Below are 56905 nucleotides of genomic sequence, written 5' to 3'. Positions count from 1 at the left end.
ACGTGCTCGACGCGCGGGTGCGCGACGCGCTGTCGGCCTCCGGCTTCTGGGCCGCGCGTGCGACCGCCGCCGGTCAGGCCGAAGCCGTCATGGCCGAGCCCACCGCGAACGGACTCGCGGCCGGCCTCAACCGGTTCTGGGCGGGCTGGTCGGACCTCGCGAACACCCCGGACCCCGCCGCGGCCCAGGTGGTCCTCACCGACGCGCAGGTCGTCGCCGGGCAGATCGCGGGCGGCTATCAGGCGGTCGCCGGTCAGTGGTCCGATCTGCGCGGCCAGGTGGATCGTCAGGTCTCCGACGCCAACGCGGCCGCCGATCACGTCGCGACCCTCAACGGCCAGATCCGCTCGGCTCTGCTGGCCGGCCGCAACGCGAACGAGCTCATCGACCAGCGCAACGCCCTCGCGCAGCAGCTCTCCGCCGGCGTCGGGGCGACGGGCATCGTCGAGGCCGACGGCACGATGACGCTCCGTCTCGACGGGAACGCGCTCGTCTCGGGCGACGCGAGCCGTCACCTCGTGGCGAGCGGCCCGCGCGACATCGCCGATGACGGCCGGGTGGGCGTGGCGTGGGGCGACCGTCCCGACGCGTCCATCGCGGTCTCCGGGGGCACGCTCGGCGGAATGCTCAGCGCCCTCGCCCCCGCTGCCGACGGCGGCATCCTCTCCCGCGTCGCCGGCGCCTACAACGACGTGGCGACCGCGCTCGCGGCCGCCGTGAACGACATCCACCGGACCGGCACCACCGCGTCGGGGGCCGCGGGCGGCGACTTCTTCTCCATCGACGCCGCCGGTCCGGCGGCACTCGGACTGCATGTCGTCCCGACCGGCCTCGACCAGCTGGCGCTCGCCGCTCCCGGGGCCGGCCCCCTCGACACCACCATCGCCGATCGGATCGGCGGTCTCGCCCTGTCGGCGAGCGGACCGGGCAGGATGTGGACGGGCTTCGTCACCGGCTTCGCCGTCTCCGTCGCCGGCGACCAGCAGCGCTCCGACGTCGCCGGCAGCGGCGCGGTCGCCGCGGTGACGGCGCAGCAGTCGAACGCATCGGTCGACGGCGACCAGGAGACCATCGACCTCCTCACCTTCCAGACCGCCTATCAGGCCGCGGCGCGCGTGTTGACCGCCGTCGACGAGGCTCTCGACGTCCTGATCAATCGCACCGGCCTCGTAGGCCGTTGATCCCCCGGAGCCACCGATGATCGGCCGCATCACCAGCAGCACCATGACACAGCAGACCCTCCGCACCCTGCAGACGAACCTCGCCGCGCGCGACCGGCTGCAGAATCAGGCGGCATCCCAGCGCGCCTTCGGAGCCCCGAGCGAGGACCCGACCGCCGCCGCGACGACGCTCGGCGTGCACGGCGACCAGTCGCGCACCGCCCAACACGCCCGCAACATCAGCGACGGGATGGCGTGGGTCACAACCGTCGACACGGCGCTGTCGTCCAGCATCACCCTGCTCAATCGCGCGCGCGACCTCACGGCGCAGGGCGCCAACTCGGGAGCGCTCAGCACGACGGCGCGGGAGTCGATCGCCTCGGAGCTCGACAGCATCGGCGGGGAGCTCCTCTCCCAGGCCAACACGACGGTCCTCGGTCGCAGCGTCTTCGCCGGTACGAGCGACGCGGGCAGGGCCTTCGACGCGGCGACGTTCGCGTACACCGGCACCCCGGGCGCGGGCGTCAGCCGGCGCATCGGCGACCACGAGACGGTGCGGGTCGACGCGGACGGCTCCCAGGCGTTCGGCGAGGGCGCGGGCAGCGTGTTCGCCGTGCTGCACGACATCGCGGCCGAACTCCGAGCGGGTGGCAACATCGGCGCGCGCCTCGGCGACATCGACGCGCGCCTGAAGAGCATGGTGACCGCTCAGGGCTCCACCGGCGCCCGGCAGGCGCAGCTCGAGCGCGCATCGGCGCAGAACCTCTCCGTGTCGACGGACCTCGAGGCGCGGCGGGCCGGCGTCGAGGACGTCGACAGCTATCAGGTGCTCGTGAAGCTGCAATCCGCCGAACTCGTCTACCAGTCCGCGCTGCATGTGACTGCGAAGAGTCTGCAGACCAACCTCCTGGAGTTCCTGCGATGAGCGCGACCGCGACCGTGACCGTGCTCGACGTCGAGTTCGTCTCTCCGCCGCCGGGACTGCATCCGTACACCTCCTTCCGGCTGAGCCGGATTCCCGGGGCCGAGGGCCTGTACGCCCTGCGGTCCGCGGGCGACGAGGTGCGCCTGTTCCTCCTCGATCCGACCTCCGGCGTGCACGGCTACGAGCCGCAGCTGCCGGCGGGCCTGCGGGCGGAGATCGGCGCGTCCGATCCGCGGGATGCGATGGTTCTCGTGGTCGCGAACCCGTCCGACGACGGTGTCTACCTGAACCTGCGCGCGCCCGTGGTCGTCCACCGCGGGACGGGCCGCGCGGTCCAGGTCGTCCTCGAGGATCAGGGTCTCCCGATCCGGGTTCAGCTCGGCGCCTCGGAAGCGCGGTGACATGATACACTTTTGCTCGTAGACGTGCAGAAATGCACCACTATTGGGGGTAGGCCCGCCATGCACGCCCGAGTGCGTGACTGGTGCCCAGGCGGACCCTTTCGGTGAGGGGGATGAGCCGGTCGGGGGGCCGGCAGCCGTCTGGAAAGGGGTCCGCCCGGAGCGCGCGCTCCGGGCGGACCCCTTTTTGCGTCCCCGTCGATCGGGCGAACCGCGGAACTCTAGCGCCTGGCGCCTCCTTTGTCGAGCAGCATATTCGTCGAACATGCAGGTAAAGGAGGCGAAAATTAACTGTCCAGACATTTATGAGCGAACAAGAAGTACCCTCGGATCAATGCGGGACTGGGAATCGCCCGCACCGCCGTGGAACGTGACCCTCCCACTCGGGGAAGGTCGAGCGGCTGGGGACAACGCAGGGGATGGCAGAGAAACATGGACCTTGAGCAGGGACGCGTCAGCAGGCGCGAATTCGTACAGCGCTTCGCCCGCCGCGGGGGCCTGCCCCTCCGGGTGGCGCAGCAGGCCTACGACGCGATGATCGACGAACTCCTCGACCTCGTGGCGCAGGGGAACCGCGTGACCCTCACGGGCTTCGGCAAGTTCTATCTGCAGGAGCACAAGGGGCACAGGGTGCAGTTCGCCGATGCCGACGGCAAGTCGGAGATCGACGACTATGCGGTGCTGAAGTTCTCCGCGACCCGCGCTGTGAACCGCAGCGTGAAGGGGCCGCGCAGCTCGTAGCGCACCGACGTCTGACACGGAGAAGCCCCGAGGGATGCATCCCCCGGGGCTTCTCGCTGTCCGATGCCGGTGACGCATCGGCGAACGTTCTCGCTCTGAGGGTGACTATCGACCGGTCGACTGGTACGGTCATCTTCGAAAATGAGAATATTCTCATGTTCGGACCCTCGTACTCGAGACCGTCCTCCTGGGGCTGAGGACATGGCGCACCCATGTTGAAAGGCCCCCGATGATGTGCTCCTTGCGCGATCGTCTCATCGTCGACAACCTGCCCCTCGTCGGCCACCTCGCCGCGAAGCTGCACGCGCGCGCCACGCACGTCAACAGAGACGACCTCCTCGGTGCGGGAGCACTGGCGCTCGTCCTCGCGGCCGACGCGTTCGACCCCGAGCTGGGCGTCCCGTTCGGCGCCTACGCCCGACAGCGCATCGTCGGCTCCTTCGCCGACGAGATGCGCGCGATGGACTGGGCGTCGCGCGGCATCCGTCGTCGTGCCAAAGAGGCCACGGCGGCGCGCGACTCCCTCGCGCAGAAGCTCGGCCGCGTCCCCACCGCCGAGGAGATCGCCGCAGCCCTCGGCCTCACCGCGGCAGGCGTCGCGGAGAGCCTGGCGGATGCCGGCCGCATCGTCATGGCGATCGACGACCCGTTCGCGCAATCCGTGCCCGCGATGCAGGCGGCGCCCGACGAGGAGGCCGAGCGCGCCGAGTATAGCGACCTGCTCGGCCGCGCGGTCGCCGCGCTGCCCGAGCGGATGCGGTTCATCATCCTCGCCGTGTACTTCGAGGATCGCGCGATCAAGGACATCGCGGCGGAGCTCGGAGTCACGCACTCGGCCGTCTCGCAGCAGCGGACGCAGGCGGTGCGGCTGCTCCGCGACGCCATGGACCGCCACTTCTCAGACCAGCCGGGCGTCCCGCCGGCAGCCGGCATGCGCGGGTCCGTGCGGGACGCGTACTTCCGGCGCATCGCAGGAAGCAGCCGGCGCTTCGCCGGCACATTCCTCCCGGCGTCCACGGGCGTCTGAAGAGTCCCCCGTGCGCCGTGGAGCCGGGGATCGCGCGGTCCTCGGCTTCAGCCGTCGAACGAGTAGTTCGTCTGCCCGATCAGCGTCAGCGCCAGGCGGACCGGCATCTCGTCGGGCACGTCGTCGTATTCGTCCCGCACGTCCACCATGTGCGGCGGGACGCTGATCGTGCCGTCCTCGTCGAAGACGAGGTCCTTGGGGAAGAACGAGACGGACAGCGTGCGGGTGGAGCCGCGCAGCTCGATCGTGCGGGCGGTGCTGCCGCGCTCGAAGAGATTCACGGCCGTCTCCTCCGCGAGCGCGGTACCGTCGGCGAACTTCGCCTCGACCCGGTAGACGCTGGGCTCGACCGCCTTGATGTTGAGGTCCTCGACGATATCGGCGAACAGCGCGTTCGCGTCGTTGAGCTCGAACGCGATGGCTCGAAGGTGGTCGTAGTTGAGGTTCACCCGGCGGGAGAAGAGCGCTGCGCTCTCGACTTCGGCGGCGGACGCCAACGGCGCCTGGTCGCGCAGGTACTCGCGCACCTCGTCGGGCCCGGGGTAGTCGAATCGCATGTGGTAGTGGAACCGACCCGGACGGTTGACGATGTAGGCACTGACGTCCTGGATGTCGTTGACCGTCACGCAGTAGATGCGCTTGACCGACGACATGCCGTCGAAGAGGGTGAGGAACTGGTTCTGGCGGTTCGTGCCGTCGTGGAGACTGCGCCGCCCGCTCGGGAAGATCTTCTCGAACTCGTCGAAGATGACGAGGCACTCGTCGAGGGAGTCGAGGAATTCGACGATGCCGTCGGCATCCTCCGTCACGAGCACGACCGCGATCCCCTCGTCGATCGCGCGCTCGGCGACCATGCGCAGGAACAGGGACTTGCCCTGACCCTTGTCGCCGGAGAGCATCACGCCGAGGCTGCGCTCCGTGCGGTGGTAGGAGCTGAAGATCTTGTCGACCTTCTGCTCCCGGTGGCCGTACACGCGCTCGGTGCCCACCGTGAGGTCGTCGATGCGGAGCAGGCTGAACCCCTCCTTCGAGCTGAAGTGCACCCGGTAGGTGCCGAGCGGGAGCATCGCATGCGTGCTCACAGCCGAGTCGTAGACGCGGATCCGACTGCCGGATTCGATGTACGTGCTGCTCACGGGCGACCTCTCTCAGTGGCTCTCATCAAGTGCCAATCGACCGCTTGGGAGCAGATGTAAGCGATACGACCTCGGGACTTTCGGATCGGCTTCGCCCACAGCCATGAAAGGGAACGAGCCCGCATCCGTTCCCGTGGAACGGATGCGGGCTCGGTGGAGAATCCGCGGGTCAGACCTCGGCAACCAGCTCCGCGGCCAGGCCCGTGTAACCGGCCGGGGTAAGGGCCAGGAGGCGCTCCTTCGCGGCATCGCCGATGTCGAGGCCGCGCACGAACTCGGCGAGTTCGGTCGCGCCGACGCGGCGTCCGCGGGTGAGGTCCTTGAGCAGCGCGTACGGGTCGGAGATCTGCGAGCGCCCCGCGACGATCTCGGCGCGCACCACGGTCTGGATCGCCTCCGCGAGCACCTCCCAGTTCGCGTCGAGATCCGCGAGCAGCACGTCCTCACGGAGGAGGATCTCGCCGAGCCCGCGCTGCAGATTGTCGAGCGCGAGCAGCGAGTGCCCGAACGCGACGCCGATGTTCCGCTGCGTCGTGGAGTCGGTGAGGTCGCGCTGCATCCTCGAGGTCACGAGCGTCGCGGCGAGCGTCGTGAACAGCCCGCCGGCGATCTCGAGGTTCGCCTCCGCGTTCTCGAAGCGGATCGGGTTGATCTTGTGCGGCATCGTCGACGAGCCGGTGGCCCCGGCGACCGGGATCTGCGCGAAGTAGCCGAGCGAGATGTAGGTCCAGACATCCGTCGCCAGGTTGTGCAGTATGCCGCCGGCATGACGCGCGCGGTCGTACAGCTCGACCTGCCAGTCGTGCGACTCGATCTGGGTCGTCAGGATGTTGAAGCCGAGGCCGAGCGACTCGATGAACTCGCGTGCGACGAGCGGCCAGTCGACCTGCGGGTCGGCGGCGATGTGCGCCGACCACGTGCCGGTCGCCCCGGAGAACTTCGCGAGGAAGTCGTTCGCCGCGATCTGATCCGCCACGCGGTCCAGTCGCCACACGAAGACGGCGAGCTCCTTGCCCATCGTGGTGGGCGTCGCGGGCTGGCCGTGCGTGCGGGCGAGCATCGCCGCATCCTTGTGCTTCTCGGCCAGCTCCTTCAGAGCGGCGATGACGGCGCGGAGCTTGGGCAGCCACACGTCGTGCACGGCACGCTTGACCGTGAGGGCGTAGGCGGTCGAGTTGACGTCCTCGCTCGTGCAGGCGAAGTGGGTGAGCTCGGCGATGGCGTCGAGTCCGAGCGAGGAGAGCCGGTCGCGGACGAGGTATTCGACGGCCTTGACGTCGTGGCGGGTGACCGCCTCCTTCTCGGCGAGCCAGTCGATCTCCTCCTGGCCGAAGCCGAGGTAGAGCGCGCGCAGGCGATCCTTCTGCCCCTCCGCGAGGGGCGAGGTGCCGAACAGCGACCGGTCAGTGAGGGCGATGAGCCACTCGACCTCGACCTCGACGCGGGCGCGGTTCAGGCCCGCCTCGGACAGGTAGTCGGCCAGAGGGGCGACGGCAGCGCGGTAGCGGCCGTCGAGAGGGCTGAGGGGCTGCGGGGGCAGAGAGGTCACAGGGGTCCTGACGCCAGGCGAGGCCCCGGACGCTACACCGCGGGGCGGATCGCGGGTTCGAGCTGCCGGAAGAGCGACCGGCACGCGCTTTCGATCATACCGAGCACCTCGTCGAACATCTCGGGGCCGGCGTAGTACGGGTCCGGGACGTCCTGGCGCCCGTGCGCGTCGGGGTCGAACGACAGCAGGAGCGCGATCTTGTCCTCGTCGCTCTCGCGGCGGGCCCATTGGCGGAGGATCCGCTCGTGCGTGCGATCGAGCGCGACCACCAGATCCGAGTCGGAGAAGTCGGATGCGGTGAACTGACGCGCCCGATGCGCGGCGCCGTCGTACCCGCGGCGGTCGAGCGCCTCGATGGTGCGGCTGTCAGCACGCTCGCCCACATGCCAATCGCCGGTGCCGGCGCTCAGCGACGAGACGCGGTCGCCGAGGCCCGCCGCATCCGCCATCGATCGGAACACGACCTCGGCCATGGGGGATCGGCAGATGTTGCCGGTGCAGACGAACACCACGCGGAAGGGATCTCCGGTGCTCGCGGTCATACGACGATTCTGGCGGCTTCGGCCTCTCTTCCACAGTTCGGATTTCCGCGCCGTCGCGCGACGCCTGTGCACAGTCGTGCCGGCGGCGGCTCGCAGGATGCGGCGGCCCGCCACCATGGGCGGATGCCGAGCCTCGAGACCGACCTCATCGACGTCGTGCGCGCCCGTCTGCAGGGCATCGCGCACGAGCTCGACGCGCTGCGCACGCGCACGGCGGCGCTCGTCGAGGAGACGCGATGGCGGTCGAGTGCGTTCGCCGGATTCGCCGAGCGCGCGCGGTCGCTCGCCGATGAGCTGGCGCGGGCGGATGCCGATGCCGAGGAGCTGCGCCATGACCTGCTCCGTGCGCGCGCGAACGTGCTCGCCGGAGGGTCCGGCCTATGAGCGACGACATCGACATCCGCAGCGGCGGAGCCGTCGCCGTCGACACCGAGCGCCTGCGCGCCGGGGCGGAGGGCTATTCGGGCGTCGCCGACCGCCTCGCCGAACTTCATCGCACCGCGTGGCATCAGGCGGTGCGCCTGTCCGCACGCCTCGCATTCGACGGCACGGCGTCTCGTGCGTGGACGATCACGTTCCGCCTGCAGCGGGCTCAGGATGACGCCTCCCTCCTCGCGCAGCGGCTGGCTCACCTCGCCGCGGTCTACGAGATCGTCGAGCTCGACATCGCCCGGCAGGCGGCGCACGGGGCGGAGGCCGAACGCATCCAGGCGCGGCTGCGGGAGCTGATCTCCGCCGATCCGTCCGCGGCGACCGACGCGCAGGCAGCCGAGGAGGAGTGGAAGAACGCCGGAATCCGCACGGTCGCGGGCCAATACACGGCGTACGGGCTGCCGCTCGGGCTCGGGCTCACCGACCTGGGGCTGGGCGTCCTCGCCGCGGGGGCGTTCGTCGACGGCACGGGCGGCGGGCGGATCCCGCGGGACGCGGTGCTGACCGGCCCGGTGCAGCTGGTGCGGCTGACCCGCGTCGATGCCGTACCTCCTTCCGTGACGGCGCCCGCCTCCGCCGTCGAGGCGGCGGCGCGCATCCCGCAGGGCGATGTGCGCGTCCGGGTGGAGAGGTACGCGATGCCCGACGGCTCCCGGCGCTTCGCGGTGTACATCGCCGGAACGAACCCGAAAGGCGGGCGACGCGAGGCGTGGGACTGGGAGTCGAACGTCGAGCTCTATGGAGGGCGGCGGTCAGCCTCCTTCGACGCGACGGAGGCGGCCCTGCGCGCCGCGGGCGCGGCTCCCGGGGATGCGATCTACGAATTCGGCCACTCGCAGGGCGGCATGATCGCGGGGCGCGTCGCGGTCGAGAGCGGCTACGACACCCGTGCGCTCGTCACGTTCGGCTCGCCGACGGAAGCGGAGGTGGATGCGGGCACCCTCAGCGTCCAGTTGCGGCACACCGACGATCCCGTCGCCGCGCTCGCGTCCGGCGGGGCCGCCGGACGCGTCGGGGCGGCGGACAGCGTCGTGGTCTCGCGCGTCGCCGATCCCGCGATCGGGCTCCAGGACTTCGCCCTGAAGGCGCACCGACTCGACACCTATGCCGAGACGGCCGCGATGTTCGACCGTTCGGACGACCCGCGCGCAGGCGCGCTGCACACCCGGCTCGAGGAGCTCCGGGCCGCGACGTCGGTAGAAGCGTTCGACTTCGCGGTCGAACGGACGGAGCGGAAGTGACTCAGCGCTTGTCGTTCGGACGGAGGAAGATGCCCGCGACCCAGTTGATGACCGTGATGACCAGTGCGGCGAGCACGCCCCACCAGAAGCTCTCGACGCGAAGGCCCCAGCTCCACCAGTGGGTCAGCCACGCGGTCAGCCACAGGAGGAACCCGTTCACGATGAGCGAGAAGAGGCCCAGCGTGAGGATGTAGATCGGGAACGCAAGCACGCGCAGAACGGTGCCGACGAACATGTTCACGAGCGCGAAGATCGCGGCGATCACGAGCAGCGTGAGGATCTCCTGCAGCAGCTCGCCCGGGGGGAACGGCACGACGGTGACCTGCAGCGGGGGGATCAGCGTCACGATCCAGATCGCGAACGCGTTGACGACGATCCGCACGAGGAATCCCATGCCGCGAGTCTCTCACGGGGCGCTGACGTGTGGGAGGGCGCTCCCCCAAGCGGCCGTTTGTGTTGTAACGGCTCGCTACGGTGGCGGTGTGCCCTCCTGGCGTCGACCTCGCGGACCGACGTTGTGGAGTACATCCGCAGCATCTATGTACCGAGCGTGAGCTCGACGAGACCTCAACCTGTCAGGAATTCCGACAGGTTCGAAGAGAAGGCAGCAGGAGCGTCTCGTGCTCCCTTCCATGGCAACCCCGCGGAGAAGTACCTGATGATCGCTTTGATCGTCAGGATGCTCGCCGACCGGGGAGCGCTCGAGGACCGCGATATCTAGACTCGAACGGTGACCTCCGACATCCCCGTCCGCATCCGTCCCGCGATCGCGGCGCTTCCCCCGTACAAGCAGGGCCGACAGGCCGGTGCGGACGCGTTCAAGCTGTCGAGCAACGAGAATCCGTTCGATCCGCTCCCCGGCGTCGTGGATGCGGTGCGGTCGCAGGTCGCGCTCAACCGGTATCCGGATGCCACGGCGTCCCGCTTGCGGCACCGCCTGGCCGAGCGCTTCGGCGTCGCGCCCGACGAGGTGCACATCGGTTCGGGCAGCGTCGCCATCCTCGCGCAGTTCGTGCTCGCCGCGGCGGGTCCGGGCGACGAGGTCGTCTACGCCTGGCGCTCGTTCGAGGCCTATCCGGGTCTCGTCGCGGTCGCCGGCGGCACGAGCATCGAGGTCCCGATCACGGCTGATGGCCGGCACGACCTGCAGGCGATGGCGGATGCCGTCACCGACCGCACGCGGGTGATCATCGTCTGCTCGCCCAACAACCCGACCGGCCCGATCGTCACGCAGGCCGAGTTCGACTCCTTCATCGCGCGCGTCCCCGCGGATGTGCTCGTGATCCTCGACGAGGCGTACTTCGAATTCGTCACCGACCCCGCGGCCGTCGACGGGGAGAAGGTGCTGGCCGCCGGGGCCCACCCCAATGTCGTCGTGCTCCGCACGTTCTCGAAGGCCTACGGGCTCGCGGGCCTCCGCATCGGCTACGCCGTCGGGAACTCGCGCGTCCTCGACGCCGCGCGCTCGACCGCGATCCCGCTGTCCGTGACCGCGCAGGCGGAGGAGGCCGCTCTCGCGAGTCTCGACGCAGAGCCTGCGCTCAAAGACCGGGTCGCGAACATCGCCGAGCGCCGCGACGCGCTTGTGAACGCGGTGCGGGACCAGGGATGGCGGATCCCCGACGCGCAGGGCAACTTCGTGTGGCTCGCCACCGGCGAGCAGACGATGACCGCCGCGCAGGCGTTCGAGGAGGGCGGTGTCATCGTGCGTCCCTTCGCGGGCGACGGCATCCGCATCTCGGTCGGAGAGGCCGAAGCTGTGGACAAGGTCATAGCGATCGCGGCATCCATTGTCGAAACCCTCCCAGAAGGCCACTCGGGGCGGGCGTTAGCGTAGAGAGATGATCCCGCCCGATGACCCCGCGGTCGTGCGCGTGCTGGCAGCCGATGGCACCATCGCGCCGACGCCCGCGGCGGAACGGTACCTCTCCGCCATCGACGCGCTGACCGACGAGCAGCTCGAGGGCTTCTACCGCGACATGGTCGTGGTGCGCGCCTTCGACCGTCAGGCCACCAACCTGCAGCGGCAGGGGCAGCTCGCGCTGTGGCCGCCGAGCTACGGGCAGGAGGCGGCCCAGGTCGGTTCCGCGCGCGCAGCGCGCCCGCAGGACCACATCTTCCCCTCGTATCGCGAGCACGTGGTCACCCGCATCCGCGGGGTGGATCCGCTCGGCATCATCCGGCTCATGCGCGGCATGACCCACGGCGGCTGGGACCCGACCGACCCGGCGAACGGCAACACGCACCTCTACACGCTCGTGCTCGGCTCGCAGACTCTGCACGCCACGGGCTTCGGGATGGGGCTCGTCTTCGACGGGCGCTGCGGAACAGGCGACCCGGAGCGCGATGAGGCCGTCGTCGTCTACTACGGCGACGGCGCGTCCAGCCAGGGCGACGTGCACGAGGCGATGGTCTTCGCCGCGAGCTTCCGCACGCCCGAGATCTTCTTCCTGCAGAACAACCAGTGGGCGATCTCGGTGCCGGTCGCGACGCAGTCGCCCGCTCCGCTCGTCCGCCGCGGCGAGGGGTACGGGATGCCGAGCATCCAGCTCGACGGCAACGACGTCCTCGCGAGCTACGCCGTCACACGCGCGGCGCTCGACGAGGCGCGGGCGGGCGACGGCCCCCGAGCGATCGAGGCCGTGACCTACCGGATGGGCGCGCACACGACGAGCGACGACCCGACGAAGTACCGCACCTCCGCCGAGGAGGAGGCGTGGGCGCTGCGCGACCCCATCGCGCGCATGCGCGCGTTCCTCGAGAACAAGGGCGCCTCCGCCGCCTTCTTCGACGGCGTGGAGGCCGAGGCCCGCGCCGCGGCCGACGACATCCGCGAACGGACGGTGGCGCTCGGATCGATCCCGACCGACACGATCTTCGACCACGTGTACTCGGAGCCCCACCCGCTCGTCGAGCAGCAGAAGGCATGGCTGGCCGAGTACGAGGCATCCTTCGGGGAGGGCGCATGACGAATCCGGTGGTTGAGCAAGAGCCGTTCGTTGAGCGAGCTGGCGAGTCGAAACGCAGAGACGAAACGCAGACCGACGCCCAGGAGACCCCTGCCGTCCAGACCATGCCGTTCAGCCGTGCGCTGAACGCGGGGATGCGGCGCGCTCTCGCCGCGAGCGACCGCGTGCTGCTCATGGGCGAGGACATCGGGCCGCTCGGCGGCGTGTTCCGCGTCACCGAGGGGCTGCAGGCGGAGTTCGGACCCCGCCGTGTCATCGACACCCCGCTCGCCGAATCGGGCATCATCGGCACCGCGATCGGCCTCGCCATGGCCGGGTTCCGGCCCGTGTGCGAGATCCAGTTCGACGGATTCGTCTTCCCCGGCTTCGACCAGATCACGACGCAGCTCGCGAAGATGACGAACCGCCACGAGGGCGCGATCTCGATGCCCGTCGTCATCCGCATCCCGTACGGCGGCCACATCGGCGCGGTCGAGCACCACCAGGAGAGCCCGGAGGCGTACTTCACGCACACCGCGGGCCTGCGGGTCGTGTCGCCGTCGACGCCGAACGACGCCTACTGGATGATCCAGGAGGCGATCGCCTCCGACGACCCGGTGATCTTCCTCGAGCCGAAGGCGAAGTACTGGCAGAAGGGCGAGGTCGACCTGACGGCCCCCGCGCTGCCGCTGCACGCCTCGCGCATCGTCCGCCGCGGCACCGATGTCACCCTCGTCGGGCACGGCGCGATGGTCACGACGCTGCTGCAGGCCGCCGCACTCGCCGAGTCCGAAGGCGTCTCGGTCGAGGTGGTCGACGTGCGCTCGCTGTCTCCGATCGACTACGGGCCGATCCTCGACTCGGTGCGCCGCACCGGCCGCATGGTCTACGCGCAGGAGGCGCCGGGCTTCACATCCGTCGGCTCCGAGGTCGCCGCGACCGTCATGGAGAAGGCGTTCTACGCGCTCGAGGCGCCGGTCCTGCGGGTGTCGGGCTTCGACACCCCGTTCCCGCCGGCCAAGCTCGAGGGCATCTACCTGCCGGACCCCGACCGCATCCTCGAGGCCGTCGACCGCGCATTGGCATACTGACCCGAAGCACGTCGTTGAGCGAGCGAGGAACGCGGTCGTTGACCGAGGGAGCGTAGCGACCGAGTCGAAACGCAGAGACGAAACGCACCGAACCAGCTCGCTCAACGACCGACCGAAGTCTTCCGAAAGGACACACACGATGAGCACCCAGACGTTCGTCCTCCCCGACGTCGGCGAAGGCCTCACCGAGGCCGAGATCGTGTCGTGGAAGGTGGCACCCGGCGACGAGGTCGACGTCAACGACGTCATCGTGGAGATCGAGACGGCGAAGTCGCTCGTGGAGCTGCCGTCCCCGTTCTCGGGCGTCGTGGGCGACATCCTCGTCGAGGAGGGCAAGACCGTCGACGTCGGGACCGCGATCATCACGATCGTTCCGGCGACGGATGCGGCGCCCCCGCTGGTCGAGTCGATCGGGCGCTCCGCGCACGGCGAGCAGGCTCCGGCGCCTGAGCCCGAGGAGGCCGGTGCCGTGCTCGTCGGCTACGGCACGGGCGGACAGGTGCAGTCGCGCCGCCGCCCGGTCCAGCGGCAGGCGCAGGAGCGGGTCGAGGCATCCGTCGGCGTCGTCGCCAAGCCGCCGATCCGGAAGCTCGCGCGCGACCTGGGCGTCGACCTCTCCGCCGTCACGCCGACAGGCCCCGCGGGCGAGGTCACGCGCGAGGACGTCCTGAAGCACGCGTCGCAGGCCAGCGTCTTCCGCAACATCCAGACCCCCGAGTGGCCCGAGGTCCGCGAGGAGCGGATCCCGGTCGCGGCAGAGGTCGCCGCATCCGTCGTCCGGCCGGTCCAGACGACCACGGTCGCGGCGGAGCGCGACGACGAGGAGACGATCCCGGTCAAGGGAGTGCGCAAGGCCACGTCCTCGGCGATGGTGCGCAGCGCCTACTCGGCGCCGCACGTGTCGGTGTGGACCGACGTCGACGCCACCCGCACGATGGAGCTCGTCAAGCGTCTGAAGGCGTCGCCGGAGTACGCGGACGTCAAGATCTCGCCGCTGCTCATCATGGCGCGCGCCGTCATCTGGGCCGTGCGCCGCACGCCGATGGTCAACGCGGCGTGGGTCGATACCGAGGACGGCGCGGAGATCCGCGTGCGCCACTACGTCAACCTCGGCATCGCAGCGGCGACGCCGCGCGGCCTCCTCGTCCCGAACATCAAGGACGCGCAGAACCTCAACACGCGCGAGCTCGCCAGGGCGCTCGAGAAGCTGACGCTGACGGCGCGCGAGGGGAAGTCGACGCCCGCCGACCAGACGGGCGGCACGATCACGATCACGAACATCGGCGTGTTCGGGATGGATGCGGGCACCCCGATCATCAACCCGGGCGAGGCCGGCATCGTCGCGATGGGCGCGATCCGGCAGAAGCCGTGGGTCGTCGACGGCGAGGTGCGCCCCCGCTGGGTCACGACGGTCTCGGGCTCGTTCGACCACCGCGTGCTCGACGGCGACGGGATGTCACGGTTCGTCGCCGACGTCGCATCCGTGCTCGAGGAGCCGGCGCTGCTCCTCGACTGAAGCTGCGTTTCGTCTCGGTCGTTCCTCCCTCGCTCAACGACCACGGTTCAGATCGTGGTGGTCGTTGAGCGAGCGAAGCGAGTCGAAACGCAATGAGTCGTTCTCTCCCTCCCGGGCTCAACGACCGCGGTTCAGATCTCGCGGGTCGTTGAGCGAGCGAAGCGAGTCGAAACGCAGTGAGTCGTTCTCGTGATGCCCGGTGCGTTTCGACTCAGTCGCTGCGCTCCCTCGCTCAACGACCGCGCATCTCGGATTTTGAGAATGATTATCAATAGCGTTACGGTGGGGGAGTGAAGCACCGGATCCTCCTCGCCGTCGCCGCAGCCGCGGCATCCGTCCTCGCGCTCGCCGGTTGCGCGGGCAGTGATCCCGCTGCGTCGGACGGCCGGGTCAAGGTCGTCGCCTCGACCAACGTCTACGGCTCGATCGCGAAGGAGATCGGCGGGTCCTACGTCGACGTCAGGTCGATGGTCGCCTCGTACGCGCAGGATCCGCACGACTTCCAGGCGAGCCCCCAGGACCGTCTGTTCGTCCAGCGCGCCGGGCTCCTGATCGAGAACGGGGCGGGATACGACCCGTTCCTGTCCGACCTCGTCGCGGCCGCGGACACGAAGGCGCCGCTGATCACGGCCGCGAAGCTCTCGCCGCACTACCCGTCCGACGGCAGTCTCGACGGGTTCAACGAGCACGTCTTCTACGACCCCGCCGTCATGAAGAAGACCGCGGATGCGATCGCCTCCGACCTCGCGAAGCTGGATGCCCCGCACGCATCCGCCTATCGGGCGAACGCGCAGGCTTTCGGCGCAGGCATCGACAAGATGGAGGCGGACCTCGCAGCCGTCTCCGCCGCGCACAAGGGCGCGGGCGTGTTCGTCACGGAGCCGCTGCCCCTGTACCTCGCCGAGGCGGCCGGCATGACGAACAAGACGCCTGCCGCGTTCAGCGAGGCCGTCGAGGGCGGGCGCGATGTGCCGCCAGCGACGCTCCTCTCGTCGCTCGCCCTCATCGGCTCCGGCGACGTGAAGCTCGTCATCACCAACGCACAGGCCGCGGGACCCGAGACGACGCAGGTGATCGCAAAGGCGACCGAGGCGAACGTGCCGGAGCTGAAGTTCTCCGAGCTGGTCCCGGACGGCAAGACGTACCTGACCTGGATGCAGGGCAACGTCGACGCGCTCGCGAAGGCCCTGGGCTGAGCATGCAGAGTCAGGCAGGCTACGGTATGTCGGTGCCATCCGCCGAGGTCCCTCCGCTCGAGATCACGGGGGCGGCGCTCACGCGCGGCGGCCGGACGCTGTGGAGCGGTCTCGACCTCACGGTCAACCCCGGAGAGATGATCGCCGTCCTGGGTCCGAGCGGCTCCGGCAAGACGACCCTGCTGCGTTCGATCCTCGGGCTCGAGAGGCTGAGCGCGGGCGAGATCACCGCGCTCGGCACCGTCCGCCAGGCGCAGGGGCCGAAGGCGAAGGCGGGCAATCGCCGCATCGGCTACGTCCCGCAGCAGCGCCCGCTCCCGCGCGACACCGCGCTGCGCGGCCGCGATCTCGTCGCCCTCGGCGTCGACGGGCACCGCTTCGGCCTGCCGATCCCGAGCCGCGGGACGCGCGCCCGTGTCGACGCGCTCATCGACGCCGTCGGCGGCACGGCATTCGCCGACCGGCCCGCGGGCAGCCTCTCCGGCGGCGAGCAGCAGCGGCTGCGCGTCGGCCAGGCGCTCGCGGACAACCCTGGCCTTCTGCTGTGCGATGAACCGCTCACGAGCCTCGACCTCGCCAACCAGCGGGCCGTCGTCACGCTGATCGACAAGCACCGGAGGGATGCCGGAGCCGGCGTCCTGCTCGTCACGCACGACATCAACCCCGTGCTCGGGCAGGTCGACCGCATCCTCTATCTCGCCCACGGCAGGTTCACGCTCGGCACCCCCGATGAGGTCCTGCGCACCGAGGTGCTCACGAGCCTCTACGGCGCGCCGGTGTTCGTGCTGCGCGCCGGCGGGCGCCTCGTCGTCGTCGGCGCACCCGACGCCGAGGAGGCGCACCACCACGCCGACGATCACGACCACGACCACGACGGAGAGGGGGCGCACGCGTGAGCTGGAGCGACATCTGGAACGCGATGTTCGGCGGCCTCTCCGACTACGGCGACATCCTCGCGCTCGTCGCGAACTCGGTGTGGGCGGGTGCCATCCTCGGGCTCGTCGGCGGTCTCGTGGGCGTCTTCGTCATCCAGCGGGACATGGCGTTCGCGGTGCACGGCATCAGCGAGCTGTCGTTCGCGGGAGCCGCGGCGGCGCTCCTGTTCGGGTTCGACGTCGTGACCGGGTCGATCGTCGGCTCGCTCATCGCGGCGGCCGTGATCGGATGGCTCGGCGCCAAGGCGCGTGAGCGCAACTCGATTATCGGCGTGCTCATGCCGTTCGGGCTGGGCCTCGGCATCCTCTTCCTCTCGCTGTACAACGGACGCAGCGCCAACCGGTTCAGCCTGCTGACCGGCCAGATCGTCTCGGTGCAGTCGGAGCAGCTCGGGTGGCTCGCGGGCATCTCCGCCGTCGTGCTCGTCGCGCTGCTCCTCGTGTGGCGACCCCTGCGGTTCGACTCGCTCGACCCGCAGGCGGCCGCGGCCCGCGGCGTCCCGGTGCGCGCGATCTCGCTCACCTTCATGCTGCTGCTCGGTCTCATCGTGGCCGTCGCCGTGCACATCATCGGCGCCCTGCTCGTCATGGCGCTGCTCGTGACGCCCGCGGCCGCGGCGATGCGCGTCGCGACGGGCCCGCTCGCGGTCCCGGTGCTCGCGGCGGTCTTCGGCGTCGTCTCCGCCGTCGGCGGGATCATGCTGGCGGTGGCGGGAACCCTGCCGGTGAGTCCGTACATCACGACGTTCTCGTTCGTCATCTACCTCGTGTGCCGCGCCATCGGCGCGCGTCGCGACCGCGTCACCCGTCTCGAGTAGGTCTTGAGGAGCCCCCGGCCATCGCGTAGCGTCCCTCCAAGGAGGCTGACATGGGATGGCTGCGCGATCTGTTCCGCCGCGGCGGCGATGAAGCGCCCTACATCCCGCCGGAGGGGCGCCTCACGGAGGACCCCATCCAGCCGCTTCCGAACCCGTACGGCCCAGGCCGGTCCAATCCGACCACTCCCGGTCTGGGCGGCTACGCCGCCGGCCCGCACATCGCGCCCGGCTATCACGAGCCCGATCGTCCGCAGGATCGCTGACCCGACGCATCCCTCTGGAACGGAGGCGGCTACATGCACTGGATCGACTCGTTGTTGCACCGGGACGGCGAGGAGAAGCCTTACATCCCGCCCGGCGGCGGGCTGCCGGTGTCACCACGCGGGCCGATCCTGCAGAAGTACGGACTCTTCGGAACCGGAAGCAGCCTGATCCAGCTCGGTCTCGGCGGATTCACCTCCGGCCAGCACGTACTGCCCGACTACCACGAGCCCGACCGCCCCGAGCGGCGCTGACCGACCGCATCCGGCCTGCTCATCGGCGCGACGCGCCGCACAACGACCCGGTCACGATGTGCCGGATTCGTCCAATCGATGTCATAGGGTCGGAGGATGCGCCTGTGGGTCCGACGGTCCGCGGCGCGGGTGAGTCTGCTCGCCGCGATGGCCGCGGTGTGCCTCGTCGTCGGCTGTCTCGCGGTCACCATGATCGGCGCTGTGATGCTGACGCAGACGCCCGCGGTCCGCGACACGCTTTCGCATGCCCCGGTACGCACGAGCGGTGTCGAGGCGCAGACGCCCGTGCAGGACGACCGGCAGGCGCAGGATGCCGCGGTGCACGAGCACGTGGCATCCCTCTTCCCTGGTCTCGACATGCACGTCGCGACCCGGGTCGACACCGCCCCGCTGAAGCTCTCCGCCGCTGACGCCGAAAGGGCGGGAGTCGCGTCGGTCGTGCTGCTGCAGGATGCCCCCGCCATCCGCGAGGCGATCCGGACCGACGGTGCGTGGACCGGTGACAAGGACACCGTGGCCATCCAGGCGGCGGCCGCGACCCGGCTGGGCGTGAAGATCGGCGACGACGTCACGATCCCGTCGTCCAACGGCGACGTCACGCTGAAGGTCACCGCCACATGGCTCCCGAAGAACCCGGCGGCAGCGATCTGGTTCGGCGACCCGCGCGTCGTGCGCGGCGAATCCGACGACGCCGTCGGTCCGTTCCTCGTGAGCACCGACACCCTCGGACGGTTCAGCACGGTGCCGACCGTGAACTGGGTCGTCACGCCGCCGGTCGACACGCCGGCCGCCAAGGTCGCGACGCTGGCGATCGGCTTCGACCGGCTTCCGAACGCCCTCCAGAACGATGCGGCCGTGACGTCGTCGCAGGTCACCGTCATCGGGGACGGAGCGCAGACAGCGCACAGCATGCAGGACGCGATGGATGCCGCGGCATCCGTCGTCCCGCTGCCCGTCGCGATCCTCGCGGTGGGAACTGTCCTCGCGCTGATCCTGCTCGCGCGCCTGCTCGCCGACGTGCGTGCCGCCGAGACGGCGCTTCTGCGCGCACGGGGTGCCTCGGCGGGCGTGCTCGTGCGCACGGCCGCCGCCGAGTCCGCCGTCGTCTCCATCGTCAGCTCGGCGATCGGCGCCGCGATCGCCCTCGCGATCCTCATGTTCGCCTACGGACGGATGCCGTCTCCGTGGGTCGCCGTCCTTCCCCCGGTGTTCGTCGCGATCGCCGCGGTGGTCGTCGGAGCCGCCGCAGCCTTCGGCGCTGCGCGCTCCGCACTGGGCGCGGCGAGGGAGGCGGGCCGCGCCCGCTCCGCCGTCTCCGCGGGGCTCACGGTGCTCGTGGTGCTCGCCGCGGCGTTCGCGCTGTGGCGCTTCCTCACCGTCAGCGGGACGGGCGAGGGGGATGCCGCGGCGGTCCTCGCACCGCCGCTGACGCTGCTGGCGGCCGCTCTCCTCGGGCTGTCGGCGTTCGGCCCGCTCGCCCGCGTCTTCGATTCGATCGGCGCGCGAGCCCATCGGTTCGACGTGGCCCTCCCCGCGCGACAGCTCGGCCGCGGCCTCGGGTTCTTCACGGCTCCCGCCGCGCTGATCGTCCTGGCCGTCGCGGCGGGCGTGCTCGGTGCGGGCTACCAGGGGACGTGGAGCGCGTACAACGCGACGGCGGCGATCGCCGTGAACGGGTCGGACGTGCGCGTGGACACCGCATCCGTCTCGCCGCTGCGCACCGCGAGCGACTCGATCGACGCGCCGATGTACGCCGCGCTGCCCGGAGTCACGGCCGCGCTGCCGGCGCTGGTCGCGCCCGTGCAGATCGGCGATGCGAAGGTCGCGGTCGTGGGCGTCTCGTCCGCCCGGCTCGAGAGCGTCGAGCCGGGGCAGGCGCAGGCGCTGGACCTCGCGACGATCCGTGCGGAGCTGCCCGCCCCGCACGTGCAGGGCGAGCCGGTGCTCCCGTCGCACACGAAGACCCTGACGGTGGGGATGGCGGCGACCGGGGCGCTCGCGGACAATCCCGGAGCCACCGTGCAAGTGACCCTGTGGCTGTGCGACGACGCGGGCGAGCTCATCCCGCTGACGACCCCGACGTCGCCCGCCGCGTCGAGCACGGCGTCGCTGACCGTGCCCGCCGGCACCGGTTCCTGGCGACTCGTCGCCGTCGATGCGACGTTCGCCGGCGGCACCGGGACCGCCTCCGGCGGGTGGTCGCTCACCAAGCTCGACGCGGACGGCACCGATGTGCTCGCCTCGGCAAGCGGGTGGAAGGTCGCACCGGCTCCGTTCGGCACCTCGAAGGCGGTCGGTGCCGCGCCGTCGGGAGTCGGCGTCGTGCCGGTGCCGCCCGACATCTCGGCGGGCTCGACGGTGCGGCTCATGCCCGGGGATGCGGCCCCGCCCGCGGTCGTCCTCACGGATGCGTTCGCCGCTCAGGGCCACGCGGTCGGCACAGACGTCAACATCGACGGCGACTGGTGGAGCGTGACCGCGAAGGTCTCCGGGACGGTCCCCGTGATCCCCGGCGAACGCGATGACCAGTCCGTGCTGTTCGATCTGCCGACGCTGCAGCGCGCGGTCCTGCGCGCGAACGCCACGCCGACCGCGGCCAACCAGGCGTGGGCGGCATCGGCCGACCCGGCGACCGTGCTTCCGCTCGCCCAGCGGGCCTCTGCCGCCGCGACGACCGTCACGATCGCCGACACCGCGTTCGCCGGCCGCTTCGTCGGCAGCGCCTTCACGGGCCTCGCCCTCGGCGGCCTCGCCGTCATCGCACTCGCGGTCATCGCGCTGGCCGCGGTGGCGGCCGCCCTCCTCAGGCGACGCCGCAACGAGATCGTGGTGCTGCGCGCCCTCGGCTTCAGCGCGAAGCAGCAGGTGCGCACGCGTCGGGCCGAGCTGTGGTGCATCGCGATCGCCGCGGGCATCCTCGGTGCCGTCGCCGGGCTCGTGGTGACGTGGCTCGTCGCTCCGGGCCTCGCCCGCCGCACGGTCGTCACCGCGCCGCCGGCGCTCCCGGCCACCGTGACCGTCGACCTCCTGTGGCTCGCGGTCGCGGTGGTCCTCGCGGTCGTGGCCGCGGCATCCGTCATCCTCGTCTACGGTCGCGTGATCCGCCGTCAGGTCGCCGACACCGAATACCGGGAGGAGACGCGATGAGGCTCCTCTTCAAGCAGTGGGCGGCGTTCCGCGGCGCGATCATCGCGCTCGCCATCGTGGTGCTCATCGCGGCCTTCGCCGTCGTCGCGTGGCCGCGCGCGGTCACGAGTCTTCTCACGCAAGACGTCCAGTACCGGATCGACCAGCCGAGTGCCGGCATCACCTCGGTGCAGACAGCGCACCGCGTCAACGGGCTCGCCACGGGGAACGTAGCGCCGAAGGACCAGTACGACTACGTCTGGAACTTCTACGGGGCGTCGCTCGAGAAGACCTACCGGACCTTGCCGCAGCCGCTGAAGTCGGGGCTGCGGGAGCCGGGGTGGACGGCGCGCACGACGCTGATCGGCACGACCGGCCCGCGCAGCGAGGGGCACTACGGACTGCAGCTCGAGGCCTACCCGCAGTGGCGGAGCCAGATGAAGCTCGTCGAGGGAAGCTGGCCGGCCGCCTACCAGCCTGAGTTCGCACCGGTGCCCGAGGGTGCCGGCCAAGCGATGCCCGGCGTCAGTCTCGAGACCGTCATGCGGCCCACCGTGAAGCCGATCGAGGTCGCGATGACCGCCGAGTCGGCGAAGGCCATGGGCCTTTCGCTCGGCCAGACCAGGCCGCTCGACGACATCGCCTTCCAGGATCCGACCACCGGTCTCCCGACGTATCAGCAGGTCGAGCTCGTCGGTCTCGTCGCCCCGCGTGACGACGCCGCCCCGTACTGGGAGCTGCAGTCGCAGCGTGCGCATCCCACGGTCACGGACAAAGGCGACGCCGGCGTCGACATCAGAGCGACGGCGTGGCTCGACCCCGCTCCCTGGGGCGAGATGCAGTACTCGTTCACGGCCGACCTGCTCGGCTGGTATGCCGCTCACCCGCCGGCCTACACGTGGCAGAACCTGCCGACGATGACGAGTCAGCTGAACGCGTTCCTGTCGAGCCCCCACGAGCCGGCGGAGGGTCAGGTGAGGATGACTTTCACGACCCAGCTCACGGACGTGCTCGCCGGCATCCAGTCGGGCGGGTCCTCCCTGCAGACGCTGCTGATCCTCCTTGCGACCGGCCCGTTGGGAGCGGCGTTCGCCGTGCTGATCCTCGGCTCCGAACTGCTCGTCGAACGCCGCCGCCCGGTGCTGACGCTGCTGTCCGCGCGCGGCGCCTCCCCGTGGTGGATCCGCAGCCGCATGGCGCTCGAGGGCCTCGTCGCCGGCATCCCCGCGGCGATCGTCGGACTGGTCCTCGCCTTCCTCGTGACGGCCGGGACGATCGATGCGGCGGCCCTCTTCGGCGCCGCATCCTGTGCCGTGCTTCCCGCGGCCATCCTCGCCGTCCTCGCGCGTCCGTCTGACCGTGTCCCGCGCCGCCGCCGACGGTGGCGGTGGGTGCTCGAGGTGCTCGTGCTGCTCGTCACCGTGGCGGCCCTCGTCACGCTCGCCGAGCGCGGGGTGGCACCCGGAGGCGTCGACCCGCTCCTCGTGCTGACGCCCCTGCTCGTCACGCTGAGCGTGAGCGTGATCATGCTGAGGCTGTATCCGCTGCCGTTGCGCGCTCTCAACGGCTCGCTGCGCAAGCGACGCGGCGCGATCGGCCTCATCGGTGCATCGCGCAGCGTGCTCGGCATCCGTTCCGCGCTCATCCCCGTGCTCGTCGTGCTCGTCGGGGTCGCGATGGCGGTGTTCTCCGCCGTCGCCTTCCAGACCGAGCGCGACGGCGTCTCGCAGGCGGCGCATGCCCGTGTCGGGTCCGACATCAGCCTCGGCGGGCCGGGGCTGTCCACCGCCGAGCTGAAGCAGGTCACCGCGGTACCGGGAGTCACCGCGACGGGGGCGGTCGACACGGCCGGCTTCGCCGGCGTCTCGCGCAACGGCGGATCGGACTTCGTCGAGGTCCTCGTCGCGGACACCGCGCACCTGGCATCCCTGCAGTCCGGTCTCCCCGCGGACGCGCGCGTGCCCGACCTGTCCCAGAAGGTCGACGGGAAGATCCCGATCGCGATCGGGAACTGGCAGGATGCCACGACCCCGGGCGTGGTCAGCCTGTCCGTCGGGACGGGCGACGTCGACGCGATCGTCGTCTCCGCGACGGCATCGCTCGGCGCGGCCGCCCCCAACTCCGCGTGGATCCTCGTCGACAAGAAGAACCTCCCCGACGGCCTCGACACCCCGTCGCTGCGCGGAGCGCTCGTCGCGCTCGACGGTGCGCACCAATCCGGGAAGGACGCGGCGACCGCGGGCTCCGCGATCGCGAAGGTGACCGGTGCCGGGGTGACGATGATGGATGCCGCGGCGCAGGCGGACGCCATCCGCGAAGCACCCGCGGTCACCGGGGTCGAGTCTGCGCTCATGATCGCGACGGCGCTGGGCGCCCTGCTCGCGGTGATCGCGCTCGTGCTGACCCTCGTGATGGGCGCGCGCGAACGGATCCGGCTCGTCGGGACGCTGCGCACCCTCGGATTCGACCGCCGCCAGACGACCGGCCTCGTCGTGTGGGAGGTCGCGCCGATCCTCGCCACGGGTCTCGTCGGCGGCGTCATCGCGGGCATCGTCCTGCCGTTCGCGGTGCTCGCCCCTCTGGATCTGTCGGCGTTCACGGGCGGCGCCCAGCCGCCGATCCCGATCGATCCCCTGGTCATCACGGCCGTCGTCGCCGTGTTCGTCGTCGTGGTCGCGGCCGTCGTCGCGCTCGCGGTATGGATCTCGTCGCGGCGCAGCCCCGCCTCGGTGCTGCGCGTGGGAGAGGAAGAATGACGCTCATGGAACCGGCCATCCTGTGCACGGATCTCGTGCGCATCTACTCGACCGACGGGGTCGAGGTGCAGGCGCTGCAGGGGCTCAACCTGCGGGTCGACCCGGCCGAGATGGTCGCCATCGTCGGCGCCTCCGGGTCGGGCAAGTCGACGCTCCTCGGCATCGTCTCGGGCCTCGACAAGCCGACCGCCGGCTCGGCCGTCGTCGCGGGGTCGGACCTCGGCGCGATGTCGCGCACGCAGCGCGTCGATTACCGCCGACGCACGGTCGGCTTCGTGTGGCAGCAGACCGGGCGCAACCTCCTGCCTTACCTGACGGCCGCGGAGAACGTCCGGATGGCGCGCAACGTCGCCAAGACACAGGACGGCGTTCCGGTTGACGACCTCCTCGAACTGCTCGAGGTCGGCGATGTCGCCGACCGCACGCCGGCGCAGATGTCCGGAGGGCAGCAGCAGCGGGTCGCGATCGCCGTGGCGCTCGCCAACAGCCCGAAGGTGCTCCTCGCCGACGAGCCGACCGGCGAGCTCGACGAGGCGACGAGCGCCGAGGTGCTCGAGGCCATGCGCGGCGTCAACCGCGAGCTCGGCGTCACGACGCTCATCGTGACGCACGACCCGACGGTGTCCGAGCACGTGCGTCGCACGGTGCAGATCCGCGACGGCCGGACCTCGACGGAGACCCTCCGCCGGGCGGGGGACGGCGGCGAGCACGTCATCGCCGAGGAGTTCGCCGTCATCGACCGCGTGGGCCGGCTGCAGCTGCCCCGCGAATACGTCTCCGCGCTCGACCTCCAGGACCGTGTGCGCCTCGCCCTCGAGCCCGACCACCTGGCCGTCTGGCCCGGTCACGAGCAGCCCGCTACCGAATCTGCGGATGCGGCCGGTTCGTTGGATTCGGCCGGTTCGTTGGATGCGGCCGGGGCGGTAGCTTTTGGCGGGTCGTTGAGCGAGCGAGGAACGAGCGAGACGAAACGCAGTGAGGATGCGAGCGGTGTTTCGCCCGCCGAATCCCCCCGTGAGGAGGACCACCATGAGTGACCCGACGAACGAACCGGCCTCGGTCCCCGATCCCGCTCCGATTCCCGATCCCGCTGCGGTCCCCGATCCCTCTGCGATCCCGGACGCCGCCCCGGCCGCCGCCCCGGAGACCGCCGGCACGACCGTGCCGTCGAGCGAGCAGCAGGCAGAAGACACCGCGGAAGCCGCTCTCGAAGGCTCAGCGCGTTTCGACTCGCTTCGCTCGCTCAACGACCCGCAAGGCGGCGCGGACCCGGAAGCGCAACCGTCCCCTCCCTCTCCGGTCCCCGACCCCGCTCCGGTTCACGCTCCGATTCCTGATTCCTCTTCGGTCCCCGAGCCTGTCGAGGGGTCGCACGCGTCCGCTCCGGTGCCGCCTGAGCAGCAGCTTCTCCGTCGCCGCGGTCGGGGCGTCAACCCTTCGACCGCCGAGATCCCGATCATCACGCCCGAGCAGGCCGCCGCGGCCAAGGCCGCAGCCCAGCAGGTCCAGCCCGACGAGCAGACCCCGGGGGCAGGTCAAGCACCGGTGGAATCCCCGGCTCCGCCGGCATCCACCACCCCGCGACAGCCCACCGTCGACGGACCGCGCGACGTCGCCCCTGTCCTCCGTGCCGACGCGGTCACGCGCGTCTTCGGCGACGGGGCGGCCGAGGTCGTCGCTGTCGACGGGGTGAGCCTCGAGGTCGGCGCCGGCGAGCTGCTGGTCGTGAAGGGTCGCTCCGGCAGCGGCAAGACGACGCTCCTGAACCTCCTCGGCGGACTCGACCGCCCGACTTCCGGCGCCGTCCACCTCGGCGATCTCGAGCTCGGCGATGCGTCCGAATCACGGCTCGTCGAGACCCGGCGGAAGGACCTCGGCTTCGTCTTCCAGACGTTCGGCCTGATCCCCGTGCTCTCGGCCGCCGAGAACGTCGAGGTCCCCCTGCGCCTCCTCGGCGTCGACCCCGCCGAGCGCGACGCGCGCGTCGCGGAGCTGCTGGATGCCGTCGGTCTTGCCGGGCATGCGGCGCAGCGTCCGCCGGAGCTGTCCGGCGGACAGCAGCAGCGCGTCGGCATCGCGCGCGCCCTCGCCGCGCGCCCGCGCGTGCTGCTCGCCGACGAGCCCACCGGTCAGCTGGACAGCATGACCGGCGCCGCGATGATGGACCTTCTCGTCGATCTCGTCCATCGGGAGGGCGTGGCCGCCGTGGTGACGACCCACGACCCGCTCCTCATGGCGCGCGCCGACCGGGTCGTCGAACTGCACGACGGCCGCGTCAAGGAGCCCGACGCAGCCTGACCCTGGCGACACCGCGACCTGCGCCCATGCGCCACGCCCCGAGACACCTCTGTCCGTCCAAGACACCCGGCGCCGCCGCGCGTCGCGGACGAATCCGCGCGTCTCGAAGAGTGTGCGGGACGCGCAGGAACGACGCCGGGAGCGGATGCCACCGCGATCGCGGTCGCACCCGCTCCCACCCGATGCTCAGCGCCCGCGCGTAAGATCTCGCGGGTGGCACAGCGGAACACGTGGCAGCGCGATCGAGTGCGCGAAGCACTCGCGGACGCCCAGGGCTTCGTGAGTGCGCAGAGCCTGCACGCGATCCTTCGCGACGAGAACACCGGGATCGGTCTTGCGACCGTCTACCGGACGCTGTCGGGGCTCGCGACCCAGGGAGAGGCCGACACCCTCCAGTCGCCTGAGGGCGAGGCGCTCTACCGTGCGTGCACCTCGAGCGGACACCACCATCATCTGATCTGCCGGTCGTGCGGTCTCACCGTCGAGATCGCCGCAACAGACGTGGAGCAGTGGGCGCGGCAGACCGCTGCCACGCACGGCTTCACGCAGGCCGAGCATGTCGTCGACATCTTCGGCCTGTGCGCCGACTGCACCGCGGCCGAGGCCGCCGGGAACCTCGAGCGTGACGTCGACTGATCCGCCCACGGGTCTGACCCGCCGGGAGCTGCGCGCTGCCGCAGCCGCCGCCGCGATCGCGGCGGATGCCGCCGCCCGCAGCGGGTCCGCGACCCCGGCTGCTGCCGAGGCGACCCCGGCCGCTCCTGAAGCAGCAGCGGACACGACGCCGGCGGCCGCATTCACGCCGTCGTTCGCCGCATCCGCCTCCGCGCCGGTCTGGAGTCCCGTCCCGTCGGCCGCCGAGCCTGGGCCCACGCCAGCGGAGGCTCCGCGCGACGCGCCGGCAGCGCGTGGAGTGCGGGTGCCGGCTGTCGAACCCGAGGCTCCTCGCACCGCGACCGCCACCCTCGAGCCGGAGTGGACTCCCACCGCGACCACGACCGCGGGAGCTCCTGCGTGGACGCCGAAGACGGCCCACATCGGCCCGAGCTTCAGCGTGCGCGGACTCGTCGGATTCCTCGTCGGCGTGGGCCTGCTCGCCGCGATCTTCGCGATCAACATGCTCGTGCCCGGGCCCGCGCTCCCGACGCGCCTGCAGGACGGCCTGACGCTCTCGATCAGCGTCCTGATCGAGAGCATGCCGTTCGTCGTGCTCGGCGTCATCCTCTCGATCGTCGTGCAGGTGTGGGTCCCGCCCGGCGCGATCGAGCGATGGATGCCGCGCGCCCCTTGGGCGCGCCGCCTGACGCTGTCCCTCCTCGGCCTCCTCGTGCCGGTCTGCGAGTGCGGCAACGTCCCGTTCGCGCGGGGTCTCATGATGCGCGGGTTCTCCGTCTCGGAGACGCTGACGTTCCTGGTGTCGGCGCCGATCGTCAGCCCCATCGTCATCATCTCGACCTTCCAGGCGTTCGGGTTCGACGACGGCATCCTCGTCGCCCGCATCCTCGGCGGGTTCCTCATCGCCAACCTCATCGGCTGGCTGTATTCGCGTCACCCGAACCCGGAGCAGCTGCTCACGGGGCGCTTCCGCGACACGTGCGAGGTCGTCGAGCACGAGGAGGGCGGCAAGTGGCGCCGCAGCGGCGCCCAGTTCCTCATCGAGCTGCGCGCGGTGATGCCGGCGCTCATCATCGGCTCGGCGCTCGCGGGGGCTGTGCAGGTGCTCGTCCCGCGCGATGCGCTGCTCGCCATCGGATCGAACCCGGTGCTGTCGATCGTCGCCATGATCGCGCTCGCGATGATCGTGTCGATCTGCTCCAACGTCGACGCGTTCTTCGCGCTGTCGTTCGCCTCGACGTTCACGCCCGGCTCGATCACGGCGTTCCTCATCGTCGGACCGCTCGTCGACGTCAAGATGCTGGCGCTGCTGCGGACGACCTTCACCACCCGGGTGCTGGTCGGCATGGTCGTCACGGTGGTCCTGTCCGCCCTCGCGATCGGGATGGTGGTGAACCTCCTTGCGTAGCATGCGCCGGAAGTCCGTCGTCACGCGCTGGCTCGGCGCGGGGCTCGCATCCGTGCTCGGAGTCGTGACGCTCACGCTCGCGCTCACGGGCCGCCTCGGCCTCTACGTCAACCCCGCGAGCAGCTGGTTCGCGGTCGGGATGGCGGCGCTCCTCCTCGTCGGCGCCGTCCTCAGCTGCCTGCTGCCTCTCGGTGCGGAGGAGGACCACGGCCACGACCATGGCGACCACGATCACGACCACGACCACGAGGGCATCGGGGTCATGGCGCTGACCGGTGGGGCCGTGGCATCCGTCGTCGCCGTGGCCGTCCTCGTGACCCCTCCCGCCACACTCTCCGCCCAGCTCGCGATGTCGCGGGATGCCGGCGCCCCGCCGCTGTTCGCCGGCTCCGACACCGTGAGCCTCGCCGCCTCCGGCGACACCTCGCACTTCGGCGTCGGCGACTGGGCGAGCGTCTTCGCCACGGCGACGAACCCCGACTCGTTCGAGGGGGATCCGGTGACCCTCATCGGCTTCGCGACCCCGGCGTCGAACGGCGGCAACTTCGATCTGACGCGGCTCATCATCACGCATTGCGTCATCGACGCCCGCCCGGCGAGCGTGCCGATCGCCGCCACCGGCAAGGTTCCGTCCACCGGCACATGGGTCACCGTCACCGGCAAGGTGCGCACGACGAGCAACGGCACCCTCGAGATCGACGCCACGAGCGTGCAGCCGGTGCCGCAGCCGAAGGACCCGTATGAGTACTGAGCGCACCACGCGCCCCGGCCGGCGGGCGTTCTGGACGGGCTTCGCGGTCGTCGGCCTCGTGCTCGCCGGCGTCAGCGCCGCCGGGGCTGCGGTGAGCGGCCTGCAGGGCCCGCGCGTGACCTCGGCCGTGACCGACCCCGCAGCGGGGGTCGAGGCATCCGGATCGCGCGTCATCCTCACGACCAACCAGATGCTCCACAAGGTGACGCCCGCGCAGGTCACCGTCACCCCCGCGACGCCGTTCACCGTCGACACGTCGGGGCGCAGCGTCGGGGTGCGCTTCACGCTGCCGTTGCACGACCGCACGCACTACACCGTCCGCATCTCGGCGGTCACGGGGTACGGCGGCGGCCCGGACTCGACGCTCACCACGTCGTTCGACACGCCGTCTCTCGACGTGTACGTGCTGCAGCGCAGCTCGAGCGGCGACGCGATCGTGCGCACGAGCCTCGACGGCAAGCAGTCCCGGGTCGTGTTCCGGAACCCCCACATCGAGGACTTCCGCGCGACGAGCTCCCACCTCGTCGCCTCGGTCTCGGATCAGGGCGGCAACGCGCACCTCATCGTCACCGACCTCGACGGCAAGCACGCGCGCGAGCTGATCATGCCGGGCCAGGGCACGATCCTCGACCTGCAGATGGCCGACAAGGGCGAGCTGATCGGATACACGTACTCGGATGCGTCGCTCGGCAGCACCGGGGGTCGCGAGAGCATGCTGTTCACCTCATCGCTCAAGGACAGCGCGGCGCGGGAGAAGCCGGAGGAGGTCCCGGTCAGCGGCACGGAGCACCGCATCGCCGACTGGCGGTTCGTCCCGGACACCGACCGCATCCTCCTGCTGACCTACGACGGCCGCCTCCTGCTCGGCGGCTCCGGCGCCTCCGCCGGCAAGGAGACGCAGCTCGGCACCGGCTCGCAGATCGACGGCATCGCCCGCGGGTCGTCGAAAGCCGTCATCGAGCGCCCGGACGGGTACTTCACGATCGACCTGACCAACGGCAAGCAGGTCCCGCTCGCCGGTGCGAAGGGCATCCCCGGCACGATGGGCTTCACGACGCCGCTGCCCCAGGCCGGCACGGCGCGTCCCTATGCGCAGATCGACGCGTCCGGGAACGCGCAGGGCACGACCGTCGCCGTCGTCGCGGATGACGGCAAGTCGACCCCGGTGTTCAGCATCCCGGGGACGGATGCGATCGTGCAGACGTGCTCGTCCCCGAGCGGCCGGTACCTCGCCATGATCGTCACCCCCGACGTCGTGAACAATCCGTTCGACTCGTACGCGCTGCCCATGCCGCACAAGGTGTTCACGCACATCGTCGATCTCGGCACGAAGACCGAGGTGTCGACGCTGAAGGGGTTCGCGATCTCGTGGTGCGAGGTCCCGCCGCAGGCCGTGCAGTGAGCGGGGCCGACGCCGAGGTCGCGGCGGATGTCGCGGGGTCACCCCCGCTCGTCCCGGCGACGCGCGAGATGCTGGCAGGGCTCCCGGTCGACACCGCACCGCGCCTGCTCGGCGGCATCCTGCGCGTCACCGTCGGCGGCGCGACCGTCGCCGCCCGGCTGACCGAGGTCGAGGCCTACCACGGTCGCGGCACGGGAGACCGGCCCGACCCCGGCTCGCACGCGCGGATGGGGCGGACGGCGCGCAACGCCACGATGTGGGGCGAACCGGGCCACCTGTACGTGTACCTCAGCCACGGCATCCATTCGTGCGTCAACATCGTGTGCGGCCCGGAGGGCGAGGCCGGCGGTGTGCTGCTGCGCGCGGCCGAGATCGTCGAGGGCCTCGAGAGCGCGTTCGCGCGTCGCCCCGCGGCGCGGACGGCTCGCGAGCTCGCGCGCGGCCCCGGGCGGCTCGGGGATGCGGTGGGTCTCCGCCACCCGATCCACGACGGCATCGACGCCGTCACCGGCGCGGAGCTCGCCGGTGCGACGGCGCGGCTCTTCCTGCCGGTCGCGGAGGTCCCCGGTGTCACGGCCGGTCCGCGCGTCGGCGTCGCGGGCCTCGCCGGGACGGATGCCTACCCGTGGCGTTTCTGGATCGCCGGCGACCCCACGGTCTCGCCGTTCCGCTGGGGTCGCGGCGCCCAGGCCGCCGCCGGGGGCGCCTGACCCGCTCGGCATCTCGGTCCCCGAGCTTGTCCAGGGGGCGACCTACGCAGATGCGGGATCGGCATCCGTCGCCGGGCCTGCCACCGACTCCTCGGGATCCGGAAGCTTCGCCGGGAGCCCGGCCGAGAGCAGCAGCCCGAGCAGCGTGAGCGCGAAGACGAAGAACAGCGCTTGGCGCAGCGACTCGACCTGCGTCTCGCCGTAGAGCTTCGCGATCTCGGTCGCCGAGGCGCTGTCGACGCCGGCGTTCGTGAGCATCTCCTCCGCCTGCTTCTGCGAGACGATCGGCGCGCCCTTCGACGCGACCGCGACGACGTCTGCGCGCACCTGGTCGGAGATCGCCGTGCTGTTCTGCACCGCCGTCGTGAATCCGCCGGTCAGCAGCAGGATGAAGACGGAGCCGACGATCGCGGTGCCGAACGACGAACCCAGGTTCTGGAACGTGCCCTGGAGACCGCCGACCTCCGAGGTGTCGGACTGCTCCACCGCCGACATGTTGACGTTCCCGAGCTGGGACGCGAGCAGCCCGAATCCGGCGCCGACGACGAACATCCCGCCCGCGAACAGCCAGTCGGCGAGCTCCGGCTGCACGGCGACGAAGACGAGCAGCACCCCGGCGCCGAGGATCACCTGCCCGATGCGACCGATGTTCCGCGCGGTGCGCACGGTGGACAGGCGCGATCCGAGGATCGAGAAGATGATGAGGCCGATCGACAGCGGAAGGATCTTCAGGCCCGTCTGGAGCGCGTTGAAGCCGAGGATCGTCTGCAGGTACACGGGGATGACGAAGAACAGCGCGGCGATCGCGAAGTATTGCGCGAGGAACATCGTGAGACCGCTGCGCAGGGCCGGGATGCGCAGGAGGCTGACCTTCAGCAGCGGCACGCGGCCGGTGCGCTCGAGCTTCTGCTGCCGCTTGACGAACCACCACAGCACGACGAAGGCCAGGAGGATGAGGTACGCCACGGGCGAGATGCCGAACGGCGCGAACGGCTGGCCGCCGATGACAGGCGGGTTGAGGGGGACGAACCATCCCCACGTCTTGCTCTGCAGGATGCCGAACACCAGCATCCCGAGCCCGAGCGCCGACAGCAGGACGCTCAGCAGGTCGATGCGCAGGGTTCGGTCGCCGGGGACGTCCTTGATGCGACCGGAGACGATGAGGACGAGCGTCATGACGACCGCCTCTCCGACGAAGACGTAGCGCCAGGACGAATAGGTGGTGACGAGTCCGCCGATGAGCGGGCCGGCCGCGGCCGCGGCGCCGGTGATCGCGCCGAGCACGGCGAACGCGACGACGCGCGCGCGGCCCTCGTAGTTGATCGCGGCGAGGGCCGCGATCGCGGGGATCACCAGGACGGCGCCGAGGCCCTCGACGAGCGACCACCCGAACATCAGGACCGTGAGATTCGGGCTGAGTGCGGTGAGGAGCGATCCGATGCCGTAGACCACCGAGCCGATGCGGAATGCGCGGCTGCGACCCCAGCGGTCGCCGAGTTTGCCGCCTGTGAGCATGAACGCCGCCATCGTCAGCGCATAGAAGGTGATGGCCGCCTGCATCCCGCTGATGTCGGTGCCGAGATCGTGTGCGACCGTCGAGATCGAGACGTTCATGACGGTGCTGTCGAGCACCATGATGAACTGCGAGACGCCCAGCAGGACGAGAACGAACCACTTCCCCATGCGTGAACAGTAGTGGCGTCCGCACCGCGCACGCGCCGGGCCGCGCAGGGAATCCTCGTCAGTCGCGCCGCTGCCGCCGCCGGAAGACGTCGAAGACGACGCGCAGAGTCAGCACCCCGGAGACCACCACGAGCAGATACCCGAACAGCTGGTAGAGCGTGAGCGTGTCGTTGATGCGCGGTCCGACGGTGCTCGTGAGCAGCATCGCCGCCATGATGCCGAACACGCCTGCGAGGAACGTGATCGCGGCGAGATTCAGGAACTCTCGTACGAGGGCCCGGTCGCGCTTGTCGGCGAGCAGCCGGACGTTGACCGCCAGCCGCCCGTCGGCGAGGGACCCGGTGATGCGGTCGATGCGGTGCGGCAGGCGCCGGGCGAGCGGGATCAGGGCGGTCAGTTCGTCCGCGGCGGTGCGGATGATCGCCGACGGGCGCTGCGCGCGGGTGACGCGCTCTTTCGCGTAATCGGATGCCGCGTCCACGAGGTCGAAGTCGGGGCTCAGCACGCGCAGGGTTCCCTCGACGGTGGCGACTGCGCGGAAGGCCACGGTCAACTGCGGCGGTGCGCTCAGCCCGTGCGCGGAGAGCACGGCCATCACCTCGGCGAACGCGGAGGCGTCGAGCGCCGCGCCCGGACCGAGGCGGCGGGAGAGGAAATCGCCGATCTGCCGGCGGAGCGCGAACTCGTCGACGTCGTCGGGGAGGTCGACGAAGGCGATGAGTGCGTCAGCGAATGCGACCGAATCGCTGCGGGAGAACGCGAGCAGCAGGTCGGCGACCTGAGCGCGGACCTCGGAGTCGAGGCGGCCGACCGATCCGAAGTCGAGCAGTGCCAGCTCGGCATCCGGCGTCACCATGACGTTGCCCGGATGCAGATCGGAGTGGAAGACCCCGTCGTCGATGATCTGCGTCAGCGTGGTGTCGAATAGGCGCGCCGCAAGGCCCGCGCGCACCTCGTCCGTCAGAGCGGACACCGCAGCCGGGTCGCTGAGGGTGCAGCCCTCGACGAATTCCATCACGAGGACGCGGCGCGAGCTCAGCGACCGGTGCAGGCGGGGGATCCGCACGCGGCGAGCGGCCGGGTACCTCTCTTGGATCACGGCCAGCGCAGCGACGTTCGTGGCCTCGATGCGGTAGTCGATCTCGTCGAGCAGGTTGTCCGTGAGGCTCTCGGCGAGGTCCTCGATCCCGAACCGCCGTGCCCACGTCGCCGTCTCGCCCAGGCGCTTCGCGACGCGGCGCGTGATGTCGACGTCGCGTTCGACGAGCGGCACGATGCCCGGCCGCTGGACCTTCACGGCCACGCGCTCGCCCGTCGGAAGCTCGGCGGCGTGCACCTGGCCGATGGATGCCGCGGCCACCGGGACGGGATCGATCGTTGCGAAGACCGCGGACACGGGCGCGCCCAGCTCGGCCTCCAGGGTGGGTGCGATCTCTGCCCAGGGCACCGGCGGGACCGTCTGCTGCAGGCTCGCGAGGGCGGTCGTGAACTCGACGGGAAGCACGTCGGTGCGTGTGGACAGGAGCTGGCCGAGCTTGATGAACGCGCCGCCCGCGTCCTCGAGAGCGGCGCGCAGTGCCACGGCCTGGCGCGTCCGCTCCGCGGCTCCCGCGCTCGTCTGCTCGGTGTTCAGCTTGAACGGGACGAGCTTGTGCCGTGTCGCGATCCGCACCAGCTCGGAGTAGCGACGCGCTCTGGCGGAGGTGCTCCGCGCGGCGCGGACGATGTGCCCGGGCCCAGGCACGCTGCCCTGAGGGACTAGCAGCTCCGCGACGACGAGGAAGGTCGTGGCCACGAACAGCACGACGCCGAACTGAACGAGCAGCAGCGCCGGGTTGTAGGTTCGGGAGCCCCACACCGCCTGGGACTCGAACCCCACCTCGGCGCCCAGTGCGAGCACGCCCGCCAGGATGATCCGGATGGCGCCGATGCGCACGCCGAGCACCCGCCGGGCGAACGCGCCGATCAGCAGGACGATGACGATCGTTGCGAGCGCGATCAGCATGACCTCGCCGATGATCTGCATGACGTTCACTGAAGTCCTCCTCGTCCCGATTCCCGCCGCACCCGCTCCGAACGGATCAGAGCAGACCCGCCTCCCGCGCCACCGCCAGGGCGCGCGACCTGCTGTCCGCGTCGAGCTTCGCGAAGATGTGCACGAGGTGCGTCTTCACCGTGCCCTCCGTGATGAAGAGCGACTTCGCGATCTCGCGGTTCGACGCACCCGTGTCGAGCATGCGCAGCACATCCGTCTCGCGGTCGGTCAGGCGCACGCGCGGTCGACGGATCCCCTGCACGACGCGGCCCGCGAGTTCCGGGGTCAGCACCATCTGTCCGGCGGCCGCCTGGCGGAGCGCCGCCACGATGGTCGACGGAGGGACGTCCTTCAACAGGTATCCGGCGGCACCCGCCTCGATCGCGGCGAGGATCTCGGCATCCCGGTCGAAGGTCGTGAGGATGAGGACGGCCGGCGCCGGCTCGAGGGCGCGGAGTGCCACGGTGGTCTGCACGCCGTCGAGGCCGTCGCCGAGACGCAGATCGCACAGGACGACCTCGGGATGCAGATGCCCTGCGAGCGCGATCGCCTCCTCGCCGGACGCCGCCTCGCCGACGATGCGCACGTCCTCGCGCTGATCGAGGAGGGCGCGCAGCCCGGTGCGCACGATGGGGTGATCGTCGACGATGAGAACGGAGATGCTCACGGTGTCACCGTCCCGCCGGCCGGAGCTCCGGCGGTGAGGGGCACGAACGCCGAGAGCGCGGTGCCCTCGCCCGGCACGCTCTCGACCTCGAGGCCGCCGCCGAGCTCGCGCAGCCGCGCGCGCATCGCGCGCAGTCCGTACCCGCCGTCGGCCCCCGCACCGAGCGCGTCGCGGCCCGCCGCATCCCAGCCGGCCGCGTCGAAGCCGGTGCCGTCGTCGACGATGTCGAGCCGCACGCTGTCCTCTGCGTCGGCGAGGCTCACGACGACCCGCGTCGCGCCCGCGTGCGTGCGCACGTTCGCAAGGGCGGACTGCGCAGTGCGGAGCAGGGCGACCTCCGTCACGGTAGGAAGGGTCGGCAGCTCGTCCGCGTGCAGTTCCGTCGCGATCCCGGTTTCGTCGTGCAGGCGGGTCAGCAGGCGCCCGAGCGCGTCGGCGAGGGCGCCCTGCTCCAGTTCGGCGGGCACCAGGGCGGCCACGATGCGGCGTGTATCGGCAAGGCCGTCGCGCGCGAGGTCCTGGATCTGCTCGAGGGCGCGCGTCGCGCGGGCCGCATCCCCGCTCTCCAAAGCGGCGCCGGCCAGCATCCCGATGGACGACACGCTCTGCGCGACGGTGTCGTGGATGTCGCGCGACAGGCGCACCCGCTCGGCCGTCGCGCCGGAGGCTCGCTGCATGCGCGCCAGCTCGTCCTGCAGCGCGGCGGTCTCGTCGTGGGCCGTCACGAGCGATGCGATGAGCCGCCGCCGCTCGCGTGCGTCCTCGACGAGTTCGAGGTAGCCGCGCGCGATGCCGAACGCGAAGACGGCGCCCACGAACGGGCCGATGATGTCCGCATACGTCGTGCCGCCGTTGCGGGCCGCCGGAACGGCCACGACGATGGCGAACACGACGGCTCCGAGCACGATCGCCCAGCGCATCCGCATGATGAAACCCGCGAGCAGCCAGATCGGGAAGGCGAGCCACACGAACTCGTCGGACACCGCCACCGCGCCCGCCCAGATGAGCGACAGGCCGACCAGCCACCACGTCGCGAGGGTCCGGTCCGAGACGCGGGAGGCGAGGACGAGCCCGCCGAAGTACCACCCGGCGAAGACGACCGCGACGGCGATCGTGAGTGCCGGCGGCGTGCCATCGGAGATCGCCCGCCAGGCGCCGATCACGAGCAGCACGATCGTGATGACGGCCTGTCCGACCCGGATCGAGCCGAGCAGCGCCGACAGGGTCCGCGGCACGGCGGCGTCGGGGCCCGGCTCGGACGCATCCGAACCGGGCGCCGCCGTCGCGGGCTCAGCGCGCCGCGACGAGATCCGCGGTGGGGTCGGCATCCTTCGATTCTTCCGCGTTCGGGCCGGTCGTGCTGGACCGCTGCAACCGGCTCGGCCACCACATCCGGTCGCCCACGAGGGCGAAGATCGCGGGAACCATGAGCGTGCGCACGACGAACGTGTCGACGAGCACGCCGATGCCGACGATCACGCCGATCTGTCCGAGCGTCACGAGAGGGAGAAGGCCGAGAGCGGCGAACACCCCAGCCAGGACCAGGCCCGCGCTCGTGATGACGCCGCCGGTGGCCGCGAGCGCCTCGACCATCGCCCCGCGCGTGCCGAGCGTGCGCACCTCGGACTTCGTCCGGTGCACGAGGAAGATCGTGTAGTCGATCCCGAGCGCCACAAGGAAGAGGAAGGCGAGCAGCGGCACCTGGAGGTCCAGCGCACCCCACCCGAACAGGGTCCGGCTGAGCCACGCTCCGGCGCCGATCGCCGCGGCGGCGCTCGCGGCGTTCACGACCAGCAGCAGCACCGGTGCGAGGAGCGCGCGCAGCAGCACGATGAGCACGACGAGGCTGACCGCCAGCACGAGCGGGACGATGAGGAGGAAGTCGCGCAGGTTGCCCTCGCGGGCGTCGAGATCGGATGCCACCGCCCCGCCGACGAGGGCATCGGCATCCGCGACACCGTGCGCCGCCTCCCGCACGTCGCGGACGAGGTCGAGGCTCGCCGTCGTCCCGGGCGCCGCCTCGCCCGTCACGAGGATGCGGGTCAGCGAGCCGTCCGTCCCCGCCGGCGTCACCCGCACGACTCCGTCGACGCCTTCGATCGCCTTCTGCACCGCGCCGGCGCGGGCGGTCTCGGCGACGACGACCATCGGCTGCGCCTCCCCCGCGGGGAAGTGGGATCCGAGCACCTCGAGCCCGGCCGCCGACTCCGATGCGACGCGGAACTTCTCGACCTGGCTGAGACCGACGGTCGTGCCGAGCAGCCCCGTCGCCATCACGGCGAGCAGCGCCGCACCGCCGACGAGCGGGATCCATGGACGCCGCACGACGCGCACCGCGACGGCACGCCATGCGCGGCCGGGGCGCCGATCGTCGCCGACGCGCGGGACGAACGGCCAGAACACCCGGCGGCCGCACACCGCGAGGAGCGGAGGGAGGAAGAAGAGCGCGGACACGAGCGCGATGAGCAGCCCTACGGCCGAGGCGATCCCGAGCCCGCGCGTGCCGGGAATGGCGGCTAGCACGAGCGTCGCGAGGGACAGCACGACGGTGATGTTCGACGCGAAGATCGCCGGCACCGTTCCACGCCAGGCGTCGGCGAGAGCCGTGCGATGCGACGGCGTGCGCGCGAGCTCCTCGCGGTAGCGCGAGACCATCAGCAGGGCGTAGTTCGTGCCGGCGCCGAACACGAGCACGCTGACGATCCCCGCGTCGAACTGGAGGGCGAGCGCACCGCCGATCGCGGCCGTCGCCTTCGCGGCCAGCTGATCGGCGATCGCGACGACCGTGAGGGGGAGGATCCACAGCACCGGAGAGCGGTAGGTGACGATCAGCAGGAGCGCGACGATCCCGATCGTCACGAGCAGCAGGGTGAAGTCCGCCCCGGCGAAGGCGCCGGCGATGTCGACGCCGAACGCCGGCCCGCCGGTGACCTGCACGGCCACCCCGTCGATCGGATGATCGGCGATCGCCGCGCGCACCTCCTTGACCGATGTCGCGGTGGCGTCCATGTCGGCGGTGCCGATCTTGGTCTGCAGCACGGCGGCCTTGCCGTCATCGCTCGGGAAGGGGCCCGCGGCATACGTTCCGCCCGCGTCCTCGAGGACGGGCCCGAGCGCGCGCAGGGCCGTCAGGTCTCCCTGCGTCAGCCTCGCGCCGTCGTCGCGGCTCGCGACGACGAGCACCGTCTGCCGATCGGCTCCCGGGAAGGAGGCGACGAGGGAGGCGACCCGTGCGGACTCGGATGACGGCGGAGCCACATCGTTGCCCGCCGGTGCGGAGGCGCGACCGAAGAGGCCGAACAGGAGCGTGACCGCAAGGGCGACGAGGGCGAGGGAGATCCAGGCTCCACGCCGGGACGTCAGCCGGTCGGGGAGGGAACGCAAAGCTCGATTCACCCCTCCAGCCCACCGGACGAGGCGCCGGAGCGAATCGCAAGAGCGATGGATGCCGGCATCCATCGAACGATGGAGGCGATCGCCCGAGTCAAGGCGACACGCCCCGCCATGCTAGACTGACTCTTTGTCTGCGCGCTCTCCTGTGCGCAGTTCGCTCCCACAATGACATCCGGGCCGGAAACGGTCCGCTGCAGCGTGGGAACAGACAAGGGATCTTGGGTGGGGCCGTCCGGCCTCACGGTATTGAAGGAGTCACCGAAATGGCAGCAGTGTGCCAGGTGACCGGAGCGGTTCCCGGCTTCGGTCACAACATCTCGCACTCGCACCGCCGGACGAAGCGCCGCTTCGACCCGAACGTGCAGAAGAAGACCTACTTCGTCCCGTCGCTGGGTCGTAAGATCACGCTCAACGTGTCCGCCAAGGGCATCAAGGTGATCGACGCGCGCGGCATCGAGTCGGTCGTGAAGGACCTCCTCGCGAAGGGTGTGAAGCTCTAATGGCGAAGAAGGCTCAGGACGTCCGTCCGATCATCAAGCTGCGTTCGACCGCGGGCACGGGTTACACCTACGTCACGCGCAAGAACCGCCGCAACAACCCCGACCGCATCGTGCTCAAGAAGTACGACCCGGTGGTGCGCAAGCACGTCGAATTCCGAGAGGAGCGCTGACACATGGCGAAGAAGAGCAAGATCGCTCGCAACGAGCAGCGCAAGGTCGTCGTGGAGCGTTACGCGGCCAAGCGCGCTGAGCTGAAGAAGCAGCTCATCGACCCCAACTCGACCGACGAGCAGCGCGAGGCCGCTCGCGTCGGCCTGCAGAAGCTCCCGCGCGACGCGTCGCCGGTGCGCGTGCGCAGCCGCGACGTCATCGACGGCCGCCCCCGCGGTGTCCTCACGAAGTTCGGCATCTCGCGTGTCCGCTTCCGTGACATGGCGCACCGTGGCGAGCTGCCCGGCGTGACCAAGTCGAGCTGGTGAGCATCCGCTGACACTCCGAAAGCCCCCTGGTTCCCCGAACCAGGGGGCTTTCGTCGATCCAGGATGCTTCGCGCCCGGTTTCGAGGCGAACCCCCGGCCTCGGGGCTCGAACCTTGAGACGCGCTGATGCCGGAGTCGTAGAATCACGGAATGCCGCTCGACCCTCTCTTCGCCGAGCGTCTGCACGCGCATCGCCGTTATCTCATCGACCAGGCACTCGGCGACCTCAAGGGTCGGCTGTCATGGATGCGCCGGCCGGCGAAGACCGCGGCCGCGCCGTCCGCGGCCGCGGCGTCTGCCGGGGCGCCGTCAGAGTCGTCCGCTCCCGCATCGGCACCGGCCGCATCGGCGCCGACCGCCCAGTCGCCGCCGCGCACGCCCTCTCCACGCGAAGCGCGCGCGAGGCACCGTCGCGCGGCGATCGCGTGGGACCGCACGGAGCTCCGCACCGTCGGCACCCCCGGCCCCGACATCCCGACGACCGAGCACGTCGTTCCGGTGACCGGCTACCCCGATGTCCTGGTGCGGATCTACCGTCCCGACGCCCAGGGACTGATCCCCGCGTGTCTGACCCTCTACGGCGGGGCCTTTCGCATCGGCGGCATCGACTACCCGACGACGGATGCGGCGGCCCGCCGCCGGGCCGCCGCATCCGGAGTCGCGATCGTGTCGGTCGACTACGCGCTCGCGCCCGAGCACCGCTACCCGACACAGGTCGAGCAGGTCTACGCCGCATTCGACTGGATGATCCGCAACGCGGACGAGCTGGGGATCGACGCGGAGCGCGTGGGCGTCGCGGGGACGTCGGCTGGTGGATGCCTCGCGGCCGCGCTGACGCTCATGAACCGCGACAGGGCGGGGCATCCGATCCGGCTGCAGATCCTCGAGGTGCCCGTCGTCGACCTCACCGGCCGCCACATCGACCTGGCGCCGACGCGGGCCGTCGGCATCCCGAGCATCCTCGCCCTGCGGGAGATGTGGTCGGTGCGCCGCACGTACCTCGGCCGCACGTCACGCGCCAGAGAGCCGTACGCGTCGCCGCTGCTGGCCGGCGGCCACGCAGGGCTGCCGCCGGCGCTCATCCTGACGGCCGAGTACGACCCGCTGCGCGGCGAAGGCGCCGCCTATGCGGCGGCGCTGCGGGCGGCAGGGGTCGAGGCGAGCGCCGTGCGATACCTCGGTGTGACGCATGACATCCCGATCTTCACGGGTGCCCTGGCGGCCGCGCGGCGCTGGGAGGCGGAGGTCGTCGGTGCGCTGCGCACCCTTCACGGTGCGCAACAATCGTCACTTCAGCAACACCAGTCACAGCGACACGCCGCCGAGATGACGTCTTAAGCGCGGAATTCCGCGAGATTCCGCGGAATCTCGGTATATTCGGGGGCGGTCGAACCGACCAGCCGGGGGGCGCGAGTCCTCAGGTCCGTTGCAAGAAGGGCGATCGATCGATCGCTCCGGAGGACATCCACAATGGCTGACAAGTCCATCACCAAGACCGAGCTCGTCGCGAGCATCGCCAGCGCAACCGGCCAGAGCCAGGCTGCCGTCTCGGGCGTGCTCGACTCTCTCTTCGCCACCGTCTCCGACGCCGTCGCCAAGGGCAACAAGGTCTCGATCCCCGGCTGGATCGCCTTCGAGCAGGTTTCGACGGCCGCCCGCACCGGCCGCAACCCGCAGACCGGCGCCGAGATCAAGATCCCCGCGGGCAAGCGCGTGAAGGTCACCGCCGGCTCGAAGCTCAAGGCTGCGGTCAAGTAACCGACGCTTCCACGAGAGGGGGATGCCGCGAGCCGCGGCATCCCCCTCTCGTCTGTCCCACGGGCGCCGCAACGTAGGCTTGTAGGGTGAATCCCCGCGCCCTGCGGGCTCTCGGGCCTGCGATCCTCGCCGCGGCCGCGCTCGTCGCCCTGATCTGGGCGCTCGCGGTCGGCGGCGGTGCGGCGCCCCTCCTGATCGCGGATCCCGGCCCCGTCGTGCGCTGGGGCCTTCCGATCACGACGATGGTCGTGAATCTGTCGGCGGCGGGAATGGTCGGGTCGCTCATCCTGGCCCTGTATGCGCTGCGTGCCGGGGAGAAGCCGTTCGAGCGGGCGGCGGATGTGGCATCCGTCTCCGCCGCCGTCTTCACGGTCGCCGCCGGTGTCACCGGCTACCTCACGTACCTCAATGCGTTCAACCCGAAGGTCGATCTGGGCCTGCAGTCCGGTCAGCAGCTGGCCGACTTCCTCGTGCAGACCGAGCTCGGCCGCACGTGGCTCATCACGACCGTCGCCGGCGCGCTCCTGACCGTGCTGACCTTCGCCGTCCGCTCGTGGACGGGCACGCTCGTCGTCGCCCTCGTCGCGCTGGCCACCCTCGTCCCGATGGGGACGCAGGGCCACTCCGGGGATCTCGCGACCCACAACATCGCAGCGACGTCGCTCATCCTGCACATGATGGGCGCGGCGGCGTGGATCGGCGGTCTCCTCACGGTCGTGATCGTGCGGCCGCTGCTCGGCCGGAGAGAGCTCGGGCGCGTTCTCGAGCGTTACTCGACGATCGCGCTCGTCTCGTTCGTCGTCGTCGCGGTGTCCGGCGTCGCGCGCGCCCTCGTCGCCATCGGCACGATCGCCGGGCTGTTCTCGCCGTACGGCCTGATCCTCGCCGTGAAGGTGGTCGCCCTTCTCACGATCGGATTCCTCGGCGCGATCTACCGCACGCGCCTGATCGGTCGACTGCGAGAGGATGCGGTGTCCCGCCTGTTCTGGCGCCTGATCGTCGTCGAGCTCGCCGTCATGGGCGTCGCGAGCGGCGCCGCAGCCGCCCTCGCCCGCACCGCGCCGCCCGCCGGAGAGGTCCCCACATCCTTCCCGACCCCGGCCGAATGGCTCACGAAGGCGTCGCTCCCGCCCGAGCTGACGCTCGCCCGCTGGTTCACCGAGTGGAACATCGACCTGCTGTGGGTGTTCGTCGTCGGCTTCGGCCTCTTCTTCTACCTCGCGGGCGCCTGGCGCCTGCATCGGCGCGGCGACCACTGGCCGATCTACCGCACCGTCATGTGGGTGCTCGGGATGCTGGCGCTCTTCTGGGTCACGTGCGGTCCGGTGAACGCGTACGCGGACTACCTGTTCAGCGTGCACATGATCGGGCACATGCTCCTGACGATGGCGATCCCGCTGCTGCTCGTCACGGGGGCTCCGGTGACGCTGGCTGCGCGCAGCATCCACAAGCGGGGTGACGGATCCCGCGGCGGACGCGAGTGGATCCTGTGGGCCGTGCACACGCCGCTCGCGCGGGTCCTGACGAACCCGTGGGTGGCGGCCGGCCTCTTCGTCGGGTCGCTGTGGATCTTCTACTACACGGATCTGTTCCGCTGGTCGCTGTACGACCACCTGGGGCACGAGTGGATGACGGTCCACTTCCTCATCACCGGCTACCTGTTCGTGCAGTCGCTCATCGGCATCGACCCGGTGCCGTACCGGGCGCCGTATGCGTTCCGGCTGCTGACGCTCATCGGCGTCATGGCGATCCACGCGTTCTTCGGCATCGCGATCATGATGCAGACGGGGCTCATGGTCGCCGAGTGGTTCGGGTCGATGGGCCGGACGTGGGGTCCGACGCCGCTCGACGACCAGTACATCGGCGGTGGTGCGGCGTGGTCGATCGGGGAGATCCCGACGCTCATCCTCGCGATCGTCGTCGCGATCCAGTGGAGCCGCAGCGACGAGAAGCTGCAGAAGCGCCGTGACCGGCATGCCGATCGCACGGGAGATGCCGAGCTCGAGGAGTACAACGCACGCCTCGCGGCCCTGGCCGAGCGCGACGCCCGCACCACCGCCGGCCACTGACGTTCTGCCGACTGCTCAACGAGCGAGGGCGGCTTCTCCCGGTCGGTCGTCGAGCGAGGGGCGTGGGGACGACCGAGACGAAGCGCGGGGATCTCCGAGAACTATCAGTCGGGGTCGATGCCCGTCACGCTGATGGCGGCGGAGCCGTCGGGCTGAGACGTCACGGTGCCGGTGACGATGAACTCGACATCCTCGTTCACGTGCCGGATCGAGCCGTCGAACAGCGAGCGCACGTCGACCTTGATATGGGCGACGGCGTGGGCGGGATCGATCTTCCAGCCGGCGCCGAAGGGCGAGAGCGCGATGGCCGGCTGCGACACCATCGACCAGGTCGGCGGCGCCGTGATGCGGTTGTCGACGACATAGCCGAACGGGCACGCCGTCGGCTGGAGCACCTTCTGCGTCGCGCACGCGGTGAGGAAGTCGTGCACGCGCGTCTGCACGGCCTTCTCGAACTGCTTCGTCGGCTGCGCCTGGATGTCGATGGGCGTCGCCTTCATCGGCGTGTTCGAGAGCACCGCGATGCCGGGCGATTGGGAGATCGGGGTGTCGACGGTCACTGAGTACAGTCCCGGCGAGAAGACGAGCAGCGGCACGGCGGCAAGCGGGTCGTCCGCGGCCTCGGCGGAGACCTGCCTCTTGTCGACCTCGAATCCGTTGACGCTGAACTGCATCGACCCGCGCACCGTCAGATCCACGACTGCCAGCGGGCTGCTCGCGAACCGCCATGCCGGCGCGATGCCGATCCATCCGGCCCGCTCGACGTCGAAGTCGCTGGTGCCGGGGTGTCCGCCTGCCGAATAGGCGACGGTGACGGTCGTGATGCCGTCGTGGTCCACGGTCTTGACGGCGTGGATGTCGGTGAGGGAGCCGAGCGCGGACTGCCGCAGCAGCGCGTCCGAGGCGCGCTCCGGGAGCCCGGCGGCGACGAGTTCGGAGGAGTCCACGGTGACGCCGGGCACAGCGAGCGCGTCCGCCGCGTCGTGGTCGGCGAGCATCTCCAGGTAGCGCGTCACGAACGCGGTCGGGCTGTAGAACTGCTGGAACAGGGTGGCCGTGCCGGCGCCGAGCGCGGCGACCAGCAGCACCCCGACCGCGCCGAGCAGGGTCAGGTCGCGCGCGAGGGAGCGCTTCCGCGCGGCGGATGGGGGCGATTCCGCGGATGCAGGCGGCACAGCCGCGATCGGTGCGGCCGGGGCATCCACGACGTCCGTCGGCGTCGTGTCGGCGTCGACCGACCGCGGGTCCGCGGGAAGCGAGGGAGGGAGCGGCGGCGGAGGAGGGGGCGGCGGCAGGGTCGCCTCCGAGACGGATGCCGCGGCATCCGTCGTCGCATCGTGCGCGTGCGCACCCCCCTGGCCCACAGGGTCAGTCTAGAAAGGGCGGCTGGAAAAGCCCTGGCGGCTAGCATGGTTCGGATGACCGTGCGTGAGCTCTCGGCCGAGCAGGAGGCCCTGTTCCGGCTGATCGAGGACACGCGCGAGCACGTCTTCGTCACGGGCCGGGCCGGCACGGGCAAGTCGACGCTGCTGCAGCACCTCGCCTGGAACACGAGGAAGCAGATCGTCGTGTGCGCGCCCACCGGGGTCGCCGCGCTCAATGTCGAGGGGCAGACGATTCACTCCCTCTTCCGGCTGCCGATCGGCCTGATCGCCGATCAGGAGCTCGAGCAGTCGGACGCGACACGCAAGATCCTGAACGCCATCGACACGCTCGTGATCGACGAGATCTCGATGGTCAGCGCTGACCTCATGGATGCGATCGACCGCTCGCTGCGACAGGCCCGCGGACGGCGCCGCGAGCCGTTCGGCGGCGTGCAGGTCGTCATGTTCGGCGACCCGTACCAGCTCGCACCCGTGCCGCCGCGCGGCGACGAGCGCCGGTACGTCGACGACCACTACCGCTCGTTCTGGTTCTTCGACGCGCGCGTGTGGACGGGCCGGGTCGAGGACGACGAAGGGATGCTCGGCGGCATGCTGAGCGAGGGCGAATACGGCGCCCCGTTGAACGTGCGCGAGCTGCGCGACATCCACCGCCAGTCCGACCCCGCCTTCAAGGCGATGCTGAACGCCGTGCGGTACGGCCGCGTGACGGCCGACATCGCGAAGGTCCTCAATGACACGGGTGCGCGCACGCCGCCGCCCTCCACCGACGGCGAGGCGCCGATCATCACGCTCGCGACGCGCAACGACCGCGTCAATGCGATCAACGCGAAGCACCTGGCAGACCTCGGCGGGCGCGAGCAGACCGCTGTCGCCGAGGTGAGCGGTGACTTCGGCCGCGGAGACGTGTACCCGGCCGACGTCGAGCTCAAGCTCAAGGTCGGCGCGCAGGTGATGTTCCTGCGCAACGACACCCAGCAGTTCGGGGAGGGACCGCGCTGGGTCAACGGCACGATCGGCACCGTGACGCGCATCGCGGGCGGCACCGTGCGCGTCGACGTCGACGGCGAGGAGCACGACGTCGAGCCCGCCGTATGGGAGAGGTTCCGTTACGCGTACGACCCGTCGTCGAAGAAGCTGACGCGCGACATCGTCGCCGAGTTCACGCAGTTCCCGCTCCGGCTCGCGTGGGCGGTCACCATCCACAAGTCGCAGGGAAAGACGTATGACCGCGCGATCGTCGACCTCGGCTCCGGCGCCTTCGCGCCGGGGCAGACGTACGTGGCGCTGTCGCGACTGACCTCGCTCGAGGGGCTGTACCTCACGCGACCGCTCCGCCCGAGCGACATCCGGGTGGACCCGGACGTGCAGCGGTTCATGCAGCGCGTCTGGGAGGCCGCATCCGCCTCCTGACGCCTGCTACGCGGCGGCCTTGGCGCGGCTGAGGTCCGCGAACACGGCCGTGTTGTACTCGTAGGCGCGCAGGACCTCGTCGATGACGCGCTCCTGCTCGGCGGCATTCCACGGCGCCGCATCCAGCTGTTCGCGGTAGACCTCCTTGAAGGCCTTAGGGTCGGCGATGTCGCCGAACAGGTAGAACGAGATGCCGTTCGTCTCGAACCCGAACTGACGCTGCATGAGCCTGCCGATGAACTGCCCGCCCGACAGGTCGCCGAGGTAGCGCGTGTAGTGGTGGGCCACGAAGCCGCCGGGCCAGGTCGCTCCGACGGTGCGGATGCGCGCGATGTACTCCTCGGTGGCCGGGAGCGGCTCGATGCGGTCGCGCCAGTCGGGCCCCAGGAGGAACTCGAGGTCGGCCTCGATCGCCGGCAGCCGGGTCAGCGCATCGGTGATGAAGACCGACGCCACCGGATCGTGCCGCATCCGGTCGGCGGCCTCCTCGAGGGCGTCGTAGATGAACCAGTGCTGCGCCGTGAGGTCGATGTAGTCATCGCGTGTCCCGCGGCCCTGGATGAGGTCGGCCATGAATCCGGCGTGTTCGCTGCCGGAGTGGGCGCCGCTGGAGCGCTCGCGAAGGGCGGTCGAGAACGGGATGAGGTCAGCCATACCTTCATGTTAGCTGAACCTAATTAGGTTCGCCTAACCATGTTCTGCGCGCGCGTCGATGCCGAGCCGGTCGCATGCGGCCCGGTACAGCTCGACGACCGCGCGGCGGACCTGCGGCCGCTCGCTGATCGGCCCGCCCGGCCACTGCACGCGGACGTCGACCGCGGATCCGTCGGGCAGCATCGCGCGCCAGTCGCCGCCGTCCCCGTCGAACCCTGTCATGGTCGCCTCGGTGGCATTCGGTTGCCCGAACGCGCGGACGATCAGGAGGTTGTCATCCGTGTGGTCGGAGTTCATGTGGCCGAGCACGCCGGCCAGCGCGGAGTCGTCGAAGGTGTGAACCATGAGAACAGCCTAAGAAACGCCAAGGGGGGAACCTCCAGTGATTGTGCTTGAATCGAAGGGCGGGAACTCCGCACTGGGCACGATCACCGGGGGGTGAGGATGCGGGTCCCGACGGCTAAGGGCCGGATGGCGGCGGTGGCCGCGACAGTCATCGCGCTCTCCCTCGCCACGGCTGGATGCGCTCCCACGCCAGCCGCCGAGCATGCGGCCGTCGCCGGCAACGGCGGCGACTTCGCGAAGGACACGCAGAAGCAGCTGCAGGATGCGGTGCACGCGGCGATGTCCGCCTCCGGCGCGTCCGGAGCCATCGTCGGGGTCTGGGCTCCGTGGGCCGGCGACTGGGTCGAGGGTCTCGGCACGCAGTCGCCGACGGACAAGACCGCGGTGACGACCGCCATGGACTTCCGCATCGCCGACGTCACACGGGCGATGACGTGCGACGCGCTCTACCAGGTGGCGGCGGACGGCACCGTCGACGTCGACAAGCCGCTCTCGACCTACGACCCCGGGTACCCCGACCTCGGGAAGACGACCCTGCGCCAGCTGTGCGACGGCACCGCGCCGATCGGCTCGTACCGGGCTTCGCTCGGGCCGGTCATGGCGGACAACCCGACGCGCCAGTGGGATCCGCACGAGCTCGTCACCTACGGACTCGGTCAGACGCTGCCCGCCGGCGGCGCCACCGCGTATCACGACTCCGACGCCGCCTACGTGCTCGTCGGGGTCATCCTCGAGCGGGTCACGGGGAAGACGATCGCGCAGATCCTGCATGACAAGGTGTTCGCCCCGCTGGGGCTGCCGTCCACGGCGCTGCCGGGGGCGTCCGCATCCACGCCGCACACGACCGGCACGGCGCTGACCGGGCTCAACTCCGTCAAGGGGGCGGACGGCAAATGGGTCTGTGACAAGCCCGCCGATGTGACGGATGCCTCGGCCTCCCTCGGCTCGTCCGCCGCCGGTGTCGTCTCGGACATCGATGACCTCGGCGCGTACGTCCAGGCGCTCGCGAAGGGCACGCTGACCCCCAAGGGCTCCAAGCGGTTCGCCTCTCCGCAGCCGGTGGCCGCGGGAACGCCGTCCTGGTACACCGCCGCAGGCGGGGCGTACCAGGCCGGGAACCTCATCGGGCAGTTCGGCGCGGTGCCCGGCTACGCGACCGCCGCGTTCTCCGACCCGGCGACGGGGCTGACCGTGGCCGTCGTGCTCAACAACTCGGGCGCAGGCGCCTCCGTCGCCGAGTACCTCGCGTGGGAGCTCGCCGCGATCGCCTCCAAGGCCCCCGCGGAGAAGGGCAAGAAGGCGCCGGCCGCCGGCCTGCCGTGGACCGCGCAGCAGTACGCCGACGCGATCGCCCAGTCCGCGATATGCGCCCCGCCGGCCAAGTGACCACGCGTTCACCGGCCATCCTCCTGGTGGTGGCCGGGATGCTGTGCCAGGAGGTCGGCGCCTCCATCGCCGTCCTGCTCTTCCCGAAGACCGGGCCGCTCGGCATGGTCATGCTGCGTCTCGTCTTCTCCGCCGTCATCCTGCTGGCAATCGCGAGGCCGCGCCTGCGCGGCCACACGGCGTCGGGGTGGCGCGCGGTGGTCGGCTTCGGCCTCGTGCTGGCGCTCATGAACGGGCTGTTCTACCTGGCGCTGTCGCGGCTGCCGCTCGGAGTCACCGTCACGATCGAGGTCCTGGGGCCGCTCGTTCTCTCGATCGTCGCCGCGCGACGGGCGTCGGCGTGGCTGTGGGCCGCTCTCGCGTTCGCGGGCGTCCTCGCGCTCGGCGGCGGCCGGTGGGACCATCTCGATCCGTTGGGCGTGCTCTTCGCGCTCGGCGCCGCCGCGAGCTGGGCGCTGTACATCGTGTCGTCGGCGCGCGTGGGCCGCGAGTTCCCGAAGCTCGACGGACTCGCGATCGCGATGACGATAGGCGCGGTGGTCGCTCTTCCGTTCGGAGTCCTGGATGCCGGAGCCCAGCTGCTGCAGCTGTCGGTGGTCGGTCTCGGCGCGGCCGTCGCCGTCCTGTCGTCGACGATCCCGTATGCGCTCGAGCTGATGGCGCTGCGCCGGATGCCCGCATCCGTCTTCGCGATCCTCATGGCGGCGTCCCCGGCGACCGCGACGCTCGCGGGCTTCGTGCTCCTCGGGCAGGCGATGACGTGGGTGGAGCTCGTCGGGATCGCGCTCGTCATCGCCGCGAGCATCGGAGCGGTGCGCAGCGCGGCCCCGAAGCGGTCGGCGCGAGTGGATGCGGATGCCGCTGCCGGCTCTCTGGAGCCGCCGGTCGAGCCGGAGGAGCCGTTCGCCGAGCCCGTCGCCTGACGCCCGGGCCCTTCCCGGTCCCCGAGCTCGTCATGCTCCCGGTCCCCGAGCTTGTCGAGGGGTCGTCCCGCTTCCGGTCCCCGAGCTTGTCGAGGGGTCGTCCCGCTTCCGGTTCCCGAGCTTGTCGAGGGGTCGTCCCGCTTCCGGTTCCCGAGCTTGTCGAGGGGTCGTCCTGTTCCCGGTCCCCGAGCGTGTCGAGGGGTCGTCCTGTTCCCGGTCCCCGAGCGTGTCGAGGGGTCGTCCTGCTCTCGGTTCCCGAGCTTGTCGAGGGGTCGCCCCGGGCCGTCCTGGCAGAATGGGCGCGATGTCCGACCGGCCCCTGCACCTGCGTCCGCGCTACCTTGCGCTCGTCTTCGCGGGCGGGGCGGCCGGGACGCTGCTGCGGTGGGCGCTGGCGCTGGCCCTCCCGACCGGGTGGCCGGTCGCGACCCTCATCGCGAATGTGACCGGCGCCTTCGCGCTCGGCTGGCTGCTCGAGGCGCTCGCCCTCCGGAGTGAGGACGAGGCGCCGGGGCACAGCATCCGCCTGCTCTTCGGCACCGGCGTGCTGGGCGGGTACACGACCTACAGCGCGTTCGCGGTCGACACCGATCTCCTGGGCTTCACGTGGCCGGCCCTCGCCTACATCGGCGCGACGATCGTTCTCGGAGCCGCTGCATCCCTCGCCGGAATCGCCATCGCCGCGCGGATCGGGCGCCGCGCATGACCGTCTGGGTCGTGATCGCGATGGCGGTCGCCGGCGGGATCGGCGCGGTGTGCCGGTTCATGCTCGACGGCATCATCCGGCTGCGGGTCGAGGCCTACCCGCTCGGGACGATGATCATCAACCTGACCGGGTCATTCCTGCTCGGGCTCGTGGTCGGCCTGGCTTCAGCCGGTGTGCTGCCCGCGGAGTGGCGGCTGATCATCGGCACCGGATTCCTCGGCGGGTACACGACGTTCAGCACGGCGAGCTACGAGGCCGTGCGCCTCGCGCAGCAGGGACGATGGCGCGCGATGTCGGTGCACACGATCGGCATGGCCCTGGGGGCGTTCGTCCTCGCGGGCCTCGGCCTGTGGCTCGGATCCCTCGCCTGAACGACCTCATACCGTCGCGGCGAGCACCTCGGACTCCTCGGCCGCGGTGAGGCCGGCGCGTCGGGGACGGTCGACACCTCGGGCGATCTCGTCGTCGAGGGTGTGCTGAAGGGTTTCGTCCAGCGGCCGGAGTGTGCCGCCGGACGCGAGGAACGCGGAGCCGTCGCGCTGCGCGAACCCGACATCCTCGGCCGGGATCCACAGCGGAAGCGAGCGCGGTCCTGACCAGTAGTTCACCCCGCATTCGAGCAGCCTGTCGTCGTCGAGATGCACGAGCTCGCCTTCGAATCCTGTGACGGCCGCCGCATCGGTCAGGAACTGCTCCAGCGCGTGGACGGCGCCGACCGCGTTGACCGTCCCGGTCTGCTGCTTCGTGCCCGCCGAGACGATCCAGGATGCGAGGTCCCGGACGTCGATCACCTGCACGAAGCGCCCCTCGGTCGTCGGAGCGAGCACGGTGCCCCCGCGATGCAGGCGAGCCGGCCAGTACCCGAACCGGTCGGTCGGGTCGCCCGGGCCGACGATGAGCCCTGGACGGCCGATCAGCAGGCGATCACCGACCCGCGCCGCGGTCGCCCGCTCGGCCGCGACCTTGGCGTCGGGGTATTGCGTGAGGTCGTTCGGCGCGACGATCTCCGCCGACTCGTCCGCGCCGGGTTCGTCGCTGCGTGCATAGACGGAGATGGTCGAGACGAGCGTCCAGTGCGCAGCGCGATCGGCAAGCGCGTCGAGGGCCGGCGCGACGAGCCCGAGATCGTATGAGAACTCCACGACCTCGTCCCACTCGCCCGTGAGCGCGTCGTAGGCGTCCGGGCTCCGTCTGTCCGCGCTGACGAGCCGCGCACCCTCGGGAGCCTCGCCCGAGTGGCCGCGCGCGAGGCAGACGACCTCGGCGCCTTCGGCGACGGCCGCCCGGGCGACCTCCCGCCCGAGCCATCCCGTTCCCCCGAGCAGCAGCACACGTCTCATGGGTGCAGTCAACCGGATCGTCGTGCTGTCGCGCAGCCTGGTCCGCTGTCGGCGGAACCTTGATGCCGACGATGTCGCGTGATCCTCTTCCCGGGTCTTGACTTCATTATGAACGACTGCTCATAATGAATCCGTGCAGACCGGAGAGAACCGATGAGCCGCCCGCTGCCGTCGGCGGTGGCCGCGGCCACGCACGGCGATCGCGATGCCGTGCGCGACCACATCCTGGATGCGGCGCTGCGCGTCGTCGAGCGCGACGGGCTGGCGGGCGCGTCGACCCGTGCGATCTCGGCCGAGTCCGGCCTCGCCGCCGGCACGATGTACAACTACTTCGCCGGGCGTCTCGACGTCGTGGCCTCCGCGATCGTGCGGCGCAGCGAACGGACGGCCGAGCCGATCGCGGATTTCGCCGACCTCGCGGGCACGGGGACCGTGCGCGGCAACCTCGACGTCTTCGCCCAGCGGGCGGGGCGCGTGCTCGACGAGTTGCTGCCGCTTGTGGCCGCGGCGTTCGCCGATGCCGATCTGCTCCAGGAACTGCGGCGGCGGGTCGCCGCATCCCCGCGCCTCGCGAACCCGATCGCCGGACTCGAACGCTACCTCGCCGCCGAGGCGCGGCTCGGGCGCGTGCGCAGCGACGCCGACCTTCCCGCTGTCTGCGCGCTCGTCGGCAGCCTCTGCCACGACGACGCGTTCCAGCGGCACCTCGTCGGCTTCGCGGCGCCGCCGCGCGCCCGAGAGCTCGCGGTCATCGCCGCCATGCTCGAACCCGTCGATCGGAAGGACCGCTGATGGATGTCTCCGGGCTCGTCGTCCTCGTCGTCGCCGCGCACGTTGCGCTGGCCGCGCTCGTCACCGCGATCGTCATCCATCGCCGGCGTGGCCTCGCCGTGCACGGCGGGCATTCGTTCGGCACGACGGCGTCCGGTGGTCAGGTGCCGGCGCACACCGGACCGCACGGCGGTCACGCGCACGGCGTCCTCGCCTTCGTGAGCCGCTCAGTCGCGGCACTCGTGGGCTTCGGCGTGCGTCTCGGCCCCGTCCGTCTGCTCACGGTGCGCGGGCGATCGTCCGGCCTCCCGCGGAGCACGCCGGTGGACGTGTTCACCGGCCGCGACGGCGCCTTCTGGCTCGTCGCCACTCACACGGCGAACGCGCAGTGGGTTCGAAACCTCCGGGCGGCGGGCGAAGGACGACTGTCGCGCGGGCGCGACCAGTTCGCGTTCTCCGCGCGGGAACTGGATGCGGCGGACGGCGCCGCCGTGCTCGCCGAGATCGTCGCGCCGCGGCTCGCCCGCCCATGGGGCGGTCTGGTCCTCCGGCGGACGCTCGGCCTGCCGACCCGGCCCGACGCGGCGCAGTTCGCGGCCGCCGTGGCGGAGCATCCTGTGTTCGCACTCGCCCCGCATCCTGAGCCTGACGCGGTGGCCGAGGCCGTGCGAGATCGCACCCTGGTCCCGCGACACCTCATCGGGATCGGGATCGTGGTCGCCTTCGTCCACGCGCTGGCCGGCGCAGCCGGCATCCTGGGTCCCGCAGGGTGGATGTCGGGTGTCGCCCTCGGGTTGCTGGTCGCCGGTCTCGGCAACCATCTGCGCCTCGCGGCGCGTGCCGCCTGAGCTGGAGGAAGTGGAGGGGCTGACGGGAATCGAACCCGCGCTGTCTGCTCGGAAAGCTCCGGCCGATTGGTCGCTATCCTTCGGAGGGTCGCCAGGCAGTGGAGGTTCGGCTCCAGCTGGTTCGGATGTCGCACGGGGGAGGCACCAACGGGCAGTACGCGTCGTGTGCGCGCGGGGATTCCTAGGGGCATCGTCGCGCTACTGGGCGTGACTCTCATCGCTTCACGGGTGATCGCGGGGACGGGTGGTGCACAGGCCGACACCACGGCGCAGTCGACGACGTACAAGACGGCCACAGACATCACCACCGAACTCTGGGCCGCAGCGTCCAGTTGTTCCGACACTGTGCAACCAAGGAGAGCGTGCGCGGCGCACAATCATGATGCCGCTCTGGGTACACGTGTGGCCTCGGATCTGTCGTAGGCGCCGAAAGCCGGTGCCAAGACGCGGCGCACTGCCCGCCGTTGGCTCCTGACTGGATGGCGAAAATCATGCGAAGTGCGTGATTGTCTCGTCTCCTGGGTATAGATAGTCTGACCGCGCAGAGTGGGCGGCTCATTGTTCGTGGCTATCTTCTTCATAGCCCGGTCGATGTGACTCGATGGGGGATCTTCAGGTGCAGCGAACCAGGTTCTCGAGGCGCGACATCGACAGAGGCCGCAGAGCCGCAACCTTCGGGTGGCGGTTCGAACGGCGTGGGGGAGTACTTGCCAGTGGCACCGCCCTCCTGCTGGTGCTCGGCACACTCGGTCTCGTCGCGGCCGATAGCGTGCCGGCGGCCGCCGAGTCGACACCGGTGTCGGAGTTCACGAAGGTGGGTATCGACCAGACGACGCCGTCGACAGCGACAGTCGACTCGCCCGGAGCTGCGGCGCCGGGCGACACGATCAAGTGGGTGCTGAGCTATCAGAACACCACGGGGGCGGATGCCGCGGTCTCGATCAAGGATCCGATCACCGCCGGGCAGTCCTATGTGGCGAACTCGTTGCAGCTGCCGCCGAACCTGACCGGGAACGTCTCCGCGAACACGCTTTCCGCATCCGGGACCGTTCTGTCCGGTTCGACCGCGGGAAGCATCCCGACGTCCACGCCCGTGTCGATCGACTTCACGACGCCGGGAGGTGACGGCTATTCGGTCGAGAACTACGGAACGAATGTCTACACGGTCTATCACCACAACAATTCGAACACGCAGGTGTTCTGTTCGACGCTCACGAACACGACGTGCCCGAACTGGCCGGCGAACACATATGCCAGCTATGTGAGTCCTGTTGCGGGAACTCCTATCGGCACCGGGGCGAACGGGACGTGGACGGCGCTCCAAAACGGTTCCTTCATCGTCGCGGGGAAGTTGTATTGGGGTGCGGCGCTCACGACGGCGGTGTCCGGCAAGTACTCGATCGGTGTGATGTGCCTGGACCTCACGACCGTGCGGGCGACGAGCTGCGGGTACACGGAGCTCGACACCGTATCGGGTTTCTCCGGGTCCGCTCCCCTGTCGACGAACGGCGTCGCGGCGTCGGACGGGAACTTCTACTTCTTCGACAGCAACGGGAACATGCTGTGCTTCAGCGCAAGCACCGGGTCCTGCGGCAAGGTCGGCGTGTCGGGCGGGCTGTTTTCCAACAACAGCAACGCGTCCATGCTCACGTCGGGTCGATACGTGTACACGACATTCGTCTCCGGCACGACGCTGTACCTCACCTGCTACGACGTCTCCGCACACGCGGTGTGCGGGAGCGCATACCCGATCAACGAGGGTGCCCCGAACGGCAACGCTGGGTATGCGAACACGATCGCTCCGGTGTTGGATCGGGCAACCGGGGCTCTGCGTGCGGCTTGCGACCTGGGCAAGGGCGCCTGCTACGCGCCAGACGGGACCGCGCTGGCCAGCAACCCCTATTCAGGCATTTCGGGCATCGGATATCCGCCCTCTACGGTCGGGTTCGGTGACGGGGCGATCGTGGGGACGAAGTTCTACGCCTCGCCGCGGAACGATGTCATCACGTGCTGGGACTTCGCGCTGTGGTCGGGATCGGGAGCGGTGCCGAAGTGCGCCGGCTTCACCGGGCCCACCAACACGTCGAACTACACGGTTCGCCCATTGACGGGCGATCTCGAGGGCTGCGGCGTCGCGGACGGCGACGCCGGCCAGATCAAGATCTTCAACCTCTCCGGGGGCGGCGGCTGCAACGCCGTAACGGCGGTGAACGTGAGTGTGGCGCCGTCGACGTTCTATTGCGACGGGCGGTCGGGGCACGTGTCGTCGTGGTCGGCCGTGTCGTTGGTGGGGCTGTCGGCGTCAGACTTCAGCAGTGCGCGATTGACGTTGACGGACGCGAACGGGGCGAACGTTCCGGGGTGGGTGGACGTGTCGTTCCCGCCGTCGGGCCCGCAGTCGATCGACATCTCGTCCATTCCGACGACGGGTCCGACGGCCTCGTTGACGGCGCATGTGACCATCGTGGGAGCGAAGAACCCGTCGGCGATGTCGTCGGCGCAGGTGAAGATCACGTGGTCGGGTGATCCACTGCAGGTGTGCTATGAGACGAAGGTCGCGGCGGTTCCGTGTCTGACGTCGTCGTCGGTGTCGAACACAGCGACGGCGGTGACCACGGCCGGGAACGTGTCGGATGGCCCCGCCGGCAACAGCACGGGAACGGTGCGGTTCACGGTCAAGAACGCGCCTGCGGCGTGTCTGCTGCATCTGCAGAAGTCCGCCTCCCCGAACCCGGCAAGACCCGGGAACACGGTGACGTACACGATCACAGTCACGAATACGGGCACGTCGGCATACGCCGCGGGCAGCCCGGCGTCATTCAGCGATGACATCACCTCGTCGTTGCGGGACTCCTCGTACAACGCGGGCAGCGTGGCCGCGAGCGCGGGCACAGCATCGTATGACGCGTCCACCCGCGTGATCTCATGGTCCGGGCCGTTGGCGGCAGGGGCCTCAGCGACGGTGACGTACACGGTCACCGTGAACGATCCGGATTCGGGTCCGCATTCGATGGTGAACCGGGTGGTGACCCCGGTCGACGTCCCGTCGAACTGCGCGGCGGGTTCGACGGATCCTGCGTGCGTGGCGACAGTTCCGATCCAGTCGTTCCGGGTTGTGAAGCAGACGACGGCCACGGTGATCGTGCCTGGGCAGTCCGTGCCCTACACGATCACGGTCACGAACACCGGTGGCGTGGATTACTCGGCGTCGGCGCCGGCGAGCTTCACCGACGACCTGAGCGGCGTGCTGGATGACGCGACGTACAACGCGGATGCGGCTGCGACGGCAGGGTCCGTGTCGTACGCGGCGCCCG

52 protein-coding genes (2 of these 52 cut by a window edge) are annotated in these 56905 nt (G+C 70.5%); 39 read left to right on the top strand and 13 right to left on the bottom strand.

All coding sequences use genetic code 11. The features are described from left to right. The 5 genes from flgK to QSV35_RS00775 form a co-directional block, all read left to right on the top strand. A protein-coding gene (gene flgK, locus QSV35_RS00795) for a flagellar hook-associated protein FlgK (protein WP_286285706.1) crosses the window boundary here: on the top strand, positions 1-1181 show its 3' portion. It extends 226 nt beyond the left edge of the window; 1181 of the gene's 1407 nt are visible here — the last part of the coding sequence; its start codon lies beyond the left edge, outside the window; its stop codon occupies positions 1179-1181. A gap of 43 nt (positions 1182-1224) precedes the next feature. Next, on the top strand, positions 1225-2085 hold the full coding sequence (locus tag QSV35_RS00790) for a flagellin N-terminal helical domain-containing protein (RefSeq protein WP_286285704.1): 861 nt from the start codon (positions 1225-1227) through the stop codon (positions 2083-2085). Then, positions 2082-2486 carry a flagellar assembly protein FliW gene (gene fliW, locus QSV35_RS00785; RefSeq protein ID WP_286285702.1) on the top strand — a complete coding sequence of 135 codons (405 nt, stop codon included), beginning with the start codon at positions 2082-2084 and terminating at the stop codon, positions 2484-2486. Before QSV35_RS00790 ends, fliW begins: the two co-directional genes overlap by 4 nt. Positions 2487-2918: 432 nt before the next feature. Then, on the top strand, positions 2919-3227 hold the full coding sequence (locus tag QSV35_RS00780; RefSeq protein ID WP_286285701.1) for an HU family DNA-binding protein: 309 nt from the start codon (positions 2919-2921) through the stop codon (positions 3225-3227). Positions 3228-3459: 232 nt separating this feature from the next. Beyond that, positions 3460-4254, top strand: a complete 795-nt coding sequence (locus QSV35_RS00775) for a sigma-70 family RNA polymerase sigma factor (protein ID WP_286287802.1) — start codon at positions 3460-3462, stop codon at positions 4252-4254. 47 nt (positions 4255-4301) lie between these two features. Here the strand turns inward: QSV35_RS00775 and QSV35_RS00770 are convergent, their stop codons facing one another. From QSV35_RS00770 to QSV35_RS00760, 3 genes are all read right to left on the bottom strand, one after another. Then, a complete protein-coding gene (locus QSV35_RS00770; protein ID WP_286285699.1) occupies positions 4302-5390 on the bottom strand; it encodes an AAA family ATPase in 1089 nt (362 codons plus the stop codon). A gap of 169 nt (positions 5391-5559) precedes the next feature. Continuing rightward, positions 5560-6939, bottom strand: coding sequence for an adenylosuccinate lyase (purB, locus tag QSV35_RS00765; RefSeq protein WP_286285697.1), 1380 nt, complete (start codon positions 6937-6939; stop codon positions 5560-5562). A 32-nt stretch (positions 6940-6971) separates the two neighbouring features. Then, positions 6972-7481: a low molecular weight protein-tyrosine-phosphatase gene (locus QSV35_RS00760; protein ID WP_286285695.1), complete on the bottom strand. Its 510-nt coding sequence runs from the start codon at positions 7479-7481 to the stop codon at positions 6972-6974. Positions 7482-7604: 123 nt separating this feature from the next. Here QSV35_RS00760 and QSV35_RS00755 point away from each other — a divergent pair, with 123 nt between their 5' ends. Both QSV35_RS00755 and QSV35_RS00750 read left to right on the top strand, forming a co-directional pair. Then, the gene (locus tag QSV35_RS00755; RefSeq protein WP_286285693.1) at positions 7605-7865 is read left to right on the top strand and encodes a hypothetical protein; all 261 of its coding nucleotides are present in this window, start codon (positions 7605-7607) and stop codon (positions 7863-7865) included. Beyond that, positions 7862-9154, top strand: coding sequence for a hypothetical protein (locus QSV35_RS00750; RefSeq protein WP_286285691.1), 1293 nt, complete (start codon positions 7862-7864; stop codon positions 9152-9154). Before QSV35_RS00755 ends, QSV35_RS00750 begins: the two co-directional genes overlap by 4 nt. 1 nt (position 9155) lies before the next feature. Here the strand turns inward: QSV35_RS00750 and QSV35_RS00745 are convergent, their stop codons facing one another. Continuing rightward, positions 9156-9548 carry a phage holin family protein gene (locus QSV35_RS00745; protein ID WP_286285689.1) on the bottom strand — a complete coding sequence of 131 codons (393 nt, stop codon included), beginning with the start codon at positions 9546-9548 and terminating at the stop codon, positions 9156-9158. A 336-nt stretch (positions 9549-9884) separates the two neighbouring features. On the opposite strand from QSV35_RS00745, the gene QSV35_RS00740 reads away from it, so the two are divergent. The 18 genes from QSV35_RS00740 to QSV35_RS00655 all read left to right on the top strand — a co-directional run bounded on the left by QSV35_RS00740 (position 9885) and on the right by QSV35_RS00655 (position 31239). After that, a complete protein-coding gene (locus tag QSV35_RS00740; RefSeq protein WP_286285685.1) occupies positions 9885-10991 on the top strand; it encodes a histidinol-phosphate transaminase in 1107 nt (368 codons plus the stop codon). 4 nt (positions 10992-10995) lie between these two features. After that, on the top strand, positions 10996-12123 hold the full coding sequence (locus tag QSV35_RS00735) for a thiamine pyrophosphate-dependent dehydrogenase E1 component subunit alpha (RefSeq protein WP_286285684.1): 1128 nt from the start codon (positions 10996-10998) through the stop codon (positions 12121-12123). Between the two features lie 104 nt (positions 12124-12227). Continuing rightward, positions 12228-13193, top strand: a complete 966-nt coding sequence (locus tag QSV35_RS00730; protein ID WP_286285682.1) for an alpha-ketoacid dehydrogenase subunit beta — start codon at positions 12228-12230, stop codon at positions 13191-13193. A 139-nt stretch (positions 13194-13332) separates the two neighbouring features. Further along, positions 13333-14709 (top strand): dihydrolipoamide acetyltransferase family protein, encoded by a 1377-nt coding sequence (locus tag QSV35_RS00725; RefSeq protein WP_286285680.1) that lies wholly within the window; start codon positions 13333-13335, stop codon positions 14707-14709. A 290-nt stretch (positions 14710-14999) separates the two neighbouring features. Further along, positions 15000-15905 carry a metal ABC transporter solute-binding protein, Zn/Mn family gene (locus QSV35_RS00720; RefSeq protein ID WP_286285678.1) on the top strand — a complete coding sequence of 302 codons (906 nt, stop codon included), beginning with the start codon at positions 15000-15002 and terminating at the stop codon, positions 15903-15905. A 26-nt stretch (positions 15906-15931) separates the two neighbouring features. Continuing rightward, complete coding sequence (locus tag QSV35_RS00715) at positions 15932-16801, top strand: metal ABC transporter ATP-binding protein (RefSeq protein WP_419956802.1); 870 nt, start codon at positions 15932-15934, stop codon at positions 16799-16801. Beyond that, positions 16798-17658, top strand: a complete 861-nt coding sequence (locus QSV35_RS00710; protein ID WP_286285674.1) for a metal ABC transporter permease — start codon at positions 16798-16800, stop codon at positions 17656-17658. Before QSV35_RS00715 ends, QSV35_RS00710 begins: the two co-directional genes overlap by 4 nt. A 50-nt stretch (positions 17659-17708) precedes the next feature. Next, entirely contained in the window at positions 17709-17921 is a 213-nt protein-coding gene (locus QSV35_RS00705) for a hypothetical protein (protein WP_286285671.1), read from the top strand. A 33-nt stretch (positions 17922-17954) separates the two neighbouring features. After that, complete coding sequence (locus QSV35_RS00700) at positions 17955-18173, top strand: hypothetical protein (RefSeq protein WP_286285669.1); 219 nt, start codon at positions 17955-17957, stop codon at positions 18171-18173. 96 nt (positions 18174-18269) lie between these two features. Beyond that, positions 18270-21320, top strand: a complete 3051-nt coding sequence (locus QSV35_RS00695; RefSeq protein WP_286285667.1) for an FtsX-like permease family protein — start codon at positions 18270-18272, stop codon at positions 21318-21320. Beyond that, positions 21317-24055, top strand: a complete 2739-nt coding sequence (locus QSV35_RS00690) for an FtsX-like permease family protein (RefSeq protein ID WP_286285666.1) — start codon at positions 21317-21319, stop codon at positions 24053-24055. The genes QSV35_RS00695 and QSV35_RS00690 overlap by 4 nt, the downstream gene beginning before the upstream one ends. Next, positions 24052-25092, top strand: a complete 1041-nt coding sequence (locus QSV35_RS00685; RefSeq protein ID WP_286285664.1) for an ABC transporter ATP-binding protein — start codon at positions 24052-24054, stop codon at positions 25090-25092. Before QSV35_RS00690 ends, QSV35_RS00685 begins: the two co-directional genes overlap by 4 nt. A gap of 508 nt (positions 25093-25600) precedes the next feature. After that, positions 25601-26353 carry an ABC transporter ATP-binding protein gene (locus tag QSV35_RS00680; protein ID WP_286287801.1) on the top strand — a complete coding sequence of 251 codons (753 nt, stop codon included), beginning with the start codon at positions 25601-25603 and terminating at the stop codon, positions 26351-26353. Positions 26354-26566: 213 nt separating this feature from the next. Continuing rightward, entirely contained in the window at positions 26567-26989 is a 423-nt protein-coding gene (locus tag QSV35_RS00675; protein WP_286285662.1) for a Fur family transcriptional regulator, read from the top strand. Positions 26990-27470: 481 nt separating this feature from the next. Beyond that, entirely contained in the window at positions 27471-28376 is a 906-nt protein-coding gene (locus QSV35_RS00670) for a permease (protein ID WP_286287800.1), read from the top strand. Between the two features lies 1 nt (position 28377). Continuing rightward, the gene (locus QSV35_RS00665) at positions 28378-29127 is read left to right on the top strand and encodes a TIGR03943 family putative permease subunit (RefSeq protein WP_286285659.1); all 750 of its coding nucleotides are present in this window, start codon (positions 28378-28380) and stop codon (positions 29125-29127) included. Then, on the top strand, positions 29117-30529 hold the full coding sequence (locus tag QSV35_RS00660; RefSeq protein WP_286285657.1) for a hypothetical protein: 1413 nt from the start codon (positions 29117-29119) through the stop codon (positions 30527-30529). The genes QSV35_RS00665 and QSV35_RS00660 overlap by 11 nt, the downstream gene beginning before the upstream one ends. 68 nt (positions 30530-30597) lie before the next feature. Then, positions 30598-31239 (top strand): DNA-3-methyladenine glycosylase, encoded by a 642-nt coding sequence (locus QSV35_RS00655; protein WP_286287799.1) that lies wholly within the window; start codon positions 30598-30600, stop codon positions 31237-31239. A gap of 42 nt (positions 31240-31281) precedes the next feature. Here the strand turns inward: QSV35_RS00655 and QSV35_RS00650 are convergent, their stop codons facing one another. Genes QSV35_RS00650 through QSV35_RS00630 form a run of 5 tightly spaced genes read right to left on the bottom strand, consistent with a single transcriptional unit; the run spans position 31282 to position 39008 of the window. Further along, the gene (locus QSV35_RS00650; protein WP_286285655.1) at positions 31282-32922 is read right to left on the bottom strand and encodes an MFS transporter; all 1641 of its coding nucleotides are present in this window, start codon (positions 32920-32922) and stop codon (positions 31282-31284) included. A 58-nt stretch (positions 32923-32980) separates the two neighbouring features. Continuing rightward, entirely contained in the window at positions 32981-34948 is a 1968-nt protein-coding gene (locus QSV35_RS00645; protein WP_286287798.1) for an ABC1 kinase family protein, read from the bottom strand. A gap of 55 nt (positions 34949-35003) precedes the next feature. After that, positions 35004-35624 (bottom strand): response regulator, encoded by a 621-nt coding sequence (locus QSV35_RS00640; protein WP_286285653.1) that lies wholly within the window; start codon positions 35622-35624, stop codon positions 35004-35006. Then, a complete protein-coding gene (locus tag QSV35_RS00635) occupies positions 35621-36952 on the bottom strand; it encodes a sensor histidine kinase (RefSeq protein WP_286285652.1) in 1332 nt (443 codons plus the stop codon). The genes QSV35_RS00640 and QSV35_RS00635 overlap by 4 nt, the downstream gene beginning before the upstream one ends. After that, the gene (locus QSV35_RS00630) at positions 36915-39008 is read right to left on the bottom strand and encodes an MMPL family transporter (protein ID WP_286285649.1); all 2094 of its coding nucleotides are present in this window, start codon (positions 39006-39008) and stop codon (positions 36915-36917) included. Before QSV35_RS00630 ends, QSV35_RS00635 begins: the two co-directional genes overlap by 38 nt. Before the next feature lie 272 nt (positions 39009-39280). Between QSV35_RS00630 and rpmB the strand changes: the two genes are divergently transcribed. The 6 genes from rpmB to QSV35_RS00600 all read left to right on the top strand — a co-directional run bounded on the left by rpmB (position 39281) and on the right by QSV35_RS00600 (position 43823). After that, the gene (rpmB, locus tag QSV35_RS00625; protein ID WP_018187658.1) at positions 39281-39517 is read left to right on the top strand and encodes a 50S ribosomal protein L28; all 237 of its coding nucleotides are present in this window, start codon (positions 39281-39283) and stop codon (positions 39515-39517) included. After that, positions 39517-39687: a 50S ribosomal protein L33 gene (rpmG, locus tag QSV35_RS00620; protein WP_029145259.1), complete on the top strand. Its 171-nt coding sequence runs from the start codon at positions 39517-39519 to the stop codon at positions 39685-39687. Before rpmB ends, rpmG begins: the two co-directional genes overlap by 1 nt. Before the next feature lie 3 nt (positions 39688-39690). Then, positions 39691-39996, top strand: a complete 306-nt coding sequence (gene rpsN / locus QSV35_RS00615; RefSeq protein WP_286285630.1) for a 30S ribosomal protein S14 — start codon at positions 39691-39693, stop codon at positions 39994-39996. Positions 39997-40146: 150 nt separating this feature from the next. Beyond that, a complete protein-coding gene (locus QSV35_RS00610; RefSeq protein ID WP_286285627.1) occupies positions 40147-41334 on the top strand; it encodes an alpha/beta hydrolase in 1188 nt (395 codons plus the stop codon). A 132-nt stretch (positions 41335-41466) separates the two neighbouring features. After that, on the top strand, positions 41467-41754 hold the full coding sequence (locus tag QSV35_RS00605) for an HU family DNA-binding protein (protein ID WP_286285625.1): 288 nt from the start codon (positions 41467-41469) through the stop codon (positions 41752-41754). 86 nt (positions 41755-41840) lie between these two features. Then, complete coding sequence (locus tag QSV35_RS00600) at positions 41841-43823, top strand: bifunctional copper resistance protein CopD/cytochrome c oxidase assembly protein (protein ID WP_286285623.1); 1983 nt, start codon at positions 41841-41843, stop codon at positions 43821-43823. 104 nt (positions 43824-43927) lie between these two features. Here the strand turns inward: QSV35_RS00600 and QSV35_RS00595 are convergent, their stop codons facing one another. Further along, positions 43928-45187, bottom strand: coding sequence for a hypothetical protein (locus QSV35_RS00595; protein ID WP_286285621.1), 1260 nt, complete (start codon positions 45185-45187; stop codon positions 43928-43930). A gap of 54 nt (positions 45188-45241) precedes the next feature. Between QSV35_RS00595 and QSV35_RS00590 the strand changes: the two genes are divergently transcribed. After that, the gene (locus QSV35_RS00590; protein ID WP_286285620.1) at positions 45242-46618 is read left to right on the top strand and encodes an ATP-dependent DNA helicase; all 1377 of its coding nucleotides are present in this window, start codon (positions 45242-45244) and stop codon (positions 46616-46618) included. 6 nt (positions 46619-46624) lie between these two features. Here the strand turns inward: QSV35_RS00590 and QSV35_RS00585 are convergent, their stop codons facing one another. Together QSV35_RS00585 and QSV35_RS00580 are read right to left on the bottom strand one after the other, a co-directional pair. Beyond that, complete coding sequence (locus QSV35_RS00585; protein ID WP_286285618.1) at positions 46625-47272, bottom strand: biliverdin-producing heme oxygenase; 648 nt, start codon at positions 47270-47272, stop codon at positions 46625-46627. Positions 47273-47305: 33 nt separating this feature from the next. Beyond that, complete coding sequence (locus QSV35_RS00580) at positions 47306-47617, bottom strand: DUF2470 domain-containing protein (protein WP_286285616.1); 312 nt, start codon at positions 47615-47617, stop codon at positions 47306-47308. Positions 47618-47743: 126 nt separating this feature from the next. On the opposite strand from QSV35_RS00580, the gene QSV35_RS00575 reads away from it, so the two are divergent. The 4 genes from QSV35_RS00575 to crcB all read left to right on the top strand — a co-directional run bounded on the left by QSV35_RS00575 (position 47744) and on the right by crcB (position 51003). Continuing rightward, entirely contained in the window at positions 47744-49003 is a 1260-nt protein-coding gene (locus QSV35_RS00575; RefSeq protein WP_286287797.1) for a serine hydrolase domain-containing protein, read from the top strand. A 38-nt stretch (positions 49004-49041) separates the two neighbouring features. After that, entirely contained in the window at positions 49042-49926 is an 885-nt protein-coding gene (locus QSV35_RS00570; protein WP_286287796.1) for an EamA family transporter, read from the top strand. A 304-nt stretch (positions 49927-50230) separates the two neighbouring features. Next, a complete protein-coding gene (locus QSV35_RS00565) occupies positions 50231-50632 on the top strand; it encodes a fluoride efflux transporter FluC (protein WP_286285615.1) in 402 nt (133 codons plus the stop codon). Further along, entirely contained in the window at positions 50629-51003 is a 375-nt protein-coding gene (gene crcB, locus QSV35_RS00560) for a fluoride efflux transporter CrcB (protein WP_286285613.1), read from the top strand. The genes QSV35_RS00565 and crcB overlap by 4 nt, the downstream gene beginning before the upstream one ends. A 6-nt stretch (positions 51004-51009) precedes the next feature. Here crcB and QSV35_RS00555 read toward each other — a convergent pair whose 3' ends face one another. Beyond that, positions 51010-51972: an NAD-dependent epimerase/dehydratase family protein gene (locus QSV35_RS00555; RefSeq protein WP_286285611.1), complete on the bottom strand. Its 963-nt coding sequence runs from the start codon at positions 51970-51972 to the stop codon at positions 51010-51012. A 153-nt stretch (positions 51973-52125) separates the two neighbouring features. Here QSV35_RS00555 and QSV35_RS00550 point away from each other — a divergent pair, with 153 nt between their 5' ends. From QSV35_RS00550 to QSV35_RS00540, 3 genes are all read left to right on the top strand, one after another. Continuing rightward, positions 52126-52764, top strand: coding sequence for a TetR family transcriptional regulator (locus tag QSV35_RS00550; protein WP_286285608.1), 639 nt, complete (start codon positions 52126-52128; stop codon positions 52762-52764). Next, a complete protein-coding gene (locus QSV35_RS00545; protein WP_286285606.1) occupies positions 52764-53591 on the top strand; it encodes a nitroreductase family deazaflavin-dependent oxidoreductase in 828 nt (275 codons plus the stop codon). The genes QSV35_RS00550 and QSV35_RS00545 overlap by 1 nt, the downstream gene beginning before the upstream one ends. 733 nt (positions 53592-54324) lie before the next feature. Next, on the top strand, positions 54325-56905 hold the 5' portion of the coding sequence (locus QSV35_RS00540; protein ID WP_286285604.1) for a DUF7927 domain-containing protein. Its footprint extends 2291 nt past the window's final position; the window shows 2581 of its 4872 coding nt (coding positions 1-2581); the start codon lies at positions 54325-54327; the stop codon falls past the right edge of the window.

Origin of the sequence: Microbacterium candidum, assembly GCF_030315975.1 — a bacterium.
GTDB classification, from domain to species: domain Bacteria; phylum Actinomycetota; class Actinomycetes; order Actinomycetales; family Microbacteriaceae; genus Microbacterium; species Microbacterium candidum.
Note: the sequence above shows the minus strand (reverse complement) of the source record. Positions and strands in the feature narration are given on the sequence as shown.

Bases quoted from the DNA above. Each gene is read 5' to 3' on its own strand.
- QSV35_RS00790 (WP_286285704.1), top strand. From the start codon at position 1,225: ATGACACAGCAGACCCTCCGCACCCTGCAGACGAACCTCGCCGCGCGC.
- fliW (WP_286285702.1), top strand. From the start codon at position 2,082: ATGAGCGCGACCGCGACCGTGACCGTGCTCGACGTCGAGTTCGTCTCT.
- QSV35_RS00780 (WP_286285701.1), top strand. From the start codon at position 2,919: ATGGACCTTGAGCAGGGACGCGTCAGCAGGCGCGAATTCGTACAGCGC.
- QSV35_RS00775 (WP_286287802.1), top strand. From the start codon at position 3,460: ATGTGCTCCTTGCGCGATCGTCTCATCGTCGACAACCTGCCCCTCGTC.
- QSV35_RS00760 (WP_286285695.1), bottom strand. From the start codon at position 7,481: ATGACCGCGAGCACCGGAGATCCCTTCCGCGTGGTGTTCGTCTGCACC.
- QSV35_RS00755 (WP_286285693.1), top strand. From the start codon at position 7,605: ATGCCGAGCCTCGAGACCGACCTCATCGACGTCGTGCGCGCCCGTCTG.
- QSV35_RS00750 (WP_286285691.1), top strand. From the start codon at position 7,862: ATGAGCGACGACATCGACATCCGCAGCGGCGGAGCCGTCGCCGTCGAC.
- QSV35_RS00745 (WP_286285689.1), bottom strand. From the start codon at position 9,548: ATGGGATTCCTCGTGCGGATCGTCGTCAACGCGTTCGCGATCTGGATC.
- QSV35_RS00735 (WP_286285684.1), top strand. From the start codon at position 10,996: ATGATCCCGCCCGATGACCCCGCGGTCGTGCGCGTGCTGGCAGCCGAT.
- QSV35_RS00730 (WP_286285682.1), top strand. From the start codon at position 12,228: ATGCCGTTCAGCCGTGCGCTGAACGCGGGGATGCGGCGCGCTCTCGCC.
- QSV35_RS00725 (WP_286285680.1), top strand. From the start codon at position 13,333: ATGAGCACCCAGACGTTCGTCCTCCCCGACGTCGGCGAAGGCCTCACC.
- QSV35_RS00715 (WP_419956802.1), top strand. From the start codon at position 15,932: ATGTCGGTGCCATCCGCCGAGGTCCCTCCGCTCGAGATCACGGGGGCG.
- QSV35_RS00705 (WP_286285671.1), top strand. From the start codon at position 17,709: ATGGGATGGCTGCGCGATCTGTTCCGCCGCGGCGGCGATGAAGCGCCC.
- QSV35_RS00700 (WP_286285669.1), top strand. From the start codon at position 17,955: ATGCACTGGATCGACTCGTTGTTGCACCGGGACGGCGAGGAGAAGCCT.
- QSV35_RS00695 (WP_286285667.1), top strand. From the start codon at position 18,270: ATGCGCCTGTGGGTCCGACGGTCCGCGGCGCGGGTGAGTCTGCTCGCC.
- QSV35_RS00690 (WP_286285666.1), top strand. From the start codon at position 21,317: ATGAGGCTCCTCTTCAAGCAGTGGGCGGCGTTCCGCGGCGCGATCATC.
- QSV35_RS00685 (WP_286285664.1), top strand. From the start codon at position 24,052: ATGACGCTCATGGAACCGGCCATCCTGTGCACGGATCTCGTGCGCATC.
- QSV35_RS00670 (WP_286287800.1), top strand. From the start codon at position 27,471: ATGCTCGTGCCCGGGCCCGCGCTCCCGACGCGCCTGCAGGACGGCCTG.
- QSV35_RS00665 (WP_286285659.1), top strand. From the start codon at position 28,378: ATGCGCCGGAAGTCCGTCGTCACGCGCTGGCTCGGCGCGGGGCTCGCA.
- QSV35_RS00660 (WP_286285657.1), top strand. From the start codon at position 29,117: ATGAGTACTGAGCGCACCACGCGCCCCGGCCGGCGGGCGTTCTGGACG.
- QSV35_RS00655 (WP_286287799.1), top strand. From the start codon at position 30,598: ATGCTGGCAGGGCTCCCGGTCGACACCGCACCGCGCCTGCTCGGCGGC.
- QSV35_RS00650 (WP_286285655.1), bottom strand. From the start codon at position 32,922: ATGGGGAAGTGGTTCGTTCTCGTCCTGCTGGGCGTCTCGCAGTTCATC.
- QSV35_RS00645 (WP_286287798.1), bottom strand. From the start codon at position 34,948: ATGCAGATCATCGGCGAGGTCATGCTGATCGCGCTCGCAACGATCGTC.
- QSV35_RS00635 (WP_286285652.1), bottom strand. From the start codon at position 36,952: ATGCCGACCCCACCGCGGATCTCGTCGCGGCGCGCTGAGCCCGCGACG.
- rpmB (WP_018187658.1), top strand. From the start codon at position 39,281: ATGGCAGCAGTGTGCCAGGTGACCGGAGCGGTTCCCGGCTTCGGTCAC.
- rpmG (WP_029145259.1), top strand. From the start codon at position 39,517: ATGGCGAAGAAGGCTCAGGACGTCCGTCCGATCATCAAGCTGCGTTCG.
- rpsN (WP_286285630.1), top strand. From the start codon at position 39,691: ATGGCGAAGAAGAGCAAGATCGCTCGCAACGAGCAGCGCAAGGTCGTC.
- QSV35_RS00610 (WP_286285627.1), top strand. From the start codon at position 40,147: ATGCCGCTCGACCCTCTCTTCGCCGAGCGTCTGCACGCGCATCGCCGT.
- QSV35_RS00605 (WP_286285625.1), top strand. From the start codon at position 41,467: ATGGCTGACAAGTCCATCACCAAGACCGAGCTCGTCGCGAGCATCGCC.
- QSV35_RS00590 (WP_286285620.1), top strand. From the start codon at position 45,242: ATGACCGTGCGTGAGCTCTCGGCCGAGCAGGAGGCCCTGTTCCGGCTG.
- QSV35_RS00585 (WP_286285618.1), bottom strand. From the start codon at position 47,272: ATGGCTGACCTCATCCCGTTCTCGACCGCCCTTCGCGAGCGCTCCAGC.
- QSV35_RS00580 (WP_286285616.1), bottom strand. From the start codon at position 47,617: ATGGTTCACACCTTCGACGACTCCGCGCTGGCCGGCGTGCTCGGCCAC.
- QSV35_RS00575 (WP_286287797.1), top strand. From the start codon at position 47,744: ATGGCGGCGGTGGCCGCGACAGTCATCGCGCTCTCCCTCGCCACGGCT.
- QSV35_RS00570 (WP_286287796.1), top strand. From the start codon at position 49,042: ATGCTGTGCCAGGAGGTCGGCGCCTCCATCGCCGTCCTGCTCTTCCCG.
- QSV35_RS00565 (WP_286285615.1), top strand. From the start codon at position 50,231: ATGTCCGACCGGCCCCTGCACCTGCGTCCGCGCTACCTTGCGCTCGTC.
- crcB (WP_286285613.1), top strand. From the start codon at position 50,629: ATGACCGTCTGGGTCGTGATCGCGATGGCGGTCGCCGGCGGGATCGGC.
- QSV35_RS00555 (WP_286285611.1), bottom strand. From the start codon at position 51,972: ATGAGACGTGTGCTGCTGCTCGGGGGAACGGGATGGCTCGGGCGGGAG.
- QSV35_RS00550 (WP_286285608.1), top strand. From the start codon at position 52,126: ATGAGCCGCCCGCTGCCGTCGGCGGTGGCCGCGGCCACGCACGGCGAT.
- QSV35_RS00545 (WP_286285606.1), top strand. From the start codon at position 52,764: ATGGATGTCTCCGGGCTCGTCGTCCTCGTCGTCGCCGCGCACGTTGCG.